This window comes from Bifidobacterium callitrichos, assembly GCF_008698085.1.
In the GTDB taxonomy this organism is placed as follows: Bacteria; Actinomycetota; Actinomycetes; order Actinomycetales; family Bifidobacteriaceae; genus Bifidobacterium; species Bifidobacterium callitrichos.
In genome coordinates, this window is sequence record NZ_RZJP01000005.1 from 49,834 (window position 1) to 107,504 (window position 57,671).

48 protein-coding genes and 3 pseudogenes (1 of these 51 running past the window's edge) are annotated in these 57,671 nt (G+C 56.2%); 12 read left to right on the forward strand and 39 right to left on the reverse strand.

The window, feature by feature from the left end; translation table 11 throughout:
* Window positions 1-235: 235 nt before the first annotated feature.
* Window positions 236-592: a DUF6978 family protein gene (locus tag EMB92_RS11960; RefSeq protein WP_395952110.1), complete on the forward strand. Its 357-nt coding sequence runs from the start codon at window positions 236-238 to the stop codon at window positions 590-592.
* Window positions 589-1,365 carry a DUF1829 domain-containing protein gene (locus EMB92_RS10730; protein ID WP_150394876.1) on the forward strand — a complete coding sequence of 259 codons (777 nt, stop codon included), beginning with the start codon at window positions 589-591 and terminating at the stop codon, window positions 1,363-1,365. Before EMB92_RS11960 ends, EMB92_RS10730 begins: the two co-directional genes overlap by 4 nt.
* Window positions 1,366-1,856: 491 nt before the next feature.
* Here EMB92_RS10730 and EMB92_RS10735 read toward each other — a convergent pair whose 3' ends face one another.
* The 8 genes and pseudogenes from EMB92_RS10735 to rfbC form a co-directional block, all read right to left on the reverse strand.
* A complete protein-coding gene (locus EMB92_RS10735; protein ID WP_150394877.1) occupies window positions 1,857-2,243 on the reverse strand; it encodes a hypothetical protein in 387 nt (128 codons plus the stop codon).
* On the reverse strand, window positions 2,240-2,779 hold the full coding sequence (locus EMB92_RS10740; RefSeq protein WP_150394878.1) for a helix-turn-helix domain-containing protein: 540 nt from the start codon (window positions 2,777-2,779) through the stop codon (window positions 2,240-2,242). The genes EMB92_RS10735 and EMB92_RS10740 overlap by 4 nt, the downstream gene beginning before the upstream one ends.
* Window positions 2,780-2,814: 35 nt before the next feature.
* Window positions 2,815-3,372, reverse strand: coding sequence for a hypothetical protein (locus tag EMB92_RS10745; RefSeq protein ID WP_150394879.1), 558 nt, complete (start codon window positions 3,370-3,372; stop codon window positions 2,815-2,817).
* A 259-nt stretch (window positions 3,373-3,631) separates the two neighbouring features.
* A complete protein-coding gene (gene rfbA / locus EMB92_RS10750; RefSeq protein ID WP_150394880.1) occupies window positions 3,632-4,540 on the reverse strand; it encodes a glucose-1-phosphate thymidylyltransferase RfbA in 909 nt (302 codons plus the stop codon).
* Between the two features lie 62 nt (window positions 4,541-4,602).
* Window positions 4,603-5,694: pseudogene (locus tag EMB92_RS10755) on the reverse strand (dTDP-4-dehydrorhamnose 3,5-epimerase family protein); the annotation flags it as partial.
* 136 nt (window positions 5,695-5,830) lie between these two features.
* Complete coding sequence (locus EMB92_RS10760; protein WP_223847711.1) at window positions 5,831-6,934, reverse strand: ATP-binding protein; 1,104 nt, start codon at window positions 6,932-6,934, stop codon at window positions 5,831-5,833.
* Window positions 6,935-7,158: 224 nt separating this feature from the next.
* Window positions 7,159-8,190, reverse strand: coding sequence for a dTDP-glucose 4,6-dehydratase (gene rfbB / locus EMB92_RS10765; RefSeq protein WP_150394883.1), 1,032 nt, complete (start codon window positions 8,188-8,190; stop codon window positions 7,159-7,161).
* Between the two features lie 67 nt (window positions 8,191-8,257).
* Window positions 8,258-8,812, reverse strand: coding sequence for a dTDP-4-dehydrorhamnose 3,5-epimerase (gene rfbC / locus EMB92_RS10770; RefSeq protein ID WP_150394884.1), 555 nt, complete (start codon window positions 8,810-8,812; stop codon window positions 8,258-8,260).
* 1,087 nt (window positions 8,813-9,899) lie between these two features.
* Here rfbC and EMB92_RS11550 point away from each other — a divergent pair.
* The 5 genes from EMB92_RS11550 (at window position 9,900) to EMB92_RS11855 (ending at window position 13,796) form a co-directional block, all read left to right on the forward strand.
* Window positions 9,900-10,073, forward strand: coding sequence for an integrase core domain-containing protein (locus EMB92_RS11550; protein WP_190973662.1), 174 nt, complete (start codon window positions 9,900-9,902; stop codon window positions 10,071-10,073).
* Between the two features lie 175 nt (window positions 10,074-10,248).
* Window positions 10,249-11,367, forward strand: a complete 1,119-nt coding sequence (locus EMB92_RS10780) for a glycosyltransferase family 2 protein (protein WP_150394886.1) — start codon at window positions 10,249-10,251, stop codon at window positions 11,365-11,367.
* Window positions 11,368-12,366: 999 nt separating this feature from the next.
* Window positions 12,367-12,507, forward strand: a complete 141-nt coding sequence (locus EMB92_RS11965; RefSeq protein WP_223847722.1) for a hypothetical protein — start codon at window positions 12,367-12,369, stop codon at window positions 12,505-12,507.
* A 321-nt stretch (window positions 12,508-12,828) separates the two neighbouring features.
* Window positions 12,829-13,062 (forward strand): hypothetical protein, encoded by a 234-nt coding sequence (locus tag EMB92_RS10790; protein ID WP_190973663.1) that lies wholly within the window; start codon window positions 12,829-12,831, stop codon window positions 13,060-13,062.
* A 290-nt stretch (window positions 13,063-13,352) separates the two neighbouring features.
* Entirely contained in the window at window positions 13,353-13,796 is a 444-nt protein-coding gene (locus tag EMB92_RS11855; protein WP_150394887.1) for a serine O-acetyltransferase, read from the forward strand.
* 35 nt (window positions 13,797-13,831) lie between these two features.
* On the opposite strand, the pseudogene EMB92_RS10800 reads toward EMB92_RS11855, so the two are convergent.
* From EMB92_RS10800 to EMB92_RS10895, 20 genes and pseudogenes are all read right to left on the reverse strand, one after another.
* Window positions 13,832-14,014: pseudogene (locus EMB92_RS10800) on the reverse strand (transposase); the annotation flags it as partial.
* 42 nt (window positions 14,015-14,056) lie between these two features.
* A complete protein-coding gene (locus EMB92_RS10805; protein WP_150394888.1) occupies window positions 14,057-15,325 on the reverse strand; it encodes an ISL3 family transposase in 1,269 nt (422 codons plus the stop codon).
* A 199-nt stretch (window positions 15,326-15,524) separates the two neighbouring features.
* Window positions 15,525-16,163: pseudogene (locus tag EMB92_RS11970) on the reverse strand (ISL3 family transposase); the annotation flags it as partial.
* Between the two features lie 71 nt (window positions 16,164-16,234).
* Window positions 16,235-17,644, reverse strand: a complete 1,410-nt coding sequence (locus tag EMB92_RS10815) for an APC family permease (RefSeq protein ID WP_150394889.1) — start codon at window positions 17,642-17,644, stop codon at window positions 16,235-16,237.
* Between the two features lie 2 nt (window positions 17,645-17,646).
* Window positions 17,647-18,447, reverse strand: a complete 801-nt coding sequence (locus EMB92_RS10820; protein ID WP_190973664.1) for an ATP-grasp fold amidoligase family protein — start codon at window positions 18,445-18,447, stop codon at window positions 17,647-17,649.
* A 159-nt stretch (window positions 18,448-18,606) separates the two neighbouring features.
* Complete coding sequence (locus tag EMB92_RS10825) at window positions 18,607-20,043, reverse strand: oligosaccharide flippase family protein (protein ID WP_150394891.1); 1,437 nt, start codon at window positions 20,041-20,043, stop codon at window positions 18,607-18,609.
* 63 nt (window positions 20,044-20,106) lie between these two features.
* On the reverse strand, window positions 20,107-20,535 hold the full coding sequence (locus tag EMB92_RS10830; protein WP_223847712.1) for a DapH/DapD/GlmU-related protein: 429 nt from the start codon (window positions 20,533-20,535) through the stop codon (window positions 20,107-20,109).
* A gap of 168 nt (window positions 20,536-20,703) precedes the next feature.
* Window positions 20,704-21,840 (reverse strand): hypothetical protein, encoded by a 1,137-nt coding sequence (locus EMB92_RS10835; RefSeq protein WP_150394892.1) that lies wholly within the window; start codon window positions 21,838-21,840, stop codon window positions 20,704-20,706.
* 77 nt (window positions 21,841-21,917) lie between these two features.
* Window positions 21,918-22,898 carry a WaaS/CpsH family glycosyltransferase gene (locus tag EMB92_RS10840; RefSeq protein ID WP_150394893.1) on the reverse strand — a complete coding sequence of 327 codons (981 nt, stop codon included), beginning with the start codon at window positions 22,896-22,898 and terminating at the stop codon, window positions 21,918-21,920.
* A gap of 43 nt (window positions 22,899-22,941) precedes the next feature.
* Window positions 22,942-24,030, reverse strand: coding sequence for a glycosyltransferase family 4 protein (locus EMB92_RS10845; RefSeq protein ID WP_150394894.1), 1,089 nt, complete (start codon window positions 24,028-24,030; stop codon window positions 22,942-22,944).
* Between the two features lie 11 nt (window positions 24,031-24,041).
* Window positions 24,042-25,169 (reverse strand): glycosyltransferase, encoded by a 1,128-nt coding sequence (locus tag EMB92_RS10850; protein WP_150394895.1) that lies wholly within the window; start codon window positions 25,167-25,169, stop codon window positions 24,042-24,044.
* A gap of 50 nt (window positions 25,170-25,219) precedes the next feature.
* Window positions 25,220-26,278, reverse strand: a complete 1,059-nt coding sequence (locus EMB92_RS10855; RefSeq protein ID WP_150394896.1) for a glycosyltransferase family 4 protein — start codon at window positions 26,276-26,278, stop codon at window positions 25,220-25,222.
* Window positions 26,278-27,294 (reverse strand): WaaS/CpsH family glycosyltransferase, encoded by a 1,017-nt coding sequence (locus tag EMB92_RS10860; protein WP_150394897.1) that lies wholly within the window; start codon window positions 27,292-27,294, stop codon window positions 26,278-26,280. Before EMB92_RS10860 ends, EMB92_RS10855 begins: the two co-directional genes overlap by 1 nt.
* A gap of 97 nt (window positions 27,295-27,391) precedes the next feature.
* Window positions 27,392-28,546 (reverse strand): NAD-dependent epimerase/dehydratase family protein, encoded by a 1,155-nt coding sequence (locus tag EMB92_RS10865; RefSeq protein WP_190973665.1) that lies wholly within the window; start codon window positions 28,544-28,546, stop codon window positions 27,392-27,394.
* On the reverse strand, window positions 28,539-29,375 hold the full coding sequence (locus EMB92_RS10870; protein ID WP_150394898.1) for an NAD-dependent epimerase/dehydratase family protein: 837 nt from the start codon (window positions 29,373-29,375) through the stop codon (window positions 28,539-28,541). The genes EMB92_RS10865 and EMB92_RS10870 overlap by 8 nt, the downstream gene beginning before the upstream one ends.
* Window positions 29,376-29,424: 49 nt before the next feature.
* Window positions 29,425-30,657 carry a nucleotide sugar dehydrogenase gene (locus EMB92_RS10875; protein WP_150394957.1) on the reverse strand — a complete coding sequence of 411 codons (1,233 nt, stop codon included), beginning with the start codon at window positions 30,655-30,657 and terminating at the stop codon, window positions 29,425-29,427.
* A 72-nt stretch (window positions 30,658-30,729) separates the two neighbouring features.
* The gene (locus EMB92_RS10880; protein WP_150394899.1) at window positions 30,730-31,800 is read right to left on the reverse strand and encodes an NAD-dependent epimerase/dehydratase family protein; all 1,071 of its coding nucleotides are present in this window, start codon (window positions 31,798-31,800) and stop codon (window positions 30,730-30,732) included.
* A gap of 208 nt (window positions 31,801-32,008) precedes the next feature.
* Window positions 32,009-33,661 (reverse strand): sugar transferase, encoded by a 1,653-nt coding sequence (locus tag EMB92_RS10885; RefSeq protein ID WP_223847713.1) that lies wholly within the window; start codon window positions 33,659-33,661, stop codon window positions 32,009-32,011.
* A 325-nt stretch (window positions 33,662-33,986) separates the two neighbouring features.
* Window positions 33,987-35,468 carry a tyrosine-protein kinase domain-containing protein gene (locus tag EMB92_RS10890; RefSeq protein ID WP_150394900.1) on the reverse strand — a complete coding sequence of 494 codons (1,482 nt, stop codon included), beginning with the start codon at window positions 35,466-35,468 and terminating at the stop codon, window positions 33,987-33,989.
* Window positions 35,469-35,537: 69 nt separating this feature from the next.
* A complete protein-coding gene (locus tag EMB92_RS10895) occupies window positions 35,538-37,571 on the reverse strand; it encodes a DUF4012 domain-containing protein (RefSeq protein ID WP_223847714.1) in 2,034 nt (677 codons plus the stop codon).
* A 125-nt stretch (window positions 37,572-37,696) separates the two neighbouring features.
* Here EMB92_RS10895 and EMB92_RS10900 point away from each other — a divergent pair, with 125 nt between their 5' ends.
* The 4 genes from EMB92_RS10900 (at window position 37,697) to EMB92_RS10915 (ending at window position 42,612) form a co-directional block, all read left to right on the forward strand.
* Window positions 37,697-37,984 carry a ribbon-helix-helix domain-containing protein gene (locus EMB92_RS10900; RefSeq protein ID WP_150394901.1) on the forward strand — a complete coding sequence of 96 codons (288 nt, stop codon included), beginning with the start codon at window positions 37,697-37,699 and terminating at the stop codon, window positions 37,982-37,984.
* 743 nt (window positions 37,985-38,727) lie between these two features.
* A complete protein-coding gene (locus EMB92_RS10905) occupies window positions 38,728-40,266 on the forward strand; it encodes an ATP-binding protein (protein ID WP_190973666.1) in 1,539 nt (512 codons plus the stop codon).
* A gap of 409 nt (window positions 40,267-40,675) precedes the next feature.
* On the forward strand, window positions 40,676-41,155 hold the full coding sequence (locus tag EMB92_RS10910; protein ID WP_150394903.1) for a hypothetical protein: 480 nt from the start codon (window positions 40,676-40,678) through the stop codon (window positions 41,153-41,155).
* 365 nt (window positions 41,156-41,520) lie between these two features.
* A complete protein-coding gene (locus tag EMB92_RS10915; RefSeq protein ID WP_223847715.1) occupies window positions 41,521-42,612 on the forward strand; it encodes a putative endonuclease domain-containing protein in 1,092 nt (363 codons plus the stop codon).
* A gap of 435 nt (window positions 42,613-43,047) precedes the next feature.
* Here the strand turns inward: EMB92_RS10915 and EMB92_RS11555 are convergent, their stop codons facing one another.
* The 10 genes from EMB92_RS11555 to EMB92_RS10955 all read right to left on the reverse strand — a co-directional run bounded on the left by EMB92_RS11555 (window position 43,048) and on the right by EMB92_RS10955 (window position 54,380).
* Complete coding sequence (locus EMB92_RS11555; RefSeq protein ID WP_190973667.1) at window positions 43,048-43,185, reverse strand: hypothetical protein; 138 nt, start codon at window positions 43,183-43,185, stop codon at window positions 43,048-43,050.
* Window positions 43,186-43,431: 246 nt separating this feature from the next.
* Window positions 43,432-44,763 (reverse strand): Nramp family divalent metal transporter, encoded by a 1,332-nt coding sequence (locus tag EMB92_RS10920; protein ID WP_150394961.1) that lies wholly within the window; start codon window positions 44,761-44,763, stop codon window positions 43,432-43,434.
* A 432-nt stretch (window positions 44,764-45,195) separates the two neighbouring features.
* Entirely contained in the window at window positions 45,196-45,981 is a 786-nt protein-coding gene (locus EMB92_RS10925; RefSeq protein WP_052119318.1) for an HNH endonuclease family protein, read from the reverse strand.
* Window positions 45,974-46,873, reverse strand: coding sequence for an aldo/keto reductase (locus EMB92_RS10930; protein WP_150394904.1), 900 nt, complete (start codon window positions 46,871-46,873; stop codon window positions 45,974-45,976). The genes EMB92_RS10925 and EMB92_RS10930 overlap by 8 nt, the downstream gene beginning before the upstream one ends.
* Before the next feature lie 47 nt (window positions 46,874-46,920).
* Window positions 46,921-47,991 (reverse strand): LacI family DNA-binding transcriptional regulator, encoded by a 1,071-nt coding sequence (locus tag EMB92_RS10935; protein ID WP_043167521.1) that lies wholly within the window; start codon window positions 47,989-47,991, stop codon window positions 46,921-46,923.
* 166 nt (window positions 47,992-48,157) lie between these two features.
* Window positions 48,158-50,320 (reverse strand): beta-galactosidase, encoded by a 2,163-nt coding sequence (locus tag EMB92_RS10940; protein WP_043167503.1) that lies wholly within the window; start codon window positions 50,318-50,320, stop codon window positions 48,158-48,160.
* Window positions 50,321-50,344: 24 nt separating this feature from the next.
* On the reverse strand, window positions 50,345-51,352 hold the full coding sequence (locus tag EMB92_RS10945; protein ID WP_043260024.1) for a carbohydrate ABC transporter permease: 1,008 nt from the start codon (window positions 51,350-51,352) through the stop codon (window positions 50,345-50,347).
* A complete protein-coding gene (locus tag EMB92_RS11560) occupies window positions 51,349-51,486 on the reverse strand; it encodes a hypothetical protein (protein ID WP_156101961.1) in 138 nt (45 codons plus the stop codon). Before EMB92_RS11560 ends, EMB92_RS10945 begins: the two co-directional genes overlap by 4 nt.
* Window positions 51,486-52,415, reverse strand: coding sequence for a carbohydrate ABC transporter permease (locus EMB92_RS10950; protein WP_150394905.1), 930 nt, complete (start codon window positions 52,413-52,415; stop codon window positions 51,486-51,488). The genes EMB92_RS11560 and EMB92_RS10950 overlap by 1 nt, the downstream gene beginning before the upstream one ends.
* A 603-nt stretch (window positions 52,416-53,018) precedes the next feature.
* Window positions 53,019-54,380 (reverse strand): ABC transporter substrate-binding protein, encoded by a 1,362-nt coding sequence (locus EMB92_RS10955; protein ID WP_150394906.1) that lies wholly within the window; start codon window positions 54,378-54,380, stop codon window positions 53,019-53,021.
* A gap of 336 nt (window positions 54,381-54,716) precedes the next feature.
* Here EMB92_RS10955 and EMB92_RS10960 point away from each other — a divergent pair, with 336 nt between their 5' ends.
* Window positions 54,717-57,326 carry a sugar porter family MFS transporter gene (locus EMB92_RS10960; protein ID WP_223847716.1) on the forward strand — a complete coding sequence of 870 codons (2,610 nt, stop codon included), beginning with the start codon at window positions 54,717-54,719 and terminating at the stop codon, window positions 57,324-57,326.
* 320 nt (window positions 57,327-57,646) lie between these two features.
* Here the strand turns inward: EMB92_RS10960 and EMB92_RS10965 are convergent, their stop codons facing one another.
* Window positions 57,647-57,671 carry the final stretch of a thiol reductant ABC exporter subunit CydD/CydC gene (locus EMB92_RS10965; RefSeq protein WP_150394908.1) on the reverse strand. Its footprint extends 4,340 nt past the window's final position, so only the last 25 of its 4,365 coding nucleotides appear in the window; the start codon falls outside the window, past its right edge; it ends in the stop codon at window positions 57,647-57,649.

Sequence of the window (57,671 nt, forward strand, 5' to 3'; positions counted from 1 at the left end):
CATCCGACATCGGGCTCTCGCCTACGGTCCCCCAAGCGAGAGATTCCTGTCATCATCCGACATCGGGCTCTCGCCTACGGTCCCCCAAGCGAGAGATTCCTGTCATCATCCGACATCGGGCTCTCGCCTACGACGCCTCAGCGAGAGGTCACTGTCTCGCCGTGACGGAGATCTCCCGCCAGAGCCTCGCCCAGCGAGCGATTCCTGCCACGGACAGGCACGAACCTCCCACCAAGTGCGCCTCATCGAGAGAACACCGCCGACACTCGAACCGCATGTCCCGCCGACAGCACACCAGCGAGACACAACCGCACCACCACCACGACAACCTCTCGCCACACCACCAAACGACACCACCGTTCTCATACGCGATAATCAATTATGCGTTGAGGGGACTCCGCATACCAATCCGGATGGTTCCAAAATAGGACGAACCCGCTTACACGTCTATCATGAAGGTGTTGACGACAGAGTTGCATACCCGATTGATATCGACTCTCCCGATTTCGTGGAGGACACCGTGATGTTGTTGGATAGATTCCACGTGGTTCGTAAGCCGAACTTCCAGGAAGGGATCGAAGGGACGGCATGAAAGAGCAGACTGAAAACATCTCCGATCTCGTCGAAGAGTGTGGCGAATGGCTCAGACGCGAGTCCTCCATTCGCAAGTATGGAGAATGGCACGAGATCACTTTCCCGTTCCTAGACGACACCAATGATCAGATGTGCTTCTATGTGAAGACCAGCGATGGGGCCACGTCGTTCACCGATGACGGCTACACCGTGGCGGGTCTGAATGCCGCCGGTATAACGCTCACCGGCAAACGACTCGACCGCCTTAGCCGCATCGCACGTCGTTTCGGCGCCACACTCAACCCCGAGGGGGAGATCACGCTTGAGACGGAAGGCAGTCGTCCCGATGCTATGAACCGCTTCGTCCAAGCCCTTTCCAACATGCAATCGATGACAGAGACGGCACAGCACCGAGTTGCCGAATACTTCGCCGACGACGTGGCGGCGGCACTTGACGCAAATGGAGTGTTCTACACCCAAGGCATTAGTGTCCACGGGGCATCCGGCTACGAGCATGGTTTCGATTTCCTGTTCCAGCGGAGCGCGAATCATCCCACACGGTTTTGTCAGGCCCCCAACCGTCTGGACCGCGGCGCGGCGGAGCGGATCATCTTCGGTTGGACCGACACCGAACAGGCATCGGAGCGAACGGGATCCAAACTCATCGTGATCGGAGACGACCGCGAACTCGAACTGAGGGATTCTTCCGTGCAGGCGTTGATGAGCTACGGCATCCGTGTAATTCCGTTCAGCGAACTACCAAGCAGGGCGAACGACGAGCTCGCGGCCTAAGGCACCCACATGCTACGGGCCCGTAGGCGAGAGGTCGACGTCACCGTTCGACATCGATCTCTCGCCTACGATCCCCAAGCGAGAGGTATGCGTCCGTCCGTGGCGGAGATCTCTCGTTGGGAGAGTCCCCGGCGAGAGATTCCCGCCACGGACAGACAGAAACCTCCCGCCAAGGACGTCTCACCGAGAGAAAACCGGCAACACCCGACCCGCATGTCTCGCTGACAACGCACCAGCGAGCAACAACCGCACCACCATGACGACAACCTCTCACCAACACACCATCCAACGGCGAGCACGATTCCTCGACGGTCTGAACACCGGCTGTTTCCGCGGGTCGACACCGGGATTAGCCGATCAACTCACGGCATACCACAAGAAACGATCAGTACTCGCCCCGATTGGGGATGATGACGACACGACCCTCAGCCACATCCTTCAGATGCCTGCCATACGGGGACTTGCCATAACGATCCGCAGACTCCAAAAGCTCATCCTTCGTGATCCTGTTTCGAGTTCGCCTCACTCAGCTGCAACGGTATGGTGTCTCCAGGAAGTTCATAGCGACGAAGCTGAGCGATGAGGTCGGGACGCACAAAAGGCCAGATGATGTCAAGCGGCACGGTATCCACCTTAGGCCGATCGAAGGAGACGGCGTAATGCAGTTCCGTGGCCAGAAGCGGATCCGCATTCGTCGGCATGTCTTCAGTTCGCATTTCCATCCGGATCACGAACTCATTCGACCAAGGTTTGCCCTCAGTCTCACTGAGGCCAAGCGAAAACGACAAGTTACGAGCCTTACCGATTACCCCCTGAGGTCCGCGAACCAAATCGAACCGACTGCTCTCCTTAAAGAGGGCGATCCACACTACCTTCATTGCGCAACCTCCGTTTGGCTGACTGTCGATACAACTTCCGACCTCTGCCCACTCCAATTGGGAACAACAGAAAGAACAACTGAAATGTCTTGTTGATGCTCCTTTCCGGGAATCAGCGTAATCCGCTTGACCTCTTCTGCATCGGCTTCGCCTTTTATCTCTACGGAAGCCTTGTAGGTTGCACGACCCGCAGTCACACTGTCATCTTTCCACTCCGTAAATGCCGGAACGGTATATTGCATCTTCTTGTATATATAGTGTCTCGCCCCTTCAGGCTTGGTCTCGGCGGGCTCGACTACGTATCCGATCCTAGCGCCGACTTCCAGAGCATAGTCGGTAAGGAGAGACGTCAGACTGGTCTTGCCGTTCTCGATCTGAGAGACATACCCCTGCGTCACATTCATAGCGTCAGCAAGCTGCGCCTGCGTCATCTTGCGGCGCTTGCGCATAGCCACCAACTCGTCCAGCAACTCCTCAGCATTGTTATACAGATCGAAAGCAAGTTCTCGATAATCATATGCTTGGCCCTCGGTCATGAGACTCACCTCTCTAAATATTAGTATTACTAATATTACTGCATTGGCTCGGCAATCGCCGGACGAATCCACCCTTCGGACGCGTTACGCTTATGCAAATCAATGGCTTGATCGATCTCCTTGTTCTGTTCAGCAGCAATGATGGACTCATCCCCACTGCGTACATCCTTGAGATGCAAATGAAGACCGAAAACGATACGGGGAAACTCTTGGGGCTCCGACTCGTAATGCCTGATCTGCTCTTTGCCGACTCCGCCAAGCAGCCGTTCATCGCGATGCCATCGAAGCTCAAACATGGGAATGTCCTGCTGCCAAGCGCGCGAGACAGGAATCACTTCAGTTCCAGGTGTCAAACGACCCATTTTTGCACGAATTAGCTTCACCTCCAGAAAGGCGGCAAGACGCGCCTTGTATCGTTCGAAATACCTTGGCGCCAAAACGCCCCACGCCATTTCTTGGTTGGCCGCCCTACCTGCGAACCATGTTGCAAGTGCATGTTCGAGCGCCTCACCACGGGCGACCTCAAGCGGCCCACCAAACCATTGGTAGTCAACGCCGCTACCCCGAACGCATCTGCTGCCAGCAATCTTCAAATCGCACCCTTCTTGAGCAATTCGTTTGTATCAACATAACAGCAGATACGAACATTTGTTCTAATCTTGTATGTTGCGACTAATGACGATCGACCATCACGCGACCGACGACCGATTCGCATGAGGCCCGAAGAACCGGACACGCATCCCGCCAACACCACATCACAACGAGTAGGGGGCAGCCGCACCCGACTGCCCCCTACCTACTAGCATGCCCCCAGCACACGCCGATCATCTCACGACATACCACGAGAAACGATCAGTACTCACCCTGGTTGGGAATGATGACGACACGACCCTCGGCCACATCCCTCAAGTGCCTGCCATACGGGGACTTGCCATAACGATCCGCGGACTCCAGAAGCTCGCCCTTGCTGATCCACCCGTTCTCGTACGCGATCTCCTCGACCACCGCGATCGGCAGCCCCTGCGCGCGCTGCACCGTACGCACGAACTCACCCGCCTCATACAGGGAATCCATCGTGCCGGTGTCCAGCCACGCATAGCCGCGACCAAGCGTACGCACGTTGAGCGTGCCATCATCCAGATACATGCGGTTGAGGTCCGTGATCTCGAGCTCGCCGCGCGCGGAGGGCCTGACCTGCTTGGCGAACTCGGTGACCCGCTCGTCGTAGAAGTACAGGCCCGTCACCGCGTAGTGCGACTTCGGCTCCTTCGGCTTCTCCTCGATCGATACGGCCTTCTTGTCCTTGTCGAACTCAACCACGCCGTAGCGCTCGGGATCGTCCACGTAGTAGCCGAACACGCTTGCGCCCTCTCCATTCTCAGCCTGGGCGACGGCCTTGCGCAGCGTGTTGCCCAGACCGTTGCCGTAGAAGATGTTGTCGCCGAGGACCAGCGCGCACGGCTCCCCCGCGATGAATTCCTCGCCGAGGATGAATGCCTGCGCCAGACCGTCCGGACTCGGCTGCACTTTGTAGCTGAAGTGGACGCCGTAGTGCGATCCGTCGCCGAGCAGTCGCTCGAAGTTCGGCAGATCCTTCGGCGTGGAGATGATGAGGATGTCGCGGATGCCAGCGAGCATGAGCACGCTCAGCGGGTAGTAGATCATCGGTTTGTCGTACACGGGGAGCAGCTGCTTCGACGTGACCGTGGTCAGCGGGTACAGTCGGGTGCCGGATCCGCCGGCGAGGATGATGCCTTTCATGATGATGTCCTCTTTTTCTCTCGTTGCTCTAGTCCAATGTGGAAACTAACCGATCAGTGCTGAAGATCCACAATGCCATAGTTGGCACGAGAATCGAGCACATGGAAAATCTCAGATGCTACTCGTTCCGTATCTACAGCGACGGACTTGCTGCATCGCAGAATGTAGTGTTCCGGCGCGTTCTCGACAGAGATATCGCCAGCTGCTTTGGTCCAACCATACGTGTCCGACGGCGCAACGTCATCGGCACCGCCGCTCTGCTCGTTGCCGTACACGCTGATTGAACTGATATGAACTAGTGTGATATGGTGCTCCGCCGCAACTCGCGCCAGCAGAGCCGGACCGGATGCATTGAGCCGCCAAGCCATGGCATATGCCTCCGGCTTATTCGCCTTATCAGCAACGAGCTCCCCCGCGTTGATGATCGTCCCGTACAGCGACCAGTCGAACCGGTCATACGCCATCGGATCGGAGAAGTCGAACGTGTCGATATCCGTGTACTCGAAGCCCTGCAGACCGTGCGCTTCGGCGTAGGCGCGGATCGCGTGGCCCAGCTGTCCGTTGCAGCCCGTCACCAGGGTCCGCTTCGGCGCCATCGGCTTCGCGTCCTTGAGCATCGGGTGATGCAGGTCCGCCTCGCTCCGCTCCGACTCCTCCAGGGGGATCGGCCACTGGATGTTGAGGGTCGGGTCGGCGAGGTTGACGAACGTGTACGTCTTCTTCTGCTCCAGACTCCAGTGCGCGTTCACCAGATACGTGTACACCGTCCCGTCCTGCAAAGCCTGGAAGCTGTTGCCCACGCCACGCGGCACATAGATCGCACGCGACGGATCCAACCGGGTCGTATACACCTGCCCGAAGCTCTCACCCGGACGCAGGTCCACCCACGCGCCGAAGATCTCACCGGCCGCGATCGAGATGTACTTGTCCCACGGCTCCGCATGGATGCCACGCGTCACGCCCTTCGTCGCGTTGAACGAGATGTTGTTCTGCACCGGACCGAAATCCGGCAACCCCAGCGCGGTCATCTTCGCACGCTGCCAGTTCTCCTTGAACCAGCCACGATTATCCCCATGCACCGGCAGATCGAACACCAACAGGCCCGGAATATTCGTCTCCGTAACCCTCAATTCCTTCTCAAACTCAAACGACATGATCCATTGTTCCTTTCTTCCTTATTTTCCATCAGGGGGAAATAAGATCGTTGCAATTCCAACGTTTTAGCTCTTCAATCAACTTAGCTGCTTTCTGCTGCTTTCTGCATTCTGCAGAAAGCAGCAGAAAGCAGGCCTAACCGCTTCGTCCGGCAATCTGCCATTTCGAGAATCTGCGCGAACCAGTGTTGACGATGACACCATCCCGCCTCATCGAAGTAAGCAGATTATCAATCTTGCGTTGTCTCTCATCATCCGACAGCTCCTCGCCGAGTTTAGGGATCAAGAGCTCATTGATATCGGAACGCGTCGCCGTACCGAAAGTCTTCAGATACTGTTCCACAAGCCGCCGATAGAACATATCATCCTGACTGTGCGCGCGTATGAAATCCGCCTTGATATCCGTGGCAGCCGCGACAACGGGAGCCACACGAAGACGCGGCTTGCGGCCGACGATTAGCCCGGACTTCCGTAAATGAGAAGCTGTTCCGTCTGGAATCGCCATATGCTTCTGCACGCGGTCCAGCGCCAGGACATCAGATAACGGCAGATCCGTATTGCTCAGCAGCAGACGGGTGTACTCCGGGTCGACCACCCCTCCGTACATGGTGAGACGGACCTTCTCGGGGTCGCTCAGATCATAGTCCGGCAACGGCAGATACCGTTTCGCCTGTACCTCGTTCATACGTTTGATGCCGTATCCCATGCGGTCGATCATGTATAGCTCGCTCATGGCGCGGACGAGGAACGGATTGCGATAACGATCGGGAGACTTGGCCCCCAGCACGTAATCGTCCGGTGTGCCCTCGAAGAACGAACCGCAGCTATCGAACGTGAGTCTGTCCGGATGCTCCGTGACCAGAATTCGGGCAGGGCGGCGGTAATCCTGATGGGCGATACAGTTATGCAACGCCTCAAGCACCGATTGCTCGTCGTATTTCGAGACCTCCTGCTGCAGAAGAGTCCCGGGCGGCAGCAAACGAATCTGGATATTGCGGATACGACTGTACAGTCGGGTGGTGGTCAGCATGAAAGGAAGACCGAAATGCTCGTAGGCGTTCTCCTGTCCGACGAGCTTCCAGGTCATTTCGTACATTCCGGCGGGCAGTTTGTCCACTGACTCTTCTTTACCGAGGAGCAATAGCGCGGCACGCGTGATTGCTCCATCACGCGTCACATGAGCGCGGTTCAGGAACTCCCGGTCGCTCCATCCCGAGATCAATCTTCGCAGAATCGACATGAGCTCATCCCGAGAGTATGACGCCATGCTCACCTCCACGTCACGGTCTGTACCATATGCCATTTCAGGACAAGGCTCCCGACGTCCGTCCTAACTACGACCACAGCCGCCGGGGACTTTGCCTGATACGTCAAGCGATGTGCTATCTTAAAGATGCTTTCAGGGCCACCCACATGTGGGGTGGCCGTTTTCATATTCGTTCTAATCCGCAGCCGAGGGCGGACTCACTGTCCCTGCTGCTTGTACTTGGCTTCGGTGGCGGCCTTGGCGGGCTCCCACCAGGCGCGGTTGTCCGTGTACCACTGGATCGTCTGCTCGAGACCGGACTCGAAGTTCGTGTGCTTCGGACGCCAGCCCAGCTCGGTCTGCAGCTTGGTCGAGTCGATCGCGTACCGGCGGTCGTGGCCCGGACGGTCCTTCACCCAGTCGAACGCGTCCTCCGACTGGCCCATCATCCTCAGGATCATGCGCAGCACGGTGATGTTGTTCTTCTCGCCATTCGCGCCGATCAGGTACGTCTCGCCGATACGGCCCTTGGTCAGGATGTCCCACACCGCGCTGGAATGGTCGTCCGTATGGATCCAGTCGCGCACGTTCAGGCCCTGCCCGTACAGCTTCGGGCGCAGGCCGTCGAGGATGTTCGTGATCTGGCGCGGGATGAACTTCTCCACGTGCTGGTACGGGCCGTAGTTGTTCGAGCAGTTCGAGATCGTCGCGCGGATCCCGAACGTGCGATGCCACGCACGCACCAGCAGATCCGACGACGCCTTCGTGCTCGAATACGGGCTCGACGGGTGGTACGGGGTCTGCTCGGTGAACTTGTGCGGATCGTCGAGGGCGAGGTCGCCGTACACCTCGTCGGTGCTGATGTGGTGGTAGCGCACGTCGTACTTGCGGCACGCCTCCAGCAGGCGGAACGTGCCCTCCACGTTCGTCTTCAGGAACGGCTCGGGGTTGGCGATCGAGTTGTCGTTGTGCGACTCGGCCGCGTAGTGCACGATCGCGTCATGCCCCGGCACCAGCTTGTCGAGCAGCTCCGCGTCGCAGATGGTGCCATGCACGAACTCCACACGGTCACCCAGGATCGCGCGGATGTTCTCCAGATTGCCCGCGTAGGTGAGCGCGTCCAGGACGGTGATGTGCACGTCGGGGTGGTTGTTGTACACGTAGTGCACGAAGTTCGAACCGATGAACCCACAGCCACCGGTCACAATGATGTTATGAGGAGCAAACACCTCTTGGGAATCTTCAGCCATACTCCTCATCCTACAAGGGGGTACCCCGTGAAACCTCCTTATGCGCCGAAAAGCTCAAACAGAAGCATCAAAGCGCATCACGCAAGAGCGGAGCTTGTCGGTTCTTCTCAGACAGGATGTCCGGACGCAACCCAACGATGCCGCCCATTGTCCAGTCAATCGCAAGATCGGGATCATCATAACGGATGCTCTTCGCATGGTCACCCGAATACACATTATCCGTAAGATACTGTAATTCAGTATTGTCGCACAAGGTCACGAAACCATGAGCATACCCACGCGGAACGTACATGCACCGATGATTTTCCGGTGTTAGTTGGAATCCGCACCACTGTCCGAACGTCTCGCTGGACGGCGTGATGTCGACGCCGACGCTGTACACCGCGCCCGCAATGCAGCTGACAACCTTCGCCTGAGCATACGGATCAGCCTGATAGTTCAGGCCACGCACCACGCCGGCGTGTTCGGTGTACGAATGGTTGAGCTGTTCGACATGGTCGAACGACAATCCGGTCTCCTGAAGCTCGCGCACGGAGAAATCAATCTGAAACCAACCGCGGTTGTCTCCCAAACGGCGAGTCGCTAACAACGCACATGCCAAAGCACGATCAATGATTACCATAAGTTATATCCTAGGCGTCATACACACACAAGCACGCATCATGCGGCTACGAATCTGATGTGGTCTGTATTGTTCCGCGTTTCGTCGTTTTGATGGAAGACTAGGATCATGGGACTCGTTACAGCAAGCAATCCCAGACGAAGGCCCTCAGACTTCTGGAGGAGTCACACGTAAACCATGTGTCGGAGAAGAGGCCCGCAACCTCGAAGGCATCGAATCTGGGCATCTCACCCGAGACGCTACTCCGCTGGCGGAACAGGGCCGAACGGGCCACGGAACCAATGCTGCGCTTGACGCGGAGGAGATGGCAGCCGAGTTAAAGCGCCTACAAGCCGAGAACGCGCAACTGCATAGAGCGAAAGAGATCCTGATGACGGCGTCGGCTTTTTCGCGGCCAGGCTCGAATCGACACGTCGCTGAAGGTCGCGTACATCGACGCCTTCAGGCCCCGTTTCGCGGTCGGGCCGATCTGCAGGGTACTGTCCGCGGTGCTGAACTGCGGGTCCCTAACCGAACGCGGCTACCGCATGTTCAGGGCAAGGCATCCCGGTCAGATGCGCACGGCACGAGGCGGTGGCGCGTGACATCGCGATGTTCCACGACGACGAGTTCATGCGCGTGTACGGATACCGCAAGGTATGGCACCAGCTGATCGACCGGGGAAGTCGGCCGCGATAAGGCCGCCCGTATCATGCTTGAGCTCGGCATCTAGGGCGTCCGGGATACAGGAGGCCCGTCACCACGATCCCCGCCAGAATTCGGGAACGGCCAGCACAGACCTGATCTGGTCGAACGCAGATTCGTAGCCGCCGGCGCCGAAACGGCTACACGTTGCCGACATCACGTACATGCGGCTGGCAGATAGCTCGTTCGTTTACGTCACGTTCGTCAACAACACGTTCGCCAGAAAATCGTAGGCTAAGCGTCCGCCCGGACGATGCACCCACAGGACTGCCCCTGCATACGTTGGATCAGGCCGTCACGTGGACGCGCTGCCACGGCAGCGCGGACGAGTGCATGCATCATTCCGATACACAGGTCGCAGTACATCAACCTCGCGTACTTCACGCAAGTAACGGACACGGGAATGCTCCCGTCAACCGGCACAGTCGGCGACTCGTACGACAACACTCTGAGCGAGCGTACGAACAACACGTACAAGCGCGAGCTGACCTGGATCAACAGGCCGTACCGGACAGTCGACGAGCTGGAATACACGACCATGCGATGGGTGGCATCATACAACTCGAAACTACTGTAAGCCCCCTAGGTTACATGACCCGGACATGTCAAGTACAAATACTATAATAGGAAATGGTTCAAACCGTTTTACAGTAGAACCAAAAAACATCCCACTTCAGACATACGCATCATTTAGCTCAATATAATTGTTGTCAATATCATTATTCTGTTCCTTCCACCCTAAGGACAAGTACATGCCCACCGTAAAGTCAGTAATCAAAACAATCCTCAAAAACGCTCCCGGCAAAGATTTGGCACGCCATATCGCCATCTCTCAAGTTTCACATTCGCGAACTACCCACATCAGCAATGCTCGAGAACTACTTCAGAGATTCTCTCCAAAGCCTTCATATCGCTACAAGAAGCCCACGACCTTGACACCCTTCGCAGAGAATTACGATGTCTCCGTAATTGTTCCAGCGTATAATGTTGAGTCCTTTATCGAAGAATGTCTTACATCATTAGTGGAGCAACAGAGTAATTATTCATTCGAGATTATCGTAGTGAACGACGGATCCACCGATGAAACGCCTGATATAATTAATAGCATTGCCGACCAACACAGCAATGTGCATGCCATCAATCAACACAACAAAGGTTTCTCCGGTGCCCGAAATACTGGAATCAATAATGCAAAAGGCAAATCAATTATGTTCGTCGATTCCGACGACAAAGTGGCACCAGGACACATTGAGTCATTTGCATCTTCTTTGTTCAATAGCGAATACGATTTTATTACAGGCAGGTATACAATAATCAATGAATCTGGAAATTATTTAAGCAAGGGTGAAAAACCGCGTTCAATGGGAGCACCATGGGGACGCATCTATCGACGCAAGGTCTGGGATAATATACGATTCCCTGAAGGATATCTTTTTGAAGATACCATTCAAAATTTTTGCATTAAACCTCTATTCACCGAGCTGGACATAGATGACACGAGCTACATGTACCGATCTCGCGCCACTTCAATTTCCCACTCAATCAGCAGAAACCGACGCTCAGTTGAGACATATTGGATCATCGAAGAACTGATTGAAGAATGCCGCCTGCTGGGTGTTCCTTTCGACCAATACCTGTACGCAAGAACGATCAAACAATTCGGAGCAGTTGCCTATAGAAGGATATTAGCACTGAATAACGAGATTCAGCACATTTTCTTTGCTGCTTGTTCTGAATTCCTCGTAAGTATTCCCGAGTTTAAATCATTTTGGTATACTCAAGACGAAGTCTTAGGAGACATTGAAAAAGCACTGTTACGCTGCAACTTTAACATGTGGCGAACCGCCTGTCAGTTTGCTCAGATTTATTGATTGATCTCATTCCATATCTCTCATTAATACAGGCTCTTCAGGTTTTTGTATGGGTGTGATTTGTGGGTTGTCTTTACTGGTTATTGGTGTCCGAGAAGTGTAAGGTTGAGTCCGAGGCATTTGAGCATGACGAAGCTGGTGAGGTTGTCGAGGTTGCGGTAGCCGTAGCTGATCTTGATGGTGGTCTTGATCTAGTTGTTGTTCACGGCCTCGAATCTGGCATTTGACAGTCCGAAACGGTTGGTCGTGAGGATGCCCCATCATCGCTGGTCGATCTTCTCGCCGAGCCGGACCAATCCGGGGATGCCGGAAAGGGTGTTTTTGTTCATTGTTTGTTTGTTTGAGCTATGCTTTTCGGCCTACTTCCAATTGAACACACACCATGTGCACGGCATACACTCGTATCGTCGCACCCGCACCGGCAGATGCACGGCGCGCTGGACGACCGGCATGTGCGTGAACCAGCGTCGCCACGAGGAACGCACACGGCCCGGGTCCGCACCGCGTGCAATACCTGTGTCAAGTTAGGATGGACGAACGAAACTGCACGGCCCCGACACACCAAAAACGGAATAGATATATAATATTCTTTTAGTCATACTGAATAGGAGAATGACAATATGATTACCAACAAGGAAGATTTATTTGACTATCTTGACGAAGATTTAGCTTTTCTTTCTCATAAGTTATATATATATTCCTATAGATTTTTCTGAATCTCAAGTTATCGGTAAAATATTATATCAATTAAGATGGGTAGAGTATCACACAAATAATAATCATAGAATACGAGCTTTATATCACGACATATTACTAAACAGGTTGGAAAATAGATATGGCATTCACATACATCCCAATACCTGCGGTAAAGGTTTAAGTATTGCCCATCTTGGCATCATAATAATAAACGACAAAGCCCATATAGGCGATAATCTGAGAATTCATGTTGGCGTCGTCATAGGGAAAGGTCACGATGGCGTGCCACAAATAGGCAACAATGTGTACATCGGGCCCGGGGCCAAGATTTTCGGAAATATCTACATCAGCGACAACTGCAAAATAGGGGCAAATGCCGTTGTCAATCATAGCTGCCAGACTGTTGGCGCAACGCTAGTAGGCATCCCAGCAAAAGAGCATTAATTCGTGATTATTTGATCCTTCGCCAGTTTGTGTGGTGGGGTGTTGGGTCTCGGCGTCTTCGCCGGGGCTTATTCGTGTGGGATACGAAAGGGGGCGTTCTCCTGTATGGTTTGTTTCCGCCAAGAAAGTAGAACCGAAACAAGGAAACGCCTGTGCCAACCATATCAGCCGGCGCGCTCAAGCGCATGCTGCACCTACCCGCCAACGTCGTGGCCGGCGCGCCACGCGTCGAGGAGGACCCGCACGGGCAGACCGTCGTCATCGTGCCGGCGCACCCGTACGCGGACGACACGGACCGGTGCGCCAGATGTATTTTCAAGTGTGCGTCTGCGTTGTGTGCAGGAGCTCGAACGCACGCTCGCGACGGTGAACCCGGCCGAACTCATCCACTGCATGCACGACATCCAGGACCGGCTTGAGGACATAGCCGCGCCGCGCACAGCGCGGCTGGCCAGACGCGCGGGCCCGGACATGGCATACTTGAACAAGACGCTCGCACGGATCGCGGGCGTCGAACCGGAAGACAGCCAAACCCCACCAGCCGACAAGGACTAGGATTTCGCGCTCACCCCCAGTGAGGCACCACTCCGGATTACGCGCTCACTTTCAAATGAGGCACCTCGCCCATTCAAGACATTCAGTACAAGCATGAAATAAACCATGCTTAGTTACCATATATTCATCAAAAAAACAGTTAAGATTGTTATATTTCAACACGGTACAATCAATTTTGGTTATGATCACTATTGTTTTTAGGGGGAGGGAGAAAGAAATGATCGTGAGCAAAGTAGATTTACATGATTACCTTGACATAGATTTAGCTTTCGCACAGATTATTTATACATATGCCTATCGATTTTTCCGAATCACAAGTTATTGGCAAATTACTATATCGATTAAGACTGGTTGAATATCACACCAACAACAATCACAAAATAAGAGCAAAATATCACTATATATTACTAAATAGGTTGGAGAATACATATGGCACTCACATCCACCCAAATACTTGCGGAAAAGGACTAAGCATCGCCCATCTTGGTACTATTGTCATTAACGATGAAGCCAAGATAGGTGACTACTTACGAATTCATGTTGGAGTAGTCATCGGAAAAGGTCACGGTGGCGTACCGCACATAGGGAACAACGTGTATATTGGCCCTGGTGCCAAAATCTTCGGCGATATCTCCATCGGCGACAACTGCAGGATCGGAGCCAACGCGGTCGCCAACCATAGCTGTCACACTGCTGGTGCAACTCTAGTAGGAGTACCCGCCAAGGCGCATTAAAAGGCTCTTCGCATTTTGGTGTGTAAGGATCGTGGTTAGAGGTGGTGTTGGATGGCCTGTCTGAAACCGCCGGTATGCAACAGGCTACGGGTGATGTAGTTATCAAGGTTGCGGAAACCCAGGGCGATGCCGCGTAGCGTCTCGAGCCTGCCGTTGATGGCCTCAGTGGGACCGTTGGCACTGTGCTGCCAGTCGAAGAACGAGAGAATATGGCTCTTCGGGTGTTTGTGTGGGCGTGAGTCAGTGGTTGTTCCTACTGGTTATTGGCGTCCGGGGAGTTGGAGGTTGAGTCCGCCGCATTTGAGCATGACGAGGCTGATGAGGTTGTCGAGGTTGCGGTAGCCGTAGCCGATCTTGATGGTGGTCTTGATCTTGTTGTTGATGGCCTCGAGTCTGGCGTTGGACAGTCCGGAACGGATGGTTCTGAGGATGTCGAAGTGGCGCCTGGCGATCTTCTCGCCGAGCTGGACGAATCCGGGGATGCCGGACAGGGACGCGTCGGCGGCCCATTGGCGCAGCAGGGGGTCGGCTGTGTCGGCGGTCTGTTTGAGGATCATGCGCAGGCGTTCCTTGAGCTTGTACGCCTCCCAGAGGGTCTCGTTGGTGTTGGCGATGCATTCCAGTTGGGCCTTCTGCCCGGCGGTCAGGTCGTCCTCATTCTTCAGCAGCGCCCAGCGCGCGCCCTTGACCGGATCCTTCGCGCCCTTTTTGGCGACGCCTTTCTTCCGGGCCTCGCGCCATGCGGCGGTTCGTACCTTGTCGAGCGCGTCAGTCGCCCAGGACACGATGTGGAACCCGTCGAGGATGCGTTCGGCCTGCGGGCACCAGCGGAACGCGCACTCGTCGATCCATCTGGCCCCGTCGCCGGTGACGACCCGGATGGAGGCGCGCTGCGCCTCGGTGAGCGTCCGGAAGAACAGGTCGAACACCTTCTCGCCGTGCCCCTCGTGCATCCATACGACCCTGCCGCGGTCGTGGTCGACGACCACGGTCATGTACCTGTGGCCCTTGCGGTAGCTGGTCTCGTCCACGCCGATGGAGCGCAGATGGTCGAACAGGCCCGCCCCCTGTTCGGCCCGCAGGTCGTCGGCGACCCTCCTGCACACGGGGCCCACGCTCTTCCAGTCGATGCGCATCAGCGCCGACACGGCGCTTCTGGGCGCGTGCACGCTCAGCCAGGCGACCTGCTGCTCGAAGTCGCGCGTGTACGCGCTCTTCCTGCGCGCCCACGGCGCCATCGCGACCGTCACCCCGTGCTCGCGGCACATGACGCGCGGCGGCGCGTACTCCAGCAGGAGCCTGGCGCACCCGAGGTCGAGGTGGCGCCAGCGTCGCACGCCCAGCCGGTCGTACGGCCGGCCGTGCCCGCCGCATCTGGCGCACCGGTCCATATCGCCCGCGTGCGGGCGCACCGGCACGATGACGACGCTCCCGCCACGCGGGTCGTCCTCGACGCGGGGCGTGGAGACCACGACGTTGGCGGGCAGGTGCAGCATGCGCTTGAGCGCGCCGGCTGATATGGTTGGCACAGGCGTTCCCTTGTTCCGGTTCTACTTTCTTGGCGGAAACAAACCATACAGGAGAACGCCCCCTTTCGTATCCCACACGAAAAAGCCCCGGCGAAGACACCGAGGCACAACACCCCACCACACAAACTGGCGAAGGCTCGAGAATATCGTGCATACGCCGTTTCAACGTGCGGCCCAGCGTGACGAGTTCAGGATAATCGGGCGCGCTGCCCTTGGCGTTGAGCGCTTCGATGAGCTCGGCCATCATGCCGCGTCCCCTGCGTCTGTCCTCCTCGCGGTAGCAGCGGATGATCCTCTGGTAGACGCCGTGCGCGAGCCGCAACGCCGTGTTGGCGGGATCGTCGAGCAGCCGGGCGGCCCGCTCCCGCTGTTTGTCGGTCCTCAGACTCTCGGTCTTCAACAGGACGCGTCGCCCCCGGTACAACGGGTCATGGTTAGTGCCGCGTCGTCCGGTCCGCTCGCGTTGGAGCCGGCATCGCACGGCGGTGAGCTTGTCGCCGGGGAGTTTGACGATGTGGAACGGGTCCAACACCTCCACAGCGTGCGGTATCTCACGACTGGCGGCCTTCTTATAACCGGCAAACGCGTCCATGGCGATGACCTTCACATGGTCGCGGAACGATTGTGGCCGTTCGGCGAGCCACCGGGCGAACGCCTTCTCGCTCCTGCCCTCGACCATATCCAGCAAGCGGGCCGGCCGATCCTGTCTCCTAGGTGTCAGGTCGACGATCACGGTCACATACCGGCTACCATGCCTGGCGTGCCGCCATACGTGCTCGTCCACGCCGACCGTGTCGACACCATCGAACCGCTTCGGATCCGCGATGAGAGCTTCCACACCCCTGGCTATTAAAACAACGCTTGCCTACTTATGCAGCATCGTTGCCATTTATGTGAATCTATATCGAATCAATGTCGGGAACGCACCGAATATAAGTAAAACAGCAGCCCCAATACGACCCAAATCGCAAGACAGATATATGATTCTCGTCCAAGCGAGCACTCCAAAGAGGGGATGGGAACGAGCAGGATGACCATGAACAATACAGCAAAGATAATACCCAATACGCCCGTAAAGCAAATCCAACGATTGCGATCTCGAACCGCATATTTCAACGCTGCAGCCGATGTGTATGCATAACCGATAGCCGCTCCCAATGACGACATGTCAACCAGCCACCCCAGCACTGTGCGGCCAAAAAACGGCGCTATCAATGCGAAGCACAGCAGGAAGACAATTGCATTACGTGGCGTATGCCGTTTAGAATCGATTCTTCCGAAACATTCCGGCAAAATATTCGAGACAGCCATCGAGTACACTAGACGGCTTGACGCCATGAAAAACCCCAACAATCCAGAAAGAATCGCACCAAAGACGGCAGCGCTAAGGACAACAAGTCCAAACCGTCCAAGTAATCTATATGCCGCGTTAAATGTGGGCAGAGCCTCAATTCCAGACAGAGACGGAACTTGCTGAATGTACTCATACCAATTAGAGAAACGTTGCGGAATCACGGACGCCGTAAGCGTATTCAAGGCCACATACACGAACGCACCGAACAATATCGAAACCACCATAATCACTCTGGTCTTATTCGGAGAGAATTTATATTCCTCCGCCGACTGCGGCACAGTATCAAAACCGACGAACGCCCATGGCGCAACGGCGAGAATCGCAACAACTGCAGAAAATGAGGATTGTCCAGGTCGAAGCAGTGGTTCCGGAAAAACGGAGACCGGCGAGAATACCGCAGGAATGCAGACAAGAGCTACTCCAATAATAAGAGCAGCAGTCAACAGGATCTGAAAACTGCCGACTTGTTTAACCCCGACGATGCACAATACGCCAAAGAACAATATGGCGATAACAGCAATTAGTACTTCCCATAAATAGATGGGATTACCCATCATACGGTATTCAATGCCTTGCCGGAACACATCACCCCACAAGTTTCTCACGATAAGGGCCAGAGCAGTAGCATTCATAGGAACGAGCGCCGCGTATGAAAGTACCAGAAACCATCCGCAGAAGAACGCATGCCTGTCACCAAATGCATGCTTTGCATAGATGAATCCGCCGCCAGCCACTGGAAATCTCTTGATCATGAAATGATAGTTGCAAGCTATTACGATCATGATTCCAGAGGCGACCAACATACCCAAGGCTGTGCCCAAAGGCCCGGAACGAGGCAGGAACGTATTCCCCGGCATAACAAAGGCGCCCCATCCGATAATGCAACCGAAGGCAAGTGCACATACATTTAACGGCGACAATTCTTTTTCAAGATGCTCTTTGGAATCTTCCACGTGTGCAGCCATTATCATTCTCCATCAATAATAGGATCATTTGGCAATTGGATCTTGTCTCCCATGATCCGGTTCATTTCGGCGGGATGCCAATTCTCCATTCCTGACATAGGGTAGAAGGTCATTTCACCGAAACGAATGCTGCCGTCCTGCAGCACATAGAAGTCACAGCGGAGGAACGGCAAACCTAAGGACAATTTACGAGCCAGTTCGATTAGTTCATCCAGGCATCGCGGAGCAGACACGGGCGTTGGCATCAGAGGATTATGGTAGTGGAACGACTGCAGTTTCCACGACTTATCATAGAACCCCTCATAGGTGTGTTTGCCAATACGACCTGTGATGTACTGGATATATTCTGGTTCGCCGTTGAAACACCAGATTTTATAGTCATGGAGCCCCTCGCTGCCATCATTCTCAAGATATTCCTCAGCGATTATGCGAGGATGAACATTCTTGTACGGCCATTCTCGATTAGCTAGATAGTAATTATGATTCAGAGATGTCTGCAACGTCTTCTTCGCGGATTGCCAATCCAGTGAGTTCTTATCCGCGCAAATCACCAATCCGCCGGAATCATGAGTACATTTCAATACGAATTTATCTGGCAGAGAATCAGTATTAATGGAATCTGTATCATCCCATACTGCAATCGTTGAGGTTATATATTGATTGCCGATACGCTCAGCGACATATTGCTTCGCTGCGTATTTGTCAACCATGGTCGTGAACACAGATTTGCGATAGTGGAGTTTCAGCCACTGCATTTTTTCTGAGAACAAAACAGGATGGGAGAAATCAATACTCCCGCCCATCGTAATTCTATATAAGCATCTAAGAAAGCACTCATCGGATAGATGATCCAACATGCCTGCCTTCAATGCTGTGAACCATAGCTTGCGGCAAATTCTACGAATGAGGTTCATAAATCTTCTCGTTTCCTTTCATTATTCAAACTACAATGATAAAAGTAATTATCGACTCATCATTTCTTTATTCTTCTTAAAAAGAATAAGAAAAACAACAAAAATCAAGCATATGATAGCAAATCTAATCAAGTACAGTTTATACAACGGCAATGCCAGAAGACATACAACAGTCATCCCTCCAGAGATAAGGAGCACTATAGCATCAGGATACACTGTCTCCTTCCCGTTCACAAATCTAAAATGCACCCTTCGTGATACGAACATCTGGATGCCTGACAGAACGAAATATGCGAACAGCGTCGTATACGCTGCGGACATGTACCCCATCCAAGGAATGAATATGGCATTCAATACGACGTTGGTACATGCCGCCGCAATCGAAGAAATCATGATGAAAGATGACTTTTTATGATAGAGCAACACATTGGAATACATGTTGGAGATTGCAATCTGGAAGATGCCCCCGGCCAGTGGAGGCATGATGTAGATGGCGGAATAATACTCTTCTGTTGCCACAATTCGCACCACCTCAGGAGCAAAATAGGTAATGCCAATACACACCAGAGAATAGGCGAAGAGCAACCGGATTGAAATGTCCTTGATCTTCTTCTTGCCTTCGTCATCATCGATGTTGCGATATAGGAACGGAATGAAAGAAGTATTGATGGCACCCCACACAATCGTTGAAATCATGCTGATTGATGAGAGTGTGCCGTATATGCCAACTGCAGAATGTCCGACCATGTTGCCGATCATGATTCGATCTGCTGCGTTGAACACCTGCACTGCAAAGGAATTCGCTATTAGAGGCAAGCTGAGCGCCAATGAGAATTTCCAATATTTTTTTGAGATGAAGACCTTACCGCGAATCATCGTATAGAACCATAAAATGATTGCGACTACGTACAGCACTGAGTAGTTGGCAAACAATCGTCCATGAGCCACGTTATCGGTTCCATGCAGCATGATTACCACGGCAACGGAAAGCGCAGATGCCAGCACAGCCGATCCGATGATGACCAACGCAGCTTTCACATACTTATACTCAAATCGCTGTCGAGCAAGCCAGAAATCAGTTGCAGGAGTGAACAGGAACCCGAACAGCATCAGCAACGACAATGACTCATCCAGACCTGTGATGCTGTTCCAAAACGATGGGTTAATGAAGTAAATCACGAAACAAGCAAGTGCCGAAAAGGAGGTCAGGGTGAGAACCGAGGATTCGTATTGGTTACGTTCCTTTTCGAATTCCTTCAACGCAACCATATAGCCGCCTGAAGTCAAAGCCAGTGTCACCACCACATTTATCATCGTCTGCCATGTGGTAAACAGATTAACCGTTCCCATTTCTGATGTAGTCATCAATCTGGTGAAGATTGGAACGGTAATAAAAGCCAAACCACGAGAAAACACAGAGGCCAAGGTATAGACGACCGCCGATTTCATTCCCTGTGAGACTTCTTTTTTCTTTGCGTGCTTCATATCGAACAAACCCAAGTTACACTCGTATTCAACTAATGTTGCATATCACCATCTGACGCACAATCATGCATGTTTGCGCAGCACTCGGAATGGATTTCCAACAGCGGTAGCATAATCAGGGACATCCCCGAAAACTACAGCACCGGCTCCGATCATGACATGATCGCCAATATGAACCGGCCCAAAAACTGTGGCGTTCGCGCCAATCAGTACATCATCACCAATGGTGGCATTGGTTTCTGAACGCGTTCCACGACTGCTTTTCCCAATGACAGCACCAGGAAGAACTGATAGATTCTTCCCAGCCTTATAAACGGAAATGACACAATGCATATGTGGAATATATAGTCCTCCTCCAATCATACCTGATATTTCAATCGTTTCAGGAATATGCAGGACAGTGCAATAATATGCATGCGTCAATTTATCGCCACGCATTCTGTACTCGAGTACAGAGCGAAAAGGTGAAACCATGGAAAGTGCATCAATCATGGACCGATATGAGGCAACCTTCTCCTTGGGGAGGTACCTGCCCAAATCCATGTCAATGATATCACGATTCCTGTGATACCATGCAGCAATAGGTGCAAGCACGATAAGCAATAGGATGCTTTTTATACGCTTCATAAGAAAACCCTCTCGAGAGCAGATGTCTTTTTATCACGAACGATATAACGCAAAAAACCGACCGATGAGTATGTACGCGACAACGTTATAAATGTTGATTGCAAATGATACATAAATGGAGAATCCCAACATACTTGCCAGCCACGCCAGCATGAATGGAGCCATGGGGCGTGACATACTGCGCTTGTACGATAGGCCATATACAATCGGGACAATAAGCAGAATGACGTAAATCAATGTAGGTACTGCTCCATATTTGAACATGGTCAGCAATACCAGATTGTCAAGATATTGGTATTGAGTGCCAAACACAAAATATGAAGCATCAATGCCCTGCCCGAATAGCAGATCGCGCATTGAGACCTGACTAAAGAAGGCCATGAGCTGTCCGCTTCGGGAGTCAGAATTCATGCGGTTGCTGATACTACTGGTGAACAATGCCAGATAGTTCCAAAACACCGCAATCAGCATCGCAATGAGAATGAATATGCAGACACGAACAAACAGTTTCTGCTTGAATCTATTGGATACCTTGAAAACGAATATAAGTAACAAAATGACGCCATGAACGGACCAGCTTCGAGATTGAAGAATAAGGGACAACACGGTCAAAGTTACGATTTCCACAAACGTAAGCACAAAATAGTTGCCGACGCTATTCTTGTTAAACAGCAGATTGGCATACATCAGCAACATCGCGTGCGTAATTGAATATACAGCCGCCGAAGTCAACAAACGAACGGAAAAACCGTATTCACTGACAAAACGCACCGTCTCGAATAAAGCCACAGCGGTGAACCCCGCACATAGCACAAATATGGCATTCAACACGTCATTCCACACCTGTTCGTCGTAGCCGATGAACATGGTGAAAGCGATGATAAAGCACATAGAGCTGACACCGGAGTTGTTAATGGCATCTGCAAGCCTCATACCTGACGGCAGATTCAGCATCCAGAACATCCCGAATCCCATAAGAACAATCGCGAGAAAACCAACAATCCCGGAATTCGGTGCCCTCCAATATCTGATGATCGCTGCGATGGAAGCCACAAGAAGCGCAACCAACATCGCCATGTTCATCATGTTGGAAGTTGTGTTGATGGTATTGCCGCTGATAAACGCACTCGGGAACAGAGGGTTAGGAGTAAAAGGCTTGTTGACCCTCATATAGCAGAATCTGATGAAATATATCAGAAACGCAAACCAGATCATCAGTCTGGCGGTATCAGTACGAGTAATCGTCATCAGGCACGTCCGGTCAATTTATCGTCAATGAACTTCAACATTCGCATAGGAGAGACATTATCGGCATATTGGTAGTCGACATCACCAATAGTGTTCAACAGAGTCAAATCCATATGTTCTGGATCAGTAAAGACTGAAATGAAGTCCTTATTGTAGAAAGGAGCATTCGAAACCTCTGGATTGTCTGTCAGCAGCTTCTTTCCATAGGTAATGGCTTCGCAATAACGCAGGGTATAACCTCGTCCGCCCTTCTGCATGATCTCCAGCATGCAATTGGTTTTGGCAATGCGTTGCAGATTTTCCTGATACGGCAGCAGGTCGCAATAGTCGATCTCATCCGCGTAACGTCGTTGTTCTTCGGGCACATCGACGATATGAAAATCGCACGTATATCCGCGACTTCTGAGTTGTTCGTAGGCTTTCAGAATGTCGGAAAGACGATCCTTCGCCTTGCCGACAAAGTACACATCGCTACGCGGAATCTCCGGATTGTCGGGGACGTCCACCCTAGAATAGACCAAAGGATAGTACTCCCAGCCATACTTCTTGCAGTCATCCTGATCGAACGACAATACCAAATCGAAATGATCCAAAACAGTGCTGGGATCCATTCCTTTGACCTTGGCTGCGAGATCCTGATAGAACAGGACAATGCGGCAGTTCGGATAGTGTTTCCTCAGATAACGCAATAGACCGTATCTCACCAACGGCAGGTACCGTGTGAACAGCACGAAACAGATGTTGTCGTCGCGGGTAAAGTCGTTCTTAAGATAGAACCGGTTCCAAATTCCCTTCCCCGGCAGATCTATGATCGCATTGATGCGGACCCCGAAATGGTGGTTGTACAGGAAATTGACAATCCTGCTTTTAAATGGAATAAACGTATCATCATATACTGCTTCGGGGTCACGTTTGACGTCGGCGTATGCCGCTTCGTAATAGTCGTTCTCCGACCCACCCACTACGTATTTGTATTCCATTGTTTTCCTCGCCGTTCGTTCTTCCATCACCGTTATTCAGCCATCATAGGCGGAACTTATCGCATTCATGAATGAATTTGTCTGTAATGACTTCTACGCTGCACTGATCCCCGGCAAAACGTTTGGCCTGTCCGCCCATTTCCGCTGCTGCCGACGGATTCTGTATCATCCGTCGAATCGCTTTTTTCATGGCGGCTTCGTCGTTCACAGGAACAAGCAATCCACTCTGACCGTTAATAATCATATCGGACGGACCGGTACGGCAATCCGTGGATATGCAAGGCATGCCCACTGCCATTGCCTCCAGCAACGCATTGGGCATCCCTTCATAGTTCGACGGCAACACAAACAGGTCGTGACTCATCAGTTTGCCAAGTACATCGTTGGTCCGGCCTTCAAGTTTCACCTGTCCGTTAACACCTTTGGCATCAATATGTTGCTGAAGATGCTCACGTAGCGGACCTTCACCGTAAATCGACAAACTCAGATCCGGGTATTCGTCGAGCAGATCCGCAACGGCGTCAATGAGCATAGTCTGGTTTTTCTGCGGTACCAAACGACCTGATGTCATAATGGTCCGCACATGGCGTATCGGTTCGTGCGCCGCTTCGAGAAATGCATCCGAAACCGGGTTGAACACCGAGAAAATCTTCTTCTGCATCCGCTTCGGGAAAAAGTCCTTCTGCATTTGATTCTGGACGAATACGGCATTCGACGCCTTGTATGCAAGCATCCATATCGCACGTTGCATACGGCTTCCTTGAGTACTTGCCGGATCATTCCTGATCGCAGAAATGAAACATGTATGGTGCCCGACTGCAGCCATGCGTCCTTCCACCAGCACACTGCCCATCATGCCTATCGTGAAATCTGGCTGTATCTCACCGATAAGCGAGGATACCTGACGGATACGATTCAATGACTTGCTTATTTTGGAACGTCCCACTGTCGCATTCATCAGATGAACGTGGACCTTGTCACTCAGCGGATAATCATTATCCGTCCGCTTGTACAAGCCGATGTGAACGTCATGCCCACGCTCAGCAAGACTGCTCGCCAGTATCGAGGTGACGCGTTCCGCACCGCCTCCGAAGAGCTGGTAGATCAAAAACAGATATGTGTTCCTGGCCATATCTCGGTTCCTTACCGGCGTGCCGTCTGGCCGTCGCCAAATACCACCGCGACGAACGTCTTGACTGCCTCATGCATGTTGAACGGCGAATTCAAGATGGCTCGTCCGATGGACAGTCTGTCTTCAGTACCGTTAGGCGCCGAACATGCATCCGCCCAATCAGAAACGGCATCCTGTGTGATGGGCAGGTAACGAGTGGAATCCAATAGCTTGGCCTCCGGCGTTACCTTATCTGAAGTGATGCAGGTCAGACCTGATGCTTGTGCCTCGATGAGCACGTTTGGCATACCCTCGAAGAATGACGGCAGCAGCAGCACATCAAACATCGAATACAACGACGCAACCTGCGGCGTAGGAGGCAGGAACGTCACCTTGCTGAATATGCCATCAGCCTGCGCCTTATCCTCCAATGCTTGGCGTTTGTCCCCCTTGCCGACGAGGAACAGACGTGCATTGATTCCTCGATTGCTCAGCTCCTTAAGCACATCAAGACTATAGGCCTGGTTCTTCTGTTCAACCATCCTGCCCACGGTGCCCAGCATCAGAGTGTTCTCACTGATATGATGCTCATCACGCAATATTCTGCGCTTGTCAGCGTCAAACGCATAATCCTCGAAGGCGATCGCATTCGGAAGCAGCGTGTAACGTCCCTCACGCACAGCCTTGTCACCGAACATGAATCTCGCTGCCACACCAGACGGCGCTACCATCCGCTTGGTCGCAATCTTAAGAATCGGCATGCCAAGAATGTGAGACAGACGCTCGAACGCGGACTTTCCGGATGTATTGGAGTTCGTGGAGCGGAACACCGTATTGCCCACGCCGCCGAGACGCGCCACCAACAAATCAAGCGAAGCCATAGCGTTCTCCGCGTTGCGGATAACGCAGCAGTACGTTCCGCTCCGTGCAATGCGGTAGATATCTGCCATCGCCTTGACCGGGTTAGAGCTTTTCTTCGTCACACGGATGATTCGCCCGCCAAGGCTTTTGATCTCCGCATCGTAAAATCCCTCTTCGTCCGTGGATACCGCAAAATCAAGCTGATACTTGGTCTTGTCAAGAGCCCGATAATATTTCATCATCATGGTCTCGGCACCGCCGGTATCCATCTTCGAAACTACGACCAATGCACGCTTCATGTTAACGCACCTTTCCTTCACACCTATTTAGCCAGTCAAATCGGCATTATTCAGTGCGCCAATCCCAATACTTCGCGGTACACAGCAAGATACTGGGGCACAACCTTATCCTGCGAATAGGCGGCGCGAACCTTGTCGATGTTTCGACGAGACATCGCTTCGCGCCTTTCCACGAGACGCATCGATTCGAGTCCGGAAGCAGCAGCATCTACGTCACCGACCGAAACGACCACTCCACCGTCGTTGCCAATCATGTCTTTGTTCGCGGCCCAATCCGTAACGACGCACGGCAGTCCTGCCGCCATGGCTTCGGTCAATGCCACCGAGAATCCTTCATGCACATAGTGAGACAGGAAAAAGAAGACATCGGATTTCATAAGAGCTTCATGAACAGCATCGTGGCTTTGCGGACCAGTCAGTACGACATTCGATGGTGCAGCTTCGACGACACCCTCCTCAATCTTCCCAATGGCAGTGAAGGTGATGTCGGGGAAGCGTTTTGCAACCTCAAGATAATCGTAGATTCCCTTTTCCTCGCATACACCGCCCACGTACAATGCGTTCGCGAGTGTGGGACGTACCTCGATATGCTCGTCCAACTCGTTGCCAGACACGAAATTCGGAATAAGCCGAATAGGTGTTTCAGAACGTGCGGCAACGAAATCACGAGATTTCTCATTCAATACAATTATCTCGTCCGCCGCATCGGAAAGCCTACGCAATAGGAAATCCGACAGTCGGGAGGATACGGAACTGCTCACCGTGCTGTGGTAGTGAACCACAAACTTGCGTTTACGACTGTGGGCGATATGCACGCACACCAGCTCACGCAGCATCCCGCCCGGAACAGCAGGGATGTTGGAGTGAACCACGGCCACATCCTTGTCCTCGAGCGTATGCTTGAGGTCGCGCCAAATTCTCAGACAGCGTTTGATCTCATCGAAGAGGTTCTTCTTCGCTTTCTCGCCGAAGAACTCGCGTCCACCGACCAGTCCTTCGTTGACGAACACCACTTCGCAATCCTTGGGCATGACTTTCTTAAGTCGCAACGCCCAGGTGCCAATGCCTCCCATGGGAGGCGGCAACGGCACAAGAAGCGCAACCTTCATTATCGGTTCTCCTTACGAGCATAGCCGTGATACACATGATTGACGTCCAATAATGTTCGGACGAATTCCGCAATGGAATATGATTCGTAGATTTCCTCAGCCAATGGTTGATATGGCTTACTGAAGAATGAATCCGTCAATGAGCTCTCGTTCTGCCAAATCAGAACGTCACCGCCATCGTGGAAATCATAGTTGGCAACGTCCTGATTGGCGGTGATGAGCTTGCGACGGGCACCTACAGTCTCCAACGTACGCATAGTAAGGCCAAATTGACCTTCCTGAGGAGAGTCGATGATACATTTCGACCTCCGATACACATTCGCCACCTCAGCGGTAGACAGGCTATCGAACCGGAAGTCCACACCCCTATAAACAGGGTCAGTCAAGCAGCGCAGATGCGCCACCGAGCGTGAAGGCATATAGAACCATGTAAACACACGCAACCCACGGTTCTTGAGACTACGGGAAATATCAAGCACCGAATGGAATTTGCTGGGCTGATGTACACTCCCGATGAAGCAGGCATCCCATTCGAATCCGTCTTCGGGCTCCAACGGCAGCCCTCTATATGCTCCAGAATAGAACAGCGGCCGCAATTCCAAGCCATATGCCGCACAATCTTTCGGCTCAAAGGACAGCACCCTGTCGAACATATCCATGCTCGTCGCGAAGCGCTGGCAGTTAGCGATGGAATCCCACAGGTAGGCGGTGAATCGAGCATCACTGGCATTGCGGATACGCTCGAACTGCTTGCGAGTCCAGCAGAACGACATGCCACCAAGATAAATGACCTGATTGAAATGTCCTTCAGCCACTTTTTTCGCGATAAAAGTCGCATACTGATCGATGGAAGCATCAACGAGTTTGTAACTGATCTTCGCCAATGACTTGAATGTGACGTCCTCATGCGGTCGGTCATCCACGCATTCGACATCATATCCTTGACGGTTCAGTTCTTCGGATACCCGTTGACGGTAACCGAAGAAGGAAGGCGAGATAAGAAGTATTCTGGACAACAATCAATACCTTTCGTCACTTGCATGGTGAGGATATCGACCGGCTGACATGTGAGCCGAAATGGCAGGCCAAAAAGACGACCTGCCATAAGCGCGCTCAATGCTGTTTGCGGACGAACATACCGGCATGCTCCATCTCTTCGAGAGAACGCTCATAGCCGTTATCGCCCACCGTCTCCGTGCCTACCCACTTGCAGAACGCATTCAGCCCGTCATGCAGGCTGACGGCCGGCTCAAATCCAAGCAGGGTGCGGGCCTTGTTGATATCTGCCTTGTTGTGCGCGATATCGCCGATGCGGAAGTCACCAGTGATGTTGATTGCGCTGGAGCTTGCATAGGCATCCTTCAGGATGTTCGCAATATCGATCACCGAAGTGTTCACACCACTGCCGAGATTGATGGTTTCCCCATTGCTCTCCGGATGGGTGAGCGAGGCGACCACGCCCGCGGCGACGTCCTTCACATTGATGAAATCACGGCTCTCCAGCCCGTCTTCAAAGATGTTGATGGGCTGGTTGCGCAGCATCCTCGTAGAGAACACCGAAAGAATGCCCGTGTAGGGATTGTCGAGAGATTGACCGACGCCGTATACGTTCTGGAAGCGGAACACTGTGTAATCAATGCCGAGCGCCGGACACATCGTGGCGAGCATCTGCTCCTGCGCCAACTTCGTAAACGCGTAAAGAGAACGCGGTTTGGCCGGAGTGTCTTCAGTGGTAGCCACCAATGTGAGCTTGGCACCGCAGGAATCGCAGTACATATTGAAGTCACCGGCAAGCATGCGCTCCCCCGTACGGGAGGAGGGATTCACGAATCCGCAGTTAGGACAGCTGTATTTGCCCTCTCCATAGACCGAGCGAGAAGAAGACAGCACGATCTTACGTACAGTGCTAGCCTTGCCTTTCATGGAGATGGCCTGCAACAGGTTCGAGGTACCCATAACGTTGACCTCGTTATACCGATTAATCTCGTACATGGATTGTCCTGTACCGGTTTCAGCTGCCAAGTGAATGACATAGTCGACACCATCAATCGCATCCAGCATGGCATTCAAATCACGCACATCGCCACGAATGAAACGACACTTGCCTTGGATGGAACGATACAGATACGAGGATTCGGGCTCCTTGCCATGAATCTGCTCAGACAGGGAGTCCAGCACAGTCACATCCCAACCGTTCTCACTGTAAAGACGATTGACGATGGCGGAACCGATGAATCCGGCACCACCAGTGATAAGTATCTTATGCATGATGCACTTCCTGCATAATGCGTTCAATTTTGGCACCGTTCCCCCATACAGCCTTAGAATCGTAAGGACGATCGGGGAAAGCTCCGTACTTCAGCGTAATGGCGTACCCATTCTCCTTTATGAACCGCTCTACACGATCAGCCAGCTTCTCTGGCTTACCTGATCCGATGTTGATAATGCCATCAACATCCTTCTGGCTCACTGCAGCTGCAACCTGATCGCAGAAGACCGGATAATCCACAAAATCATACTGATTCTGACCTGTAGTAAACGGGAATTCGGTCTTGCCTTCGTGCGCGGCCGCAGTAATCTTCGAGAAAATGGAGTTTCCATACCTGGAATTACCTACGATGTAGTATCCACGCAACCACTGGAACACGATATTATGCTGCTTGCAAATAAGCTCCGTGGTCTCACGCAAAGCATTCTTTCCGATACCGTAGAGGCTCATCGGATTACACGGAGTATGTTCGTCAATGCTGCCTTCGTAGAATCCGATTTCATGCATACTGCCCATAGCGGCAATCTGCCGGATACCTGATTCGGCCATTTTCTTGATGAAATGATAGTGCTTCGGCAAATCTTCGATATGCGCATCCGAATTATGCACAAAGCCATCACGCCATGCCAGATGAAGCAGCACGCCCGGTTTTCCGAAGTAGGTGAATGGATCATCTATATTGAACAGATCGCAGTCAACGCGCTCAGCACGCTCATCAACATGCGTCGTAGCGAAATCCGCGGCAACAACGGTATGCCCTAGCTCAAGCAAGCTCTTGACGATGCCCTGACCAAGGTAGCCATTAGCCCCAGTGACCAGAATACGCATAATACCCGTGTCCTCTCTGTTATCGTTGTCGTTGAAAGGCGGACAAAGATCAGTCCCTGCGGAACAGGTCGCGAGTGTAGACCTTGTCCTTCACGTCATCGAGGCAGGAATCATAACGATTGGCGACGATGGAGTGGGAGCGCTTCTTGAACTCGTCAAGGTCGTTGACGACCTCAGAACCGAAGAACGTGGTTCCGTTCTCGAGGGTCGGCTCGTAGATGATCACCGTAGCGCCCTTGGCCTTGATACGCTTCATCACACCCTGAATGGAGCTCTGGCGGAAATTGTCGGAGTTGGACTTCATGGTCAGACGGTAGACCCCAACCACAGTCTCATGCTCTTTACTAGCATCCCACTCGCTGTTCGGGCCGTAGGCACCGGCGAGCTCGAGCACGCGATCGGCGATGAAGTCCTTGCGTGTGGCATTGGATTCCACGATGGCCTGAATGAGGTTCTCTGGGACATCCTGATAGTTGGCGAGCAACTGCTTGGTGTCCTTCGGCAGGCAGTAGCCGCCGTAGCCGAAGCTCGGGTTGTTGTAGTGGGTGCCGATGCGCGGGTCCAGGCACACACCGTCGATGATCTCGCGGGTGTTGAGGCCCTTGGACTCGGCGTACGTGTCAAGCTCGTTGAAGTAGGAGACGCGCAGCGCAAGGTAGGTGTTGGCGAACAGCTTGACGGCCTCCGCCTCGGTGAAGCCCATGAGCAGCGTGTGGATGTTCTCCTCGATGGCGCCCTGCTGCAGTAGCTTGGCGAAGGTTTTCGCCGCCTCAACCAGATGCTCGTCCTGCGGATCCGTGCCGACCACGATGCGGCTCGGATACAGGTTGTCGTACAAGGCCTTGGACTCGCGCAGGAACTCCGGGCTGAAGATGATGTTCTTCGAGCCGGTCTTTTCACGGATGGACTTGGTGTAGCCGACCGGAATCGTTGACTTGATGACCATAATCGCATCCGGATTGACCTTCATCACCAGATCGATGACGGCCTCGACGGCGGAGGTATCGAAGAAGTTCTTGGCACTGTCGTAGTTGGTGGGGGTGGCGATGATCACGAAGTCGGCGTCCCTGTACGCCGCCTCGCCGTCGAGCGTGGCGGTGAGGTTGAGCTTCTTCTCCGCGAAGTACTTCTCGATGTAGTCGTCCTGAATCGGGGACTTCCGGGCGTTGATCATGTCCACCTTCGCCGGGACGATGTCGACCGCCGTGACCTGGTGATGCTGGGACAGCAGCGTGCTCAGGCTCAGGCCAACGTAGCCGGTACCGGCAACCGCGATCTTCAGAGAATCGAAATCCTTCATTGTTATTTCTCCTTAACTATACAAGAACTATACAAGACTGAGACCACAAACAGCTCACGCCTGCACAGAATCGGGCGTGTTCATATAGTAAGACTTATACCATTCAGCGAAGTGACGCAATCCTTCACGTAACGGAGTCGACGGCTTGTATCCATAGTCTCTCTCAAGTGCCGTAGTATCCGCATAGGTTACAGGAACATCACCAGGCTGCATGGGAACCAGTTCCTTATGCGACTCAAAGTCATAGTCCGCAGGCAATACGCCAGCTCGAACCAGTTCCTCTTGCAGGATCGTCACAAATTCAAGCAGATTCTCCGGATGACCATTGCCAATGTTGTAGACGGCGTAGGGGGGAACCGGCAGACCATCCTCACCAGTTTTCTTCTCAGGAGCCCCTTGCATGACGCGCATGATACCCTCGACGATGTCATCGACATAGGTGAAGTCACGACGACAGTTGCCGTAATTGAAGATCTTGATGGTGTCACCGGCGAGAAGCTTGTTGGTAAAACCGAAATACGCCATATCGGGACGACCGGCAGGCCCGTATACGGTGAAAAAGCGCAGACCAGTAGAGGGGATGTCGTACAGTTTCGAATAGGCATGAGCCAGAAGCTCGTCGGACTTCTTCGTGGCCGCGTAAAGGCTTACCGGATTATCGACCTTGTCGTCGGTGGAATACGGAACCTTCTTGTTCGACCCGTAGACAGAGGAACTAGAGGCATAGACCAGATGTTCCACCGGATAGTTGCGGCAGGCCTCCAGAATGTTGTAGAAACCAATCAAATTGGACTGGATATACGCATCCGGATGGGTAATGGAGTAACGGACACCCGCTTGGGCAGCAAGATTCACCACAACCTTGGGATGATACTGCTCAAAGAGGGAGAAAACCGTATCCTTGTCGGCCAAATCCCCTTTGATGAAGGTAAAGCCTTCATAATGGCTTAATGCTTCAAGGCGATGCTCTTTTAAGCGGACATCATAGTAGTCATTGACGTTGTCAAAACCGATGACATGAGCTCCCGGCACATGCTCGAGCAACCTCTTAGCGAGATTGGAACCGATAAAACCGGCAACACCAGTGACAACGATAAAACTATCTTGCAGATTAATCGTATCCATGTTTTCGCATTCCTCTACTCTGTTCTTACAGTCGACAAATGAACACTAGTGAACGAATTCCTCTTCACAACGCTCCTTCCCGTCTAAGCCTAAGGACTAGACAAGCTGAAACCAGCATAACTCTTAGGGGGTACCTCATACTTCTCCGCGCTCGCATTATGTGACAGTCCATATATACACATGCTGCGCAACTCCACACTAAACCGAATCAGTAAGCTCCTTTGGGGTTAAGCATTACTCCAACCGTTCGGAAGATATAGCCAATATCACCAAGCACGGACCAATTCTGCACGTACGAGACGTCAAGCTGTTGGCTCTCTTCCTCAGTAAGATCACTTCGCCCCGAAACCTGCCATGGGCCAGTAATACCCGGTTTAACCAATAATCTAGTAGCGTAAACCTGATTGTATTCGTCAACCTCATATTGACGCTGCGGTCGTGGACCAACCACGCTCATCGTTCCCAAGAACGAATTAAAGAACTGCGGGAGTTCGTCAAGTGAGGTTTTCCGAATGAAATGACCAACCTTGGTCACACGAGGATCGTTCTTGAGCTTGAATCTTGCGCCAAGCTCCTGTCCGGCCGCAGCGGCCACTTCGGCATCCATTTTATCCGCATCCACCCTCATCGAACGGAACTTGTAAATCTTGAATGGTTTACCATACAGTCCAATTCGCTCCTGCTTATACAGAACTGGGCCATGATCGTCAAGCTTGATGGCGATAGCCACTCCCAGCATCAGCGGAGAAGACAACACAATTGCAATTGCAGAGACAACAATATCAAACACTCGTTTCATGATCTTACGAGCCGGGGAGAACTGCGCAAGACGTATAGTCATCACAGTGGTACCCTGGATAGCTCGAACCTGAATCTCATGCCCGCTCACATCGGCAGCAGATGTAACCAATGCAATCTCCAGACCAAGTGCCTCCATCCGCAATGAGAACGCGTTGAAATTGTCAGAAAAACGACGCAAAACGTCAGCAACCATCACGGTCTGCGCATTAATAGCGATCACACGATCCGCAAGCGTATGCTCATCGTACTCCATTATCGGTAAAGGGCTACCCCATGATTTATTCACTGCACTGTTAACTGCAACAGCATCATGATCCGGCTCCACCAAGCCACTTTTCGTGTTGAGACGAATCGGGCACACGGCAACTGGCCTGTAGTTCAACTGCTGGCGACGTGCCAAAAACTTTAGTGTGCGAGCGATTCCATCAGGAGATCCGACGATCACCGTACCGTAGGCATAACCGCCTTTTTCCCTAGATCGCAGGATAAACTTACGTATAATCATACGGGAAATCAGCACAAGAACGCCAGCGACAACCATGATAAAAGTCAACGTGCTGAAAAAAATGTTCAGATCAAGAATGAAACTGACCGCACACAACACTAGCCAACATTCAAATGTACCGAGCAATAGCAACGAGTTTAGCTTGTGGCCATCTCCCATTACGTGACGGTGGTACACTCCTGCACGACGCAAACAATAGGCAAATATTACAGCTGCCAGTACAAGATACGCTAACAGGCTGAAGTAAAAATCAAACCTTTCAGCATACAGTGGCATTGGCTGACGATGATACAGATTGATTACCGTCGCTCCAGCGATGATGAACATGGCTACATCGATCAGCATCAGAGCAAGATTGACAAAAAAGCGCCAATAGAGCACATGAGAAAGCTGCCGCTGGCGAATTCCACTTAACTGTTCATCCGTACGATGGTCTCTCTGATTGGCCGCTGCGTCACCTACTCCAGCATTTCTGGATATGTCATCAGTAAGGGACTCATCCATATGTGACATAGAACCCATATTTTCCTCTCCACATCCCATCTTATTCCCCATTCAAACTTCACATGGGGTTATACTTCTTCGAATGATACAAGGGCGGGTGCCCCTTCGGGGGGATACCAAGGGGGTGGAGTGTCGATATACGATTACAGATCATAATTGAGCTCACAGTCATCACTGCATGCTGACTGTAGACTGCGGATATTCTCCATACGCAGGTTCCAGCAGAACGAGGACGCCCAAGAACGCGATCTCGTTCAACGACGCTCAACAATGCTCAACATGTTCAAACGCGTTCCACGTACATCAATTTCGATCAATGCATGAGAAACAGAAGCTGAGCAGATAGCCACCTCAAGACAATGAGAACGAAGCTGAACTAGTCGTTCTTCTTGTCGTCGGCCTTCTTCTTATCCTCGCCGTGCTGACCCTTCTTACCCTTGCCGTCCGCGTCGTCACCGTAGTAGTAATAGCCGCTCTTCTGCGGCTTCTCGGCCTCGACGTAGTTCATCGCCACGCCGGCGGCCTTGATGTTCAGCGTCTCGAGCTCCTGCTCGGTCTGCTTCAGCTGCTTCTTCTCGGTCACGCCGACGCCGGCCACCAGCAGCAGTTCCGGACCATCCTTGGCAAAGACGGCAGCATCGTTGGCCACCTGCATGGGGGCGGTGTCGATGATCACGTAGTCGTACGCACCAGACACCTGTACGATCAGTGCCTTCATTGCACGGGAGTTGAGCAGAATGCTCGGGTTCAGGTTCTGCTTGCCGGCGGGCAGCACATGGAAGTTCGGCTTCCAGTAGCGCTGGATCGCATCCTGGGAGGACACACGATTCGTGATCAGGTGAGTCAGACCGACCGTACCTTCGATGTCAAGCTTCTTGCTCACTGAGGGATTGCGCACATCCGCATCGATCAGCAGCACCTTGCTGCCGTTCTCGGCGAACGCGGTCGCCAGATTCACGCTCGTCGTGGTCTTGCCTTCGGCGGGGCCGGCGGACGTCACGACGATCACGTTCGAGAACTTCTCATCCGGCAGCACGAATGCGACGTTCGTGCGCAGTCGACGAACCTCCTCGGCCTCGCGGGAGGCCGGATGGGCGATGATCACCGGAGCCTTGTCATCGTACGCATCGTTACGGGTCAAGCCACCGAGCACCGGTGCATCCACGATGGCGGTCACATCGGAATCCTGACGCACGCGGGTGTCCAGGAGGTCCTTGATCAGCGCAGCCACAATACCTAGGATGATGCCGCCAAACACGCCAGCAATGAGATACAACTTGACCTTTGGCGAGCTTGGCGCGGCCGGTGCATACGCCTGCTGCACAACTGTAAGGTTGATCGGCGACACGATCTTATCGCCCTCGTCGCTGTACAACGTGGAGGTAACTTGTTCCTTGAGACTCTTGGCCACTGCATTGGCAATACTGGAAGCTTCTTTCGGATCGGCATTCACCACAGAAATATCGACGAGCATCGTGTCAGTTGGATTGGATGCAGTTACACTCCCTGCCAACCCCAGCACTGTAGTATTGAGGCCCAGATCGTCGATTACCGGCTGAAGCACCGCTTCAGTTTTGACCAGCTGCGGATACGTCTGAATTTGGCTAGTCAAATAGGTTGCTCCCGAGCTAAGCTCGTTTCCTGTGCCCCGAGTACTGTTATCGGTCACCGACGTACGATACGTGGCCAGCAGCTCCGAGGTGGCCGTGTACTGCGGGGTGCGGGTGAACGTATAGCCCGCCACGGCGGCAACCACGATCACCAATGTCACGATGGCGGTAATCAGATGCTTCCTGACCGCCATCAAAAGATCCATTACGGTCAGGCCGTCCTGCTGGCTCTCTTCCGGCTCGTTCACTACCCTGCTCCGATCTTTCCTGTGTACTCTTCCAATACTGTTTCACTATAAGGACTAGGGGGGTCACCTTCAGTCGACCAAGGGGGTCTGTCTCAAAACCAACGCATTCGAACCGGCCTTCGGGCTGGCAAGTACATGCACCGTGGCCTCGAAGCTCTCCCCCGGCTGCAGCGTGATCGTCTTGGCTCCCAACGTCAGCGTGTCATGCGTGGCGATCTGGTCGAACTGCGGATCCCAATCCACCAGACGACCCTCATCGGGCGCATAGACATACATCACCGTTTCGATCTCGCCGTGACGCGGTTGACCGTTCGTGTCATATCCGCGCAGCAGATCGGGCGCCGCATTCACTTGGGCCGCATCAGCGGTGTTGGTGAGCTTGATGCGGATCGTATACTGCTTGGCGCCATTGGGATACGTCTTGTCATAGGTGCTGGTCACCTCACGCTTGAGATACCAGTCCATCTTGCTCATCGTACCGTCGTTGAAGTAGACTCCAGCCACCGGCTGTGCTGGGTTTGAGGAAAGAGAGCCAGAAATTATCGAACCCTGAATCCTCGTCTGCTCTTCCTCATGCGCACTCCAAATGTATACGTGACCATCAGCAGCAGCCTGACGTATAGTGGCAACAAGTTGCTTGTTGTTTCCACTAAGATTATGCAGTACATGATCGAAAACACGAGCTGCGGTCATGGCAAAGAAGGCGTTCTGCTCCGACTGTGTGGACATCGTCAAATAGGTCTGATTGAGAATTATTTGTTCGGCAGTGTCACCCGTAAGAACTATGCCATTCGCAAGTGTGACCGGTCCTGTGATCTTGAGCAGGCGCTGCAACAATACAGGATCAACGCTGATAACGCCATCTACGCTCCCTCTCCCAGCACGCTGCCATATGTCACGTGCAAGCTTGGCAGTACGTGGGAAATCGGGCGTGAAGTTGATGTCCTGATAGTCGGTGGCCATCTTCGTGGAGAACAAGTTACGTTCGTCCGGGGTGAGGACGCTCTGCGCCTCGCTCTCGGAATACATGCCATCTTCTGGAGGGGTGCTGAACGTGCCCATGCTGAGCTTGCCCTGGTCGATGGTGAGTGTGCTCCATGAGGTCGGGATGCCTCCGGTGGCGCGCAGTTCGGCGTTGTTTTGCGCGAGTACGAGGTAGGTTCGCGGCGTGGCGTCCGTTTGGCCGGTCTGGTCGAGATCGAACATGGCGGGCATGATGTCGGCCATGCGGGTGACCATGTCGGTCAGGTCCGCGAGCTCCTTGAACTTGGTCTTGCCGGTGTTCAGGGCTTCCGTCAGTTCTGGAATGTGCGTGCCGGAGATGTTGTTGAGTCGGACGTTCGCGTCGGAGATCACCTGGTTGGCGGCGTCGAGGTCCTGTGCGACGGCATTCATGTCGCCCAGCTGGATCGCACCGTCCTGGATGCCGATCTTGTCGAAGTCGAGTGCGGCCGCGGAATCGGCCAGCTTCGGCAGTGCGTTGATCGACACGTCCTTGAGTATGGAGACGACGTCTCGTGCAGCCTTGACATCCGATCCATAATACGGTGTGAACTCGGCCAAACGCCACACCGGCTGTCTGGTCTGCGCGTAGGCGGCGTCGATGTGTGCGGCGAAGACATTGATGGACGTCTTCGCACTGGCCGTGTCCCCACTGCTGACCTGCTTCTGGATGCCGCTTGCGGATTGGACGGCGGCCTCGATCTCGCTCTTCGCCTTAGTGGCCGACGTGGCGAACCATGCAGCCACGCCGGCGAGCGCGATCAGGATCACCGCGATGATGATGAGGATAATGCGGATCCTCTTTCTGCGTTTGATGCGTTTGATGTGCTCGCGGCTCATGCGGCGGCGATGCTTGTGCCGTTCCGCCGCCTGCCGCTCCTGTTCGATGACCTTCTGATCCACATGTGGCATGTAGATCTTGGATGAGGCCTCAAGTTCGGATTCAGGCTCAGACTCGGGGATGGGTTCGGAGGCATGACTCGTTGTGCTCTCCGGTGGTTTCGGAGGTTCCGGCGGATGCGGGGGGTTCAACGGAGAGCGGGAGTCGTCCTTCCCCACCTCTGCGCCCTCATTGCCCCCATGGTTGTGTTGCGCGTTCATCGAAGCGGAATTCTACCGCCATGGGGGTATTTTTTTCAGTCAGTTTTCCTGTTCGAAAGGGGATTCTCCGAAATGGGGTTCTCCGACAGCGAGATACGTCAACTGATAGGAAGGAGGTGAACGATATGGCCAACTACAAAGCACAGGGTGGCATCGAGGTCACCGACGACATGATCGACCAGTGGAACGAGGACGCCGACAACGGCATCTTCCACGGCACTCCGGGCAAGGTCGTGATCAATAAGCCCCTTGGTCGCCCGCCACTGTATGAGGAACCGATGGTACCGATCACGTTCCGCATACCCGAAAACGACGCGCAGGCCCTACGGGAGGCCGCCGAACGCCGCGGTATCTCCTTCGCGGACATCATACGCGAGGCATGCCACCGGGAACTGGAACGGCAGAACGCATAACGTATCACGAGATCCGGCACGTCAATTCAACCCATTCCTTAGCTGACTGCCGCCCATCTCCCGCTCCCCGTACGCTGGGCGGCGGTCAGCGGCGATCAGTGTACGCGGAACGGGAGTTAATAACTGAGACCACCCGGTTCCGTACGCCCACTTGCGACCAGCGTACGCAGAACGTGGGCATAAGACCCGAATCACCCGTGTTCGTACGCTCACTCGCGGTCAGCATACGAAATCGGGTGATCCCACGCCGATAGTCCCGAGGAACGTATGCCACGAGCGGCTCAGCGTACGGACATGCGGGGTCGGACCGAGATAGCCACAGACACCGTACGCACACCCGGAAATCACCCCTCTCGCCCAAGGCATCCGGAGGCTACTTCTCTTTTGCCCGCCATTTGCATTTCCGGCGATTTCGCGGGCGATCCTGCTTGCACGGCACATACAGGAAACACCCAAAACGGCTTGATTCCAACGAAAACGCTGATGTCACCCTTCTCATGTTTCTTTTGCTTCCAAAAGCAAAAGAGCACCCATATACTGTCACCGACCCGCAATACACGGGGCTCAGCGGAGCCTCACCTGACACCTCAGACAAATCACGTCATCAGGCAGCTACTCTTAAATATGGATACACATATACCTAAAATCTAGGATATGCATGCCCATAAATTCCCATTTGTCTTCTTTTTTGATATAATATACCTAGTTTTTAAGATATATGTCTATGAAAGATGGTATTTCCAATGGAACTGCAGCAGATAGTGCAACACGTGCTGGAATCCCGATGCGAAACGCAGACCCTGGAGATCAAAGCCGCCGCCGAAGGCACACCCCGCGTCTATGACACCCTATCGGCGTTCTCGAACCAAAATGAGGGCGGCATCATCCTGTTCGGCATCGACGAGCAGCATGGGTTCGACATCTGCGGCGTATACGACGCCCAGGATCTCCAGAAGAAGGTGCACGGGCAGTGCGAATCCATGACGCCCGAGATACGCCCAGCGTTCGAGACCATGGTAGCCGACGGGAAAACCATAGTCGCCGCCTATATCAGCGGACACCCCATGAGCGAGCGTCCGGTATACCGTACAAGCAAAGGCATCACCGAAGGTTCGTACACGCGTATCGGGGATGCCGACGTGCGCATGACCGCCACGGAGCTTTACGATATCGAGACGTTCAAGGAAGGCCGAAGGGACGACATCAGCACAAGTCCCGCAGCGGCACTCGACGCACTCGACGCAAGGAAGATCGGCCGGTTCATCCTCAATGCGACCAAAGAGCGCCCACTGCTGTCGCGTCGCACGGATGACGAGATCCTGTCGCTGACGGGCATCATTCGCGACGATCGACCCACACTTGCCGGAATGCTCACGCTCGGCGACTATCCACAGCGGGCATACCCCAATCTGTGCATCACCGCCATCGCACTCAACGCAACCTCCATCAGCCCCGACGCCACAGGAGAACGGTTTCTGGACAGCAAACGATACGAGGGAACCATCGAAGACATGCTGGAGGGCGCGCAGAGCTTCATAGCCCACAACAGCAGAACCAAAGTGGTCATCAAAGACGGAGAACGCATCGACGTTCCGGAATATCCGGAAACCGCGGTACGTGAGATAATTCTCAACGCGCTGATGCACCGCGACTACGGCCCCTACTGCAACGGCACACCCGTCAGACTTACCTTGTTCTCCGACAGGCTGGAATGCTGGAATCCCGGCGGCGTCTACGGCGGACAGAACATCGACGACATCGGATACGCCAACATGCCCACGCGGAATCCGACGTTGGTCTCCCTCCTCGAGATACAGAAGATCGCCGAGAACCGCCACTCCGGCATTCCCGTCATCCGGGAGGAAGCAGCATCCAGAGGACTGCGGCAACCGGAGTTCCTGGACAGAAACGGATCGTTCCTCGTACGGTTCTTCAACGAGAACGCTGTTCCGTCAGCCGACGACCAAACGACCGCGACAGTGAACCGAATCGGAACCTTCGCGCGGCAATCCGCCCCTCAATCGACTCGTCAAACGGACGATGACCGTCATGGACACGTCAGGAACAACCCCAAGACCATGCGCCACATGATTCTGCGTTATTGCCATGAACCACGTTCCGCGAAGGACATCGCCGAACATTTCGGCTACAACATGACCTATATGCGCAAAACGTTCATCCGGCCCATGGTCGCGCAAGGGGCGCTGGCCAGAACGATGCCCGACAAGCCACGAAGCAAATACCAGCGGTATCTGGCGGCGGACCAGCACACAGTCTTATGACTCATGACCCAGCGACTCAGTACGCGCCCTTGTGGCTCAGGACCGCGCCGACGGCGCTCCCCTGCCCTGCCCATTTTTTTTTTCATTAGTTTTCATACTGTTTCATATTGTAAACGTAAGTCAGCCTCCCGATCGGGCATGACCATACCCGTTAAGGTATCGTGCACAAGACCGGAAGTCGCCCAACATCGTCTTCTTGCAGACGCAACGGTCTGCACCATGGCCTGCACCATGGTCTACACCATAAAGGACAATCATCGGTACCGTTTTATGCCGGGCGCAATTCGGCGAAGGCGTCCCTGGATAAGAGCAGCCCTGCATTACCGCGATATTGGCGGTTATTCGTTATACTGATATGGAAATACCTTTGGAAATTCCACTGGAATACCACTGAATCAAGGAGTTCAATATGGCATTCGCCCTTCAGGGATTCAAGGAAGTCGAATTCGTCAAGCCGGTCGGCAGGATCGTGATGACGTTCACCGGCAACACCATCCGCTTCAACAAGGCCACCGCACAGGCCCTCGGATACCCGGCGTACGTGCGTCTGCTAGTCAACGAGAACACCAAGCAGATCGCCGTCGCGGTCACCACCTCCAAGGCGCTCAACGCGGTGAAGTTCAGCAAGCCGGAAGGCAAGCAGGTTCTTTCCGTGAGCATCCGCGAGAAGAACGCCATCGAGGCGATCGGCAAGTTCTTCACCCTCACCGACGCCCCGGAGGGCGAGGTCGCCTACGCGTCCGTGGACGGCGAATACTTCCCGCACGAGAAGGCCGTCATCTTCAACGCCGAGGACGCCACCATCGGCACGATGAAGCGCCGCGGCCGCAAGAAGGCCTCGGAGTCCGCTGAGGGCGCCGAGTCCGAGAACACCGAAACCGCCGAGTGATCATCATCCGACGTCGGCTATATTCGCGCTGAATCGCACTGAATATCTGAATATCATTGCCCCGAAGGTTGGAGACGCCGCACGCATCGATATCGCATATCGAGATATCGAACACGCGTGCAGCGCACCCGATCTTCGGGGCAATGCACATGATGCAACACGCTTTTGTATCAGAGCTTGCACAGGCGTTCTTCCCTATTCCCATCTTCTATTCCCATCCCCTATTCCCATCCATGTGATAACGGATTGTCCCATGAGATGGAGGAATCCCAACCGCAACGCGGATTGTGAATAACCATAGGGGTTTCGTCCACATTGGTCGTTTGGACTTTCGCACGTGCGCGATCGCTCTGTATGGTGCCGCCATGACTACTTACGGCGCAATCACCTCGACCAACGACGACGTTTCCGCCTCCGACAGCTTCGGCATCGATGCCGAATGGGACGACGTTCCTCCCGCGAACACGTTCCGATCGCCGACCGGCACCAACGTCGCGCAACCGACCCTGCACGAGTCGCTTGCCGACCGCAGACGAGACACCGTCCAACGGTGCACGGACGCGGCGAAATCCGCCGGCAAACGGCTCCTCTTCGGCATGACCACATCGCTCGCGCTGCAATCCGTGCCGATACCCGACGACTGCGATCTCGACACCGCGCAACTGCACACGGTCTCCAGCAGCGATGCCCGGCGCACGCGACTGTCGGATCCGTCGATCACAGCGCACATCTGGCAGCCTCTCACGCAGCATCCTGACGCCAATGTGCGCATCAACCAGCATGTCTACGCGCTGGATCTGTTCCACACGTGGGCGCAACTCGCACACCACCTGACAATGGAATCGCTGATCGTGCTCGGCGACGCGATCATCACCGCGATCATTCGGCAGCCGAAACTCGCGCAGGGGCGGGATGCGGAGACGATCCGTCGCGAGCTTATGGGTTTCGCGGATACTCTGCCTCGTTTCAGGGGCAAGCGAAATTGCCAGACGACATCGCTGCTCATCAGGGCGGGCGTGGATTCACCCACCGAAACCCGAGAACGACTGTCGTTGCTGAAACACGGGCTGCCGGAAATGGTGCTGAATCATGTCGTTTCGGGAGCGGCCTTCCGCTCGGGAGCGGCCATGACGCTGGATATGGCGTGGCCGGAGTACCGGGTGGCGGTCGAATACGATGGCGATCATCATCGCACGAACAAGGCGCAATGGCGCAGAGATCAGGAGAAGCGCGATCGGCTGCGCAGTCGCGATTGGATCATTTTCACCGCCACCGGCGCAACGCTTGCGGACGCCGGCGCACGAGCGGAACTGGCGTTTCATGTGGCGAGGGCGCTGATGACGCGTGGAGCGGAGTTCCCCTTCCGCGTGTTGGAGGCGCCTATCGAATCGGTGGCCAGAGAGGCACGGAAAAGAGCGAAAAAGAGCGAAGCGGCAGTGAGTGATCTGGCGGTTTGAGGGGTTCTGATATCCTGCGCCGGTAATTCATTGATGAATTGAGTACCCGCAAGCAACCCGCAAGGAATGGGCAACCCGCAAGCAACCCGTAGGAATCCTGCCATTCAACGCAAAAACGCAGTGAAATACCGTTGAGTGGCAAGAATTGCTGCCATTCAACGCGAATTTGATGGTTTTCGACGTTGAGTGGCAGTCCGATCACTGCAGCAGCGTGATTACGGTTATCACACTCACCTCAAAATGGCTTAATTCCAACGATTCTTCAATTCGAGTCCTCGTGGGAAATCATGAATGCAATGATGTCGCTGCCACTCAACGCAAAAACGCAGTGAAATACCGTTGAGTGGCACGAATTGCTGCCACTCAACGTGAATTAGATGCTTTTTGACGTCGAGTGGCAGCGAGCGGCAGACACACCATGAATCACACCACAAATCACTGCCACTCAACGCAAAACCAGCGGATAATCGCGTTGAATGGCAGGGAAAGCGGGAATGAGATAAGAGAACGCAGAAAGAGAAGAAAGGAGAAGCAGAAAGGAACCGAAGCCATGGAGAATGCTGCGTCACTCATCGGCGAACGCTCCTTCAAGCTCAAAGAGGGTGAAGGTTAGGGCGAGAGCGAAGGCGAAGGCGAAGGTTAGGGCGAAAGCGAAGGCGATGAGGATGAGGACGTATCGTGGATGTCGGATTCCTTGACCTGGTCGCCGAGATGGTGACGTATCCTCAAACACCTCAGTCCGCCTACGCCAGACCGAAGAGGATGAAGGTGGGAGCAATGAGGATCGGCAGTATCCTCAAGTGCCTCAGTCCGCGCACCTCACGCCAGTCCGAAGAGGGTGAGGGCGATGAGGAGGACGTTCAGGGCGACGATCAGGGCGGCTACGGCGATGAAGACCACGTGCTTGACCATACCGTCGGCGTACTCCCCCATCAGCTTGCGATCGTGGGTGTAGCGCAGCAGCGGGATGATCGCGAACGGGATGCCGACCGAGAGGATCACCTGACCGATGACCAGCGCCTCGGTGGGATTCGGCGCGAACCACAGCACAATCAGGCTCGGTACGAGCGTGACCACGCGGCACGCCCACATCGGCGCCTTGATGCGCAGCAGACCGTGCATGATCTCGGAGCCCGCGTAGGTGCCGACCGACGTGGAGCTCAGCGAGGAGGCCAACAGCCCGATTGAGAAGATCGTGCCGATGACGGGCCCGAGCACGGTGACGATCGCATGCTGCGCGCCCTCGATCGAATCGGTGCCCTTCATGCCGTACAGCGAGTTCGCGGCGAGGATCAGCAGGCACAGATTCACCGAACCGGCCAGCAGCAGCGCCCACACCACGTCGATCTTCGAGCCGTGGAGCAGCTCGCGCGTGGTCGGACGCTTCTCGCCGCCCGCGTAATGGTCGTTGACGAGCGTGGAGTGCAGGTAGATCGCGTGCGGCATGACGGTCGCACCGAGCATGGAGGTGGCCATGAGCACCGAGTCGCGTCCCGCGAAGTGCGGGATCAGGCCGCCGGCCACGGCCACGGGGTCAGGCGGGGCGATGAAGAGCCCGGCGATGAAGCCGAACGTGATGACCAGCAATAGGGCGATCACCATCTTCTCGAACAGTCGATGCGTCTTGCCGCCCTCGAACAGGAGCAGCACGGTGGAGACCGCGCCGATGATCACGCCGCCGACGAACAGCGGCAGACCGAACAGCAGGTTCAGGGCGATCGCGCCGCCGATCAGCTCGGCCAGATCGGTCGCGATGGCGATGACCTCGGCCTGCATGAAGAACATGAATCGCCCGGCGTCGCTCATGCGCTCGCCGAGCAGCTCCGGCAGCGATTTGCCGGTGACGATGCCGAGTTTCGCGGACTGGTATTGGATGAGCACGCTCATCGCGTTGGCGACGACGAGCACCCACACCAGCAGGTAGCCGTATCGCGCGCCGGAGGTGATGTTCGCGGCCACGTTGCCCGGATCCACGTACGCGACGGCCGCCACGAACGCGGGGCCGAGAATGCCGGCGAGCGCGTGGCCGTGGTGGACCTTGCCCGACTGGTGGCGCGCCGCCTGACGCTCCTTTTCGATCTCGGGTTCGGGCCGCTGGTATCCGTCGGCGCCGACGAGGTTGCCGTGTGCGAAGTCGCCGTTGCGGCGCATGGCGGCGGTGATTTTGGCTCGTTTGGCGTCGCCGTGGATGCGCCCGTAGCCGCTGCCGTGGGCGTGTCCGCTTCTGGCGATGGTCGGGTAGCTGGTTTCGGTCGATCCCGCGACGACGCGATCGCTGTTCTTGGGGGTGTGTTCCCCGTTGCCGGCGTTCCCGGTGCCGTTCTCGTTGCTGCTGCCGTTATCGATGTTCACGCTCATTTTTCGTTATCCATCCCCCTCGCGTGTCATGCATGTGCCGCGCACATCCCGCGCATGACCATGCCATGGTCATCGATTTCCACGCAAAGGTATAGCGCGACCGTGTTACTTGCTGCTGCTTTCGCCAGTCGCATGCGCGGTCTCATTGTCGCCTCGACTACCCCTCAGGCCCGTTTCACGGGCCAGCTCCCCTGACAAGGGGAGCCGAGGGAGGCAGGGCATAGCCTACGGGATCTGCTGGGCGGGGCAGGTATGGAGGACGGCGAGCATCGCGTCCTTTTCGGCGGTGGTGACGGTCAGGCCGTAGGTCGATTTGACGCCGATCTGGCGGGCGACGTACTCGCATCGGTAGGAGCCGTTCGTCGGCAGCCAGTATGCGGCGGACGCGGATCCCTTCTCCTGGTTGGCGGGGCCGTCGACGGCGAGCAGGTTGTACGGGTCGTTGCCGAATCGCCGGCGTTTGGCGGTGTCCCAGTTGCGCGCGCCCGAGGCCCACGCGTTCTCGAGGGCGACGACGTGGTCGATCTGCACGGCGGCGGAGGTGTCCACGCCACGCGTGAAGTGGATGGTCTTGCCTGTGTACGGGTCGTCGAGCACGCCCGATTTGACCTGGCACGCGCCGGGGCCGGTCGCGGCCTTGTATCGCACGTCTTTGAGGTCGCGGGCGAGGATGTCCTCGCGGATGTCGCAGCCGTTGCCGTCGTCGTCGGTCTCCCGGTAGCCGAACGCGTCGCGATCGTAGCCGGACGCGTTCTGCGCGTCGTCGACGGTGAGTTTCGCGAGCGCGTCGGCGGCGGGCCCGGATGCAGCGTTGAGTCCCGAGACCTTGCCGATCTCGGGGCTGAGATTCGGCAGGAGCGATCCCGCGCCGATGCCGCCCAGCGCGACGACGACCATGATGATGAGCAGTCGTTCGAGCGGGCTCGCCGCGGTGAGGATCCGTCGGCGGAATCGCGCGGGGACGGCGCCTGCGCCTCTCCCTCGTCGCCGGCCGACGCGGCGATCACGCATACGTGAAGGTGAGCGGATCGTGGCCGGCGCGGGTCGGGCCGTCGAGCTCGTCGATCGCGGCGTGTTCGGCCGGGTCGAGCACGAAGCCGAACAGGTCGAGGTTCTCCCGCTGACGGTCGGCGTGGACCGACTTGGGGATGATGATCGTGCCGTTCTCGATGTGCCAGCGCAGGATCACCTGCGCCGGGGTGACGCCGTGCGCCTCGGCGATGCGCTCGATCGTGCCGTCGCCGGCGTTGAGGTCGGCGCCGCGGGCCATCGGCGAGTACGCCTCGACGGCGATGCCGTGCTCCTTGCAGAAGGCGACGACCTCACGCTGCTGCCAGGTGGGATGCAGTTCGATCTGATCGACGGCCGGCCATTCGCCGGTCTCCTCGTGCAGGCGCTCCAGATGCTCGGGCAGGAAGTTGCACACGCCGAGGGTCTTCACGCGCCCCTCCTCGCGCAGCTTCGTGAACGCCTTCCAGGTCTCGCCGCTGCGCCAGTCGAACGGGGTGGGCCAGTGGATCATGTACATGTCGACGTAGTCGACCTGCAGCTTGGCAAGGGAGTCGTCGAACGCCTTGAGGGCGGAATCGTAGCCCTGCTGGGAGTCGCGCAGCTTGGTGGTGAGCCACAGGGACTTGCGCTTCTCGCCGGTGTTGAAACCGGTTTCAGCGAGCGCGCGGCCGACGCCGGCCTCGTTGTTGTAGCCGGCCGCGCCGTCGATGTGGCGGTATCCAGCCTCGAGCGCGCTTTCGACGACCGGGGTGATGCCTTCGTCGTCGATCCTCAGGACGCCAAGGCCGATCTGCGGGATGAGATGGCCGTCGTTCAGGGTGATCACGGGCGTGTGGAATACGGGCTTCGCCGCGGACTGTGATGCCGGATTCGGCGTGGATTCGTTCGTCATGGCTGCTCCTTCGTTGCTGCTACGCACTCACTGTACACGTTGGTGCATCACCGTGTGGAGGCGCGGGCGATGACGTGCGACTTGGTCATGAGGAGTTCGGGGGCGGAAAAGTCGCCGCGAATGCGCCCCAGGATCCGTTCGACGGCGGTGGGCGCGGTCCACTCGAGCCTCGAGGCCATCGTCGTCAGGGGGATCTGCAGGTAGGGGGCCTCCTCGATGTTGTCGAAGCCGATCACCTGCACCTGACCGGGCACGTCGTAGCCGGAGGTGCGCAGCGCGGTCATCGCGCCGATGGCGAGCTGGTCGTTCAACGCGACGACGCCGTCGAACGATACGCCGGCATCGATGAGCCGCTGGGTGACGCGGGCGCCGGCGCCGATCGTCCAGTCCTGATCGGTGGCGCCGACCAGTCGCGGATCGAGTTCGAGGCCACGGCGGCGGGTCTCCTCGATGACGCCGCGCGTACGCAGCTGGGCGTTGCCCTCGATCGCTCCCAGAAGCGAGGTCTCATCGTACGTGCCGCGCGCGCCGACGATGGCGAGGTGGCGCGAACCATGGTCGTAGAGGTATCCGGCGGCGGTGGCCGCGGCGGCGATATCGTCCGGGGTCACGTGATCCGCCCTGCCCCACGTGGTGCGCGCGCCGACCACGACGAGCGGGAAGTCGACCTCGAGATCCTCCGGACGGATGTCCTCCACCTCGCTCATCGACAGGATCATGCCGTCGGAGACGGTGGAGTTGAAGTGGCGCAGCAGGTCGCGCGCGCCCTTGGCCGAGCCCTCCGCGTAGGTGGTGACGTAGACGGAGTAATCCTGCAGGCGCGCGGCGTCGATCGTGCGGTTGGCGAGTTCGGCGAGGTACGGAGGCGTGAGCGTGGGCACGGCGAGCGTGATGAAGCCGGTGTGGTCGCGGCTCAGGTTGCGCGCCGCCACGTTGACGCGGTAGCCGAGGTCCTTGATGACCAGTTCGACCTTGGTGCGCGTGGCATCGCTCATACGCCCGGAATGGTTGATGACGTTGGACGCGGTCTTGAGCGAGACGCCGGCCGCCTCAGCCACGTCGCGCAGCGTGACGCGGCGGGGGCGGGCGGGTTTAGCCGGCGTGCCGCCGGCGGGCATGGACGAGCCAAGCGCAACCGGATCGTGCGATGCCTGCGATTCCACTTCGTTCACCGATCTCACCACCCTTTACGCTATGCGTGAGGCCCGCATATACCCAATATCCGGGCACAGTCAACGAACCGCTGACACGGGATGACTTGACCCGGGTTTCGACGTCATTATCTTACCCGCGGGAAACGGTCCTGGTGATGAGAATCGCGTTGCGGCCGAGCGTGTAGGATGCAGCGTCCGGCGTCTTCGGAGCCTTTGAGGCCTCACACCGGAAGACGATGATCGGCTCTCCCTCGATTCCCGGGACCTGCACCGCTTCCTTGGCTCGGTTCAGATAGAAATCGAACCGCACCGCGCCGTCCTCGGATTCACGGATCGTGTGGATGACCTGCGGGTTGGCCGTCGCCGCATCCACAGTCGCGCCCGATGCCGCGCCGAAGCCACGCTCCCCAAGGAGCCGCGCCAGATCGTGGCGGTCCAGATCGCAGCCGATGTAGATGCCCTCGCCGTCCCCGTAGGGGTGGCGGGTGACGGCGGGCGTGCCGTCGAGTTCCCATTCGGCCGCGGCCGCACCGGCGTAGGCGGCGAGCACGGTCGTGTCCTGGGCGGTGGAGGTCACGTCGTTCTGCCACAGGCGCGTAGTCATGCCGTTCGACAGAGTGATCGCGGCAGGCTCGCCCTCGGACGTCCCGTCACCGGAACCATCGTCCGACCCGAGGATGTTGAACTCCTCGGAGCGGATGCCAAGCAGCTCGCGCAGCAGGCCGTTCCCCGCCCCCGGATAGCCGCCGAGCCCCACGTGGAATCGCTCGTCGATCAGGCCGGTCGCGTAGCCGACGACGACTCGGCCACCGGAGCGCGCGAAGTCGGCGATGCGCCGCACGTCCGCGTCGGACAGGGCGATGAGCGTCGGCAGCACGATCGTGCGATATCCGTATCCGCTCCAGTCGTAGGCGAGCGGGATCACGTCCGCACGGGCGCCGGCGTCGAGGAATGCGCGGTACCAGTCGCGCACGTCGTGCCAGTGGCTGAGCCGCATGCTCGGCAGGGTCTCGCAGCGTGTGGCCCATTCGCAGGTGGCGTCGAACAGGATCGCCGTGTCCGCGCGGCGCAGGCACGTGCCCTGCACGCCAGCATCGGAGAGCGTCTCCAAGGCCTCGCCGAGTTCGGTGACGCCCCGGTACAGCTTCGAATCCTCCCCCGCATGCGGGAGCATCGCGGAGTGGAACGCCTCGGCGCCACTGGTGGACTGACGCCACTGGAAGAAGTTGATCGCGTCGGCGCCCAGCGCCACATGCGCGAGGGAATCGCGCATGAGTTCACCGTGACGTTTGCGTGCGTTCCACGGCTTCCACTGCACGGCGGACGTGGAGTGCTCCATCACGTACCACGGGTCGCCGTGGGCCAGCGAGGCCATGAGCGCATCCGAGCAAGCCAGCTCGTCCAAGTGCGATTCGCCCTCGTGGAAGTAGTGGTCGTTCGAGACGAAATCGACCTCGTCCGCCCACTGCGCGTAGTCCATGCAGCACTGGTCGGTGGAGACCATGAAGTTCGTCGTGCACGGCTTGTCCGGGCAGATGGCGGCGATCGCGTCGCGCTCGGCCTTGTAGAAGTCGAGGAGCATGTCGTTGCCGAATCGCTCGAAATCGAGCTGCTGGGCGGGATTGACCATCGAGTCGCCGCCCATGTGGCGCGGCAGCAGCACCTCGTCGAAGCCGTTGACATGCTGCGACCAGAACGCCGTGCCCCACGCCGCGTTGAGCACGTCGATGGTGCCGTAGCGCCGCTCGCACCAGAAGCGGAACTCGCGCAACGCGTCGTCGGAGTAGTCGTACCGGTTGTTCCAGCCGTACTCGTTGCCGACGTGCCATGCGGTCACGGTCGGGTTGTCCTTGTAGTGTTCGGCGAGTTCGCGGCACAGGCGCAGCGCGTACCGTTTGAACACCGGACTCGTGGGTCGCCACGACTGGCGGCTGCCCGGGTTGACGACATGGCCGTACCTGTCGACCGGAAGCACCTCGGGATGCGATTCGTACAGCCACATCGGCGCGGCGGCGGTCGCGGAGGAGAGATCCACCGCGATGCCCGCACGCCCGAGCTGGTCAATGACACCGTCGAGCCAGTCGAACGTGAACGCGCCTTCGGTCGGTTCGATGCGATCCCAGCTGAAGATGGCGAGGGCGACGGTGTTGACATGCGCCTGTTTCATGAGACGGATGTCGTCGGCCACCACGTCGTCCGGCCACTGGTCGGGGTTGTAGTCGCCGCCGAACGCGATGCCGCGACCCGATTCCGTAAGCAGCGCCGGCCATTTGAATGGTCTACGCGATGTCATTTCCATGATTGCTCCGAATTATTGTTATTCCTTGACGGCGCCGGCGGCGAGGCCGGACTGCCAGTACTTCTGCAGGGCGAGGAACGCGATCACCAGCGGGATGATCGTGATCAGCGAGCCCGTGATCACCAGGTTCTGGATCGCCTGACCACCGGCCGTGGACGCCTGGTCCTTCCACTGGTTCAGACCGATCGTCAACGGATACCAGTCCGCGTCCTTCAACATGATCAACGGCAGGAAGTAGTTGTTCCACGTCGCCACGATCGTGAACAACGACGTCGTCACGATACCCGGCGCCAACAGGGGCAGACTGATCTGCCAGAACGTACGGAACTCACTCGCGCCATCCACGCGAGCCGCCTCGAGCAGTTCGGTCGGCACGGCCTGGTCGCTGAAGATCCACATCAAGTAGAGTCCGAACGGGCTGATCAGACTCGGGATGATCATGGCCCACGGCGTGTTCGTCAACCCCAATTTCGCGAACAGGAGGAACTGCGGGACCGCCAACGCGATACCCGGCACGGAAATCGAACCGATGATGACCGCGAACACCGCCTTCCTGCCCGGGAACCGGAACTTCGCCAACGCGTACCCGCCCATGATCGCCAGCAGGGTCGCGCCGCCCGCGCCGACCACCACGTACAGGAGCGTGTTGACCAGCCAGCGGCCGAAGATCCCGTCCTGATACGTGAACACCGTCACGATGTTGTCCCACAGGGCGAACGTCTTGCCGAAACCGAGACCGAACGTGCTCGTGAAGTCCGCCTGGGTCTTCGTCGCGTTGATCAGCAGGTACACGAACGGGAACAGGCAGTACACCGCAAAGATCGCGCACACCACCGTCATCCACACGCTGCGGCGCGGATTGTTCACATTCGCGAAACCGGCCTTCGCGCTGCGTTTCCTCTCGGCGGCCTCGTCGCGGGCGATGCGCTTCTGACGCTCGCGCTCGGCCCTTTTCGCCTCGCGCTCCTGTGCGCGCAGCTCCGCATCCGTCAAACGGGTGGACACACCCGCATTCGCCGTACTCATTTCCTGATCTCCTTACCCATCGACGATGACATCCCCGGCATCCAAAGCGACGCCCGACTGACGGCGGCGCCCACGGCGGCGCCCGCACCCGTCACGCGCGGCGCATCAGCACGCAGCACTTGCGTCACCAGCATCACTTCATCTGCTCCTTCATACTGTTCAACTGCACCGCATACGCGATCGCCATCGTGATCACCGCCATCGTGATCGCCAACGCCGCCGCATAATTCGACTGGTTGCCACTGAAGCTCAGGTTGTACGCATACATGTTCGGCGTGTAATACGTCGTGATCGCATTACCCGGCACCATATTCTGCAAAATCGAAGGCTCATTGAACAACTGGAACGAACCGATGATCGAGAAGATCACCGTGATCGCCAGACTGCCCTTCAACTCCGGCAGCTTGATGCTCTTGACGATCTGCCACTCGCTCGCGCCATCGATCGACGCCGCCTCATACAGGCTGTGCGGGATCGTCGACAGCGAGCTGTAGAAGATCAGCATGTTGTAACCCGTGAACTCCCACGTGTTGATGTTCCCGATCGACGCCAAGAGGACGTTCGGAGCGAACAGATCGATGTTCGTGCCGAAGAAGTCATTGAACGAACCGATCAGACCGTACTTCGCGCCATACACGAAACCCCAGATCAGGGTCGAGACCACCGCGGGGACCGCGTACGGCAGGAACGTCGAGATACGGAAGAACTTCGTGCCATGCAGCTTCATCGAATCCAACGCCAACGCCATCAACGCCGACAGGAACAACATGATCGGCACCTGCACACACGTGAACAACGCCACACGACCCACACTGCTCCAGAACTGACCGTCCTGGAACAAACGCGCGTAGTTCTCCACCCCGACGAACCTCGTACCGCCGATCATCTGCTTCTTGAAGAAACTGATATAGATCGCGTACACGATCGGAATGATGAACACGAACACGAACACCACCGCAAACGGCGCCATGAACTTCCAACCACGCCAATCCGGCTTATGTTTGTTGACCCGGGCGGCCACCGAATGGCCGCCGGTCATGACGGGAACCGATTGTTCGGACATAATGAATCACTTTCTTGACAGTACATACAATTTCAGGCAATTAGAGGAGGCAGAAAAGCCAGACAGCCGGAAGCCCGATCGGGGACCGGAGCGAAACCCGAGTCGGATGCCCGAGGAAGCCAGGAATACCACTGACCTCGACCCTGATTGCTGCGTTATGACACGGTTTCTGCGTTATAAGGGGTACTTTCGGGCCTTTGCGGATATCTATCTCGCTTATGAGGGGTATCCTCACGATGGCATACACAGGTATTCTCGTGATTCAATTACGCCATGAAGCCATTTCCGCGTTCGGATACTACGCGAGGGCACCCCTCATAAGCGAGATAGATGTCCGCAGAACGGCAAAAGTACCCCTTGTAAGCGAGTTATCCGCGGTTTGCGAGCAGAACACCCCTCTGACATGAGAAACGCCACCGCGCAAACCCCTTCGCTCGCTCCACGACGGCCTTCAAACGAGGCGGGTGACCGGACATGTTCCAGTCACCCGCTTGCCTCATTTGCGACGAGCCCGCGCAACCGCCTCGCCCGATGTTTCGCCCCAGCTATTCGCTGACGAGCTCCCGAGGCGAGGCACTGGCCAAGCAGGCGACTCGCCTAGGCTCACTTGACGGTGACGGTGTAGCCCTGCTGCTCGCCCTGCTCGGCCAGCTTCTTGCCGTAGTTCTCCAGAGCCTGCTCGAGAGTGATCTCCTTGGTGTAGGCCTTGGAGACCTCGTCGCCGTAGGTGGACTGCGCGTACGGGTTGTACGGCAGGTACTGGAACTTCTCGGTCGGGCGCTGCGCAGCCTCGGCGAGGATCTGGTTGACGTTCTGACCGCCGAAGTAGTCGTTGGTCTTCTTGTTGGCCTCGGTGGTCGGATCGGTGAAGGAATCGGACTGCAGGATCTTCTTCAGGGACGGGAAGGTGCCGGTGTCGGCCATGGTCTGGGCGCCGTCGCCGTGGGTCAGGTACTCGACGAGCTTGTAGGCCGCGGCCTGGTTCTTGGAGAGCTTGACGACCGCGAGCGCGGAGCCGCCGTCCTCGGCGGAGACCTCCTTGCCGGACTCCCACTGGGGCAGCTGGGCGACGCGCCAGTTGCCGGCCTGGTCGGGGGCGCCGGTCATGAGGTTGATCGGCATCCACGCGCCGATGGTGAGGGAGGCGAGGGTGCCGTCGTTGAGCTCACGGTTCCAGTCGTCGGACCAGTTCGGGGTCTTGGTGTCGATGAGGTCCTCATCGATGAGCTTCTGGACGAACTTGATGTAGCGCTGCATGCCCTCGTCCTTGGTCATGTTAATGGTGATGTTCTCGCCATCGACCGTCCACGGCTTGGCGCCGGCCTGCCAGGTCTGCGCGGTGAACGGCTGGTAGTCGTTGGAGGTGCCGGCGATGTTGGTGATGTAGGAGCCGGTGGCGCGGATCTTCTTGGCGGCCTCGTAGTAGTCGTCCCACGTCTTGATGGATTCGCCGTCGACGCCGGCCTTGTCGAACACGGCCTTGTTGTAGAAGAACATCTCCGGGCCGGAGTCGATCGGCAGCGCGTACGGCTTGTTGTTGTACTGCAGCTTGCTCCACGGGCCGGCGGCGAAGTCGTCGGAGAGCTTGTCGGCGCCGTACGCGGTCAGGTCGACCAGACCGTCGGTCACGGCGAACTGGGTGACGGTCGGGTCCTCCAGCATGACGGCGTCCGGGGCTCCGTTGCCGGCGGCGATCGCGTTGGTGAGGGCGGTGGAGGTCTTCTCGGCGGTGCCCGTGTTGTTGAACTTGACGGTGATGCCGGGGTTGGCCTTCTCGAACGCCTTGACGATGTCCTTCATCGAGTTGCCGGAGTCCCAGCCCCATACGACGAGGCTGGCCTTGTCGGCGTCGCCCTTGTTCGCGGAGTTGTCGCTGGCGGTGTCCGAGCCACCTCCGCAGGCGGCGAGTCCGACGAGTGTGGCGACCGCGGCACCGGCCGCGACGATCTTCTTCAGGTTGTGCATGGTGTTATCTCCTCCTGGACCTGCGAGTCGAAGTACGTTCTCCGATTCGTTGCCGTCCTGTTTCCTGTCTGCCGCACTTGGTGGTACATCTGTGTACCAAGTACGATTCTTATGATACAGCCGTGTACCAATTTGTCAACGGGCAACCGCGGGACAGCGTGTCGAGCCTGACGGATCCACGCGGACACACAGTGAACGCACAGTGGACGCACAGTGGAATCAGCCAGCCAAAAATGCCAGGCATCGGTAATATAGACCCCAATCCCCCATAGCTGCATTTGAGAGGAAGAGCAAATGGCGGGCCTGTTTCAGGCTGTTTCGAAACAGCGGAACCCCTTGGGAACGACCATCCGGACGCAAGGTTCGGGCAAATACACGTTCGGGCTGGCCCTAAGCGCCGGCCTCGCGGGACTGCTGTACGGATACGACACCGTATCCATCTCCGGCGCGATCGAATTCCTTCGCGCGAAATACAGTCTCGACACCGTGATGGAGGGACTGGTCATCTCCTCCATCATGATCGGCGCGATCATCGGCGCCGCGACGGCCGGCTTCCTGTCCGACAGGTTCGGCCGCAAGAAGATCCTCATCATCGGAGGCGTGCTCTTCTTTGTCTCCGCCGTCTGGAGCGCGCTGACCTTCGGCCCGATCACCCTGATCGCCGCGCGCATCGTCGGCGGATTCGGCATCGGACTGACCGCCGCACTCGCCGTCACCTACATCACCGAATCGGCACCGACCAACATCCGCGGACTGCTCTCCTTCTCCTACCAGATGCTCGCCGTGTGCGGCATCTTCCTGACGAACGTGATCAACTACGTCATCGCCTCGTACGGCACGAACCACTGGGACGTCGAGACCGGCTGGCGATGGATGCTCGGCCTCGGCGCGGTCCCCGCCGTCGCCTTCCTCGCGGCGATGCTGAGGGCGCCCGAAAGCCCGCGATTCCTCATCCAGATCGGCAGGGTCGACGAGGGCTTCGAGGTACTCGAGCACATCCTCGGCACCGAGCGCGCCCGACTGCGCACCGATGATATCAGCGCGTCGGTCAAGCTCGAGAACGAGATGTCCAAGGAGTTCCACGACCTGTTCCGCCCGGGACTGATCAAGGCACTCATCATCGGCATCTTCCTGGCCGTATTCAACCAGTTCGTCGGCATGAGCGCGATCTCCTACTACGGACCGGTCATGTTCGCCGACATGGGATTCGGCGGCGACACCGAGTTCCTCGCCTCCGCGAGCGTCGGCGGCATCGAACTCGTGTTCACGGTCGTGGGCATGTACCTGATCGACACGTTCGGACGCAAGCGTCTCATGGCGATCGGCACCGGGCTCATGTGCCTGTTCGCCCTGTGCATCTCCGCATCCTACGCGACGGACAGTTCGCTGCTCACACTCGTGTTCGTGATGATGTTCGCCGCGTCGTTCGCGTTCTCGATGGGACCGATCCCGTGGATCGTCATCCCGGAACTCTTCCCGACCTACCTGCGCGGACGAGCCACCGGACTGTGCGTGACCTGTCTGCTGTTCGCCAACTTCGTGATCGCGCAGTTCACGCCGATGATGATCGACGGGCTCGGCGGCGGCGTCTCGTTCGCGATCTTCGGCATCCTTGACCTCATCGGACTGGCCGGCATCGTCACCATCGTTCCGGAGACGATGGGACGCACGCTCGAGGAGATCGAGCATCTGTGGCAGCCGAACACCGAACTGGCCGCGGCGAAGTACGCGCTGAGTTCGGCCGACGCGAACATCCGCCACGCCGAGGCGACGATGATGCGCGTCGAGAACGAGCGCCTGCAGGCGATGGGCATCATGGCCGCGGCGGAACGGGCCCGAGTCGCCGCGCAGAAGAAGATCTTCGAAATCGAAATGGAGGAACGGTCCAAGGCCGAGCGCCGATCGGCCGAACGAGTCGCCGAAGAGGCGCGTCAAGCGGCGCATACGCGCGGAGCCGAATCGCTGGACGCATCGCTGGCTGCGCGTGGCGAATCGGCCGAAAACGCCGATATCGCCTCGGGGATCAGGCGGATGAAGCCGAACGGCGTGGGCCGTTCCGATAACGCCTACCTGCACGAATCGCAGCTGCATGGCGAGAGCGAGGAGACGGTCACGTCCCATTCGATCGCGATGGCCGATGGAGGGAATGCCGCCGGGGGGTTTGGCGATTCGGGCGAAATCGGCGTTTCGGTCGATTCGGGCGATTCGAGCGATTCGAGCGATTTAGACGATTTGGACGAGTCAAGCGAAGCCGGGATGACCAAATCGCGAACCCCGGACTCCTTGAAGACCACGGGTGCGACCTCCGCATCGACCGACGCCACGGGCTACGGAACCGATGGGACCGCCGATGATCGCGCGGTTTCTCTCGCGGAGGATGGGCGCGGCAATGCTGTCCGCGATCGCGATGTCGATCACGATACCGATCACGATACCGATCGTGCAGCCGAGACACAAGGGCGGAGCTCCCGTGAGAATCAGGGCGATCGCAATCAGCATGAGGAACACGAGGACGACGCCGATACCGCAACGCATCGGGACGCACGGATCGAAATCCCCGATATTGCGCCGGAAGGCATGGGATCAGGCAGATCCGGACGCAGGATCGACAGGGTCGATCCCAGTGACGGCCGCGACACCGGACGTACCACCGGGCATAACACCGAACGCAACACCGGACTCAATGAGAGCCACGACGGAGGGAATGGAGCCGAGCGCCGGGCCGAACGCCGGGAGCCGCGTGTACTGGAATACGGCGAGGCGATTCCGAACCGTCCCATCACCCCTGACCCCGAACTGTCGCGGGGCGTGCTGCTGCCGCGCGAGGCCGATATCCATCCCGTTGAGGCATCGAATCCGACGGGGGTCTCGGCGAGCGAGGAGGAACGCGAATCCGCCGCCATCGACCGCGCGCTTGACTCCCTCGACGCCCTGATCAAGGCGTAGGCGTCGGCCTCTTATCCTCTCATCCTCTCATCGAGACGCGAGTCCCCCTACCTAACCCCTACCTAACCCCTACCTAACCCCTACCTAACCGACACCTAACCGACACTCACCTAACCGACATCAACCTAACCGACACCCACCTAACCGACACAGCCCTCCCCCGGTTCCACCCAGTTCTCCCTAATTCTCCCCGAGTCCCCCTATGCGAGCGTCACAAATTACCGAAATAACCCTTGATCTCGGGAATAAGTGACACTGCCTCGAGCTCAGCGTCACTTATTCCCGATGAGTGGATTGTTCTCGGGAATTTGTGACGCTGCTTAACGCAGCGAGAGCGTCTGGTCG

Coding starts and splice junctions, on each gene's coding strand:
- EMB92_RS10730 (WP_150394876.1), top strand. CDS start 589: ATGAAAGAGCAGACTGAAAACATCTCCGATCTCGTCGAAGAGTGTGGC.
- EMB92_RS10735 (WP_150394877.1), bottom strand. CDS start 2,243: ATGAAGGTAGTGTGGATCGCCCTCTTTAAGGAGAGCAGTCGGTTCGAT.
- EMB92_RS10740 (WP_150394878.1), bottom strand. CDS start 2,779: ATGACCGAGGGCCAAGCATATGATTATCGAGAACTTGCTTTCGATCTG.
- rfbA (WP_150394880.1), bottom strand. CDS start 4,540: ATGAAAGGCATCATCCTCGCCGGCGGATCCGGCACCCGACTGTACCCG.
- EMB92_RS10760 (WP_223847711.1), bottom strand. CDS start 6,934: ATGTCGATTCTGCGAAGATTGATCTCGGGATGGAGCGACCGGGAGTTC.
- rfbB (WP_150394883.1), bottom strand. CDS start 8,190: ATGGCTGAAGATTCCCAAGAGGTGTTTGCTCCTCATAACATCATTGTG.
- rfbC (WP_150394884.1), bottom strand. CDS start 8,812: ATGGTAATCATTGATCGTGCTTTGGCATGTGCGTTGTTAGCGACTCGC.
- EMB92_RS11550 (WP_190973662.1), top strand. CDS start 9,900: ATGCTCCCGTCAACCGGCACAGTCGGCGACTCGTACGACAACACTCTG.
- EMB92_RS10780 (WP_150394886.1), top strand. CDS start 10,249: ATGCCCACCGTAAAGTCAGTAATCAAAACAATCCTCAAAAACGCTCCC.
- EMB92_RS11855 (WP_150394887.1), top strand. CDS start 13,353: ATGCCTATCGATTTTTCCGAATCACAAGTTATTGGCAAATTACTATAT.
- EMB92_RS10815 (WP_150394889.1), bottom strand. CDS start 17,644: ATGGCTGCACACGTGGAAGATTCCAAAGAGCATCTTGAAAAAGAATTG.
- EMB92_RS10820 (WP_190973664.1), bottom strand. CDS start 18,447: ATGGGCGGGAGTATTGATTTCTCCCATCCTGTTTTGTTCTCAGAAAAA.
- EMB92_RS10825 (WP_150394891.1), bottom strand. CDS start 20,043: ATGAAGCACGCAAAGAAAAAAGAAGTCTCACAGGGAATGAAATCGGCG.
- EMB92_RS10830 (WP_223847712.1), bottom strand. CDS start 20,535: ATGATTGATGCACTTTCCATGGTTTCACCTTTTCGCTCTGTACTCGAG.
- EMB92_RS10835 (WP_150394892.1), bottom strand. CDS start 21,840: ATGAGGGTCAACAAGCCTTTTACTCCTAACCCTCTGTTCCCGAGTGCG.
- EMB92_RS10840 (WP_150394893.1), bottom strand. CDS start 22,898: ATGGAATACAAATACGTAGTGGGTGGGTCGGAGAACGACTATTACGAA.
- EMB92_RS10845 (WP_150394894.1), bottom strand. CDS start 24,030: ATGGCCAGGAACACATATCTGTTTTTGATCTACCAGCTCTTCGGAGGC.
- EMB92_RS10850 (WP_150394895.1), bottom strand. CDS start 25,169: ATGAAGCGTGCATTGGTCGTAGTTTCGAAGATGGATACCGGCGGTGCC.
- EMB92_RS10855 (WP_150394896.1), bottom strand. CDS start 26,278: ATGAAGGTTGCGCTTCTTGTGCCGTTGCCGCCTCCCATGGGAGGCATT.
- EMB92_RS10865 (WP_190973665.1), bottom strand. CDS start 28,546: ATGCATAAGATACTTATCACTGGTGGTGCCGGATTCATCGGTTCCGCC.
- EMB92_RS10870 (WP_150394898.1), bottom strand. CDS start 29,375: ATGCGTATTCTGGTCACTGGGGCTAATGGCTACCTTGGTCAGGGCATC.
- EMB92_RS10880 (WP_150394899.1), bottom strand. CDS start 31,800: ATGGATACGATTAATCTGCAAGATAGTTTTATCGTTGTCACTGGTGTT.
- EMB92_RS10885 (WP_223847713.1), bottom strand. CDS start 33,661: ATGGGGAATAAGATGGGATGTGGAGAGGAAAATATGGGTTCTATGTCA.
- EMB92_RS10895 (WP_223847714.1), bottom strand. CDS start 37,571: ATGAACGCGCAACACAACCATGGGGGCAATGAGGGCGCAGAGGTGGGG.
- EMB92_RS10900 (WP_150394901.1), top strand. CDS start 37,697: ATGGCCAACTACAAAGCACAGGGTGGCATCGAGGTCACCGACGACATG.
- EMB92_RS10905 (WP_190973666.1), top strand. CDS start 38,728: ATGGAACTGCAGCAGATAGTGCAACACGTGCTGGAATCCCGATGCGAA.
- EMB92_RS10910 (WP_150394903.1), top strand. CDS start 40,676: ATGGCATTCGCCCTTCAGGGATTCAAGGAAGTCGAATTCGTCAAGCCG.
- EMB92_RS10915 (WP_223847715.1), top strand. CDS start 41,521: ATGACTACTTACGGCGCAATCACCTCGACCAACGACGACGTTTCCGCC.
- EMB92_RS11555 (WP_190973667.1), bottom strand. CDS start 43,185: ATGAGTGACGCAGCATTCTCCATGGCTTCGGTTCCTTTCTGCTTCTCC.
- EMB92_RS10920 (WP_150394961.1), bottom strand. CDS start 44,763: ATGCGCCGCAACGGCGACTTCGCACACGGCAACCTCGTCGGCGCCGAC.
- EMB92_RS10925 (WP_052119318.1), bottom strand. CDS start 45,981: ATGCGTGATCGCCGCGTCGGCCGGCGACGAGGGAGAGGCGCAGGCGCC.
- EMB92_RS10930 (WP_150394904.1), bottom strand. CDS start 46,873: ATGACGAACGAATCCACGCCGAATCCGGCATCACAGTCCGCGGCGAAG.
- EMB92_RS10935 (WP_043167521.1), bottom strand. CDS start 47,991: ATGCCCGCCGGCGGCACGCCGGCTAAACCCGCCCGCCCCCGCCGCGTC.
- EMB92_RS10940 (WP_043167503.1), bottom strand. CDS start 50,320: ATGACATCGCGTAGACCATTCAAATGGCCGGCGCTGCTTACGGAATCG.
- EMB92_RS10945 (WP_043260024.1), bottom strand. CDS start 51,352: ATGAGTACGGCGAATGCGGGTGTGTCCACCCGTTTGACGGATGCGGAG.
- EMB92_RS11560 (WP_156101961.1), bottom strand. CDS start 51,486: ATGCTGGTGACGCAAGTGCTGCGTGCTGATGCGCCGCGCGTGACGGGT.
- EMB92_RS10950 (WP_150394905.1), bottom strand. CDS start 52,415: ATGTCCGAACAATCGGTTCCCGTCATGACCGGCGGCCATTCGGTGGCC.
- EMB92_RS10955 (WP_150394906.1), bottom strand. CDS start 54,380: ATGCACAACCTGAAGAAGATCGTCGCGGCCGGTGCCGCGGTCGCCACA.